General features: G+C 59.9%; 35 protein-coding genes and 2 riboswitches. Of the genes, 19 read left to right on the top strand and 16 right to left on the bottom strand.

The annotated features are described in order from the left end of the window. Positions 1–115: 115 nt before the first annotated feature. The 7 genes from CKW14_RS25685 (at position 116) to CKW14_RS25655 (ending at position 9,671) form a co-directional block, all read left to right on the top strand. Positions 116–592, top strand: coding sequence for an antitoxin Xre/MbcA/ParS toxin-binding domain-containing protein (locus CKW14_RS25685; protein WP_175555704.1), 477 nt, complete (start codon positions 116–118; stop codon positions 590–592). Next, positions 589–1,092 carry an RES family NAD+ phosphorylase gene (locus CKW14_RS25680; RefSeq protein WP_095047842.1) on the top strand — a complete coding sequence of 168 codons (504 nt, stop codon included), beginning with the start codon at positions 589–591 and terminating at the stop codon, positions 1,090–1,092. Before CKW14_RS25685 ends, CKW14_RS25680 begins: the two co-directional genes overlap by 4 nt. Positions 1,093–1,211: 119 nt before the next feature. Further along, positions 1,212–3,866 (top strand): TonB-dependent receptor, encoded by a 2,655-nt coding sequence (locus CKW14_RS25675; protein ID WP_095047841.1) that lies wholly within the window; start codon positions 1,212–1,214, stop codon positions 3,864–3,866. 314 nt (positions 3,867–4,180) lie between these two features. Next, entirely contained in the window at positions 4,181–6,022 is a 1,842-nt protein-coding gene (locus CKW14_RS25670) for an extracellular solute-binding protein (protein ID WP_095047840.1), read from the top strand. Next, positions 6,009–7,073: a microcin C ABC transporter permease YejB gene (locus tag CKW14_RS25665; RefSeq protein WP_095047839.1), complete on the top strand. Its 1,065-nt coding sequence runs from the start codon at positions 6,009–6,011 to the stop codon at positions 7,071–7,073. The genes CKW14_RS25670 and CKW14_RS25665 overlap by 14 nt, the downstream gene beginning before the upstream one ends. Then, on the top strand, positions 7,073–8,095 hold the full coding sequence (locus CKW14_RS25660) for an ABC transporter permease (protein ID WP_095047838.1): 1,023 nt from the start codon (positions 7,073–7,075) through the stop codon (positions 8,093–8,095). Before CKW14_RS25665 ends, CKW14_RS25660 begins: the two co-directional genes overlap by 1 nt. Position 8,096: 1 nt before the next feature. Then, a complete protein-coding gene (locus CKW14_RS25655) occupies positions 8,097–9,671 on the top strand; it encodes an ABC transporter ATP-binding protein (protein ID WP_095126377.1) in 1,575 nt (524 codons plus the stop codon). 157 nt (positions 9,672–9,828) lie between these two features. On the opposite strand, the gene CKW14_RS25650 is transcribed toward CKW14_RS25655, so the two are convergent. Together CKW14_RS25650 and CKW14_RS25645 are read right to left on the bottom strand one after the other, a co-directional pair. Further along, on the bottom strand, positions 9,829–10,146 hold the full coding sequence (locus tag CKW14_RS25650) for an SCP2 sterol-binding domain-containing protein (protein ID WP_095126376.1): 318 nt from the start codon (positions 10,144–10,146) through the stop codon (positions 9,829–9,831). 49 nt (positions 10,147–10,195) lie between these two features. After that, entirely contained in the window at positions 10,196–10,906 is a 711-nt protein-coding gene (locus CKW14_RS25645; RefSeq protein ID WP_095047836.1) for a histidine phosphatase family protein, read from the bottom strand. 204 nt (positions 10,907–11,110) lie between these two features. Here CKW14_RS25645 and sohB point away from each other — a divergent pair, with 204 nt between their 5' ends. Further along, positions 11,111–12,142, top strand: coding sequence for a protease SohB (gene sohB / locus CKW14_RS25640; protein ID WP_095047835.1), 1,032 nt, complete (start codon positions 11,111–11,113; stop codon positions 12,140–12,142). A gap of 62 nt (positions 12,143–12,204) precedes the next feature. Here the strand turns inward: sohB and CKW14_RS25635 are convergent, their stop codons facing one another. Then, positions 12,205–12,699: a DUF934 domain-containing protein gene (locus CKW14_RS25635; RefSeq protein WP_093430863.1), complete on the bottom strand. Its 495-nt coding sequence runs from the start codon at positions 12,697–12,699 to the stop codon at positions 12,205–12,207. Continuing rightward, a complete protein-coding gene (locus CKW14_RS25630; protein WP_095126375.1) occupies positions 12,683–14,341 on the bottom strand; it encodes a nitrite/sulfite reductase in 1,659 nt (552 codons plus the stop codon). Before CKW14_RS25630 ends, CKW14_RS25635 begins: the two co-directional genes overlap by 17 nt. Before the next feature lie 525 nt (positions 14,342–14,866). On the opposite strand from CKW14_RS25630, the gene CKW14_RS25625 reads away from it, so the two are divergent. Then, positions 14,867–15,940, top strand: a complete 1,074-nt coding sequence (locus CKW14_RS25625) for an ABC transporter substrate-binding protein (protein WP_095047833.1) — start codon at positions 14,867–14,869, stop codon at positions 15,938–15,940. Positions 15,941–15,945: 5 nt separating this feature from the next. Here CKW14_RS25625 and CKW14_RS25620 read toward each other — a convergent pair whose 3' ends face one another. Continuing rightward, positions 15,946–16,164 carry a DUF2970 domain-containing protein gene (locus tag CKW14_RS25620; protein WP_016983294.1) on the bottom strand — a complete coding sequence of 73 codons (219 nt, stop codon included), beginning with the start codon at positions 16,162–16,164 and terminating at the stop codon, positions 15,946–15,948. 148 nt (positions 16,165–16,312) lie between these two features. Here CKW14_RS25620 and CKW14_RS25615 point away from each other — a divergent pair, with 148 nt between their 5' ends. Both CKW14_RS25615 and CKW14_RS25610 read left to right on the top strand, forming a co-directional pair. Next, complete coding sequence (locus tag CKW14_RS25615) at positions 16,313–23,524, top strand: NEL-type E3 ubiquitin ligase domain-containing protein (RefSeq protein ID WP_095126374.1); 7,212 nt, start codon at positions 16,313–16,315, stop codon at positions 23,522–23,524. 138 nt (positions 23,525–23,662) lie between these two features. Next, positions 23,663–31,009 (top strand): NEL-type E3 ubiquitin ligase domain-containing protein, encoded by a 7,347-nt coding sequence (locus CKW14_RS25610; RefSeq protein WP_095126373.1) that lies wholly within the window; start codon positions 23,663–23,665, stop codon positions 31,007–31,009. 45 nt (positions 31,010–31,054) lie between these two features. On the opposite strand, the gene metH is transcribed toward CKW14_RS25610, so the two are convergent. Then, positions 31,055–34,765 (bottom strand): methionine synthase, encoded by a 3,711-nt coding sequence (metH, locus tag CKW14_RS25605; RefSeq protein WP_095047830.1) that lies wholly within the window; start codon positions 34,763–34,765, stop codon positions 31,055–31,057. Positions 34,766–34,920: 155 nt separating this feature from the next. Here metH and CKW14_RS25600 point away from each other — a divergent pair, with 155 nt between their 5' ends. The 3 genes from CKW14_RS25600 (at position 34,921) to nfuA (ending at position 39,037) form a co-directional block, all read left to right on the top strand. Next, positions 34,921–37,203 (top strand): fatty acid cis/trans isomerase, encoded by a 2,283-nt coding sequence (locus tag CKW14_RS25600; protein WP_095126372.1) that lies wholly within the window; start codon positions 34,921–34,923, stop codon positions 37,201–37,203. Positions 37,204–37,372: 169 nt separating this feature from the next. Continuing rightward, positions 37,373–38,395 carry an acyltransferase gene (locus CKW14_RS25595; protein ID WP_095047828.1) on the top strand — a complete coding sequence of 341 codons (1,023 nt, stop codon included), beginning with the start codon at positions 37,373–37,375 and terminating at the stop codon, positions 38,393–38,395. A gap of 57 nt (positions 38,396–38,452) precedes the next feature. Further along, positions 38,453–39,037, top strand: a complete 585-nt coding sequence (gene nfuA, locus CKW14_RS25590) for a Fe-S biogenesis protein NfuA (protein WP_007912592.1) — start codon at positions 38,453–38,455, stop codon at positions 39,035–39,037. 200 nt (positions 39,038–39,237) lie between these two features. On the opposite strand, the gene cobM is transcribed toward nfuA, so the two are convergent. From cobM to CKW14_RS25540, 10 genes are all read right to left on the bottom strand, one after another. Next, complete coding sequence (gene cobM, locus CKW14_RS25585; protein ID WP_095047827.1) at positions 39,238–39,984, bottom strand: precorrin-4 C(11)-methyltransferase; 747 nt, start codon at positions 39,982–39,984, stop codon at positions 39,238–39,240. Positions 39,985–40,065: 81 nt separating this feature from the next. Then, positions 40,066–40,479, bottom strand: a complete 414-nt coding sequence (locus CKW14_RS25580; RefSeq protein ID WP_003225490.1) for a cobalamin biosynthesis protein — start codon at positions 40,477–40,479, stop codon at positions 40,066–40,068. Further along, positions 40,476–41,174: a CbtA family protein gene (locus tag CKW14_RS25575; RefSeq protein WP_095047826.1), complete on the bottom strand. Its 699-nt coding sequence runs from the start codon at positions 41,172–41,174 to the stop codon at positions 40,476–40,478. The genes CKW14_RS25580 and CKW14_RS25575 overlap by 4 nt, the downstream gene beginning before the upstream one ends. A gap of 11 nt (positions 41,175–41,185) precedes the next feature. Further along, positions 41,186–41,383: a CbtB domain-containing protein gene (locus CKW14_RS25570; protein ID WP_093430890.1), complete on the bottom strand. Its 198-nt coding sequence runs from the start codon at positions 41,381–41,383 to the stop codon at positions 41,186–41,188. Between the two features lie 122 nt (positions 41,384–41,505). Further along, positions 41,506–41,728: riboswitch (cobalamin riboswitch) on the bottom strand. 34 nt (positions 41,729–41,762) lie between these two features. Then, a complete protein-coding gene (locus tag CKW14_RS25565; protein ID WP_093430893.1) occupies positions 41,763–42,089 on the bottom strand; it encodes a hypothetical protein in 327 nt (108 codons plus the stop codon). Further along, positions 42,082–42,774 carry an AzlC family ABC transporter permease gene (locus tag CKW14_RS25560; RefSeq protein ID WP_093430896.1) on the bottom strand — a complete coding sequence of 231 codons (693 nt, stop codon included), beginning with the start codon at positions 42,772–42,774 and terminating at the stop codon, positions 42,082–42,084. The genes CKW14_RS25565 and CKW14_RS25560 overlap by 8 nt, the downstream gene beginning before the upstream one ends. Beyond that, positions 42,764–43,681, bottom strand: coding sequence for a sugar phosphate isomerase/epimerase family protein (locus CKW14_RS25555; protein ID WP_095047825.1), 918 nt, complete (start codon positions 43,679–43,681; stop codon positions 42,764–42,766). The genes CKW14_RS25560 and CKW14_RS25555 overlap by 11 nt, the downstream gene beginning before the upstream one ends. Then, positions 43,678–46,098, bottom strand: coding sequence for an ATP-grasp domain-containing protein (locus tag CKW14_RS25550; RefSeq protein WP_095126371.1), 2,421 nt, complete (start codon positions 46,096–46,098; stop codon positions 43,678–43,680). The genes CKW14_RS25555 and CKW14_RS25550 overlap by 4 nt, the downstream gene beginning before the upstream one ends. Next, complete coding sequence (locus tag CKW14_RS25545) at positions 46,098–47,375, bottom strand: hypothetical protein (RefSeq protein ID WP_095126370.1); 1,278 nt, start codon at positions 47,373–47,375, stop codon at positions 46,098–46,100. Before CKW14_RS25545 ends, CKW14_RS25550 begins: the two co-directional genes overlap by 1 nt. After that, positions 47,375–48,127: a 2OG-Fe dioxygenase family protein gene (locus CKW14_RS25540; RefSeq protein ID WP_176471339.1), complete on the bottom strand. Its 753-nt coding sequence runs from the start codon at positions 48,125–48,127 to the stop codon at positions 47,375–47,377. Before CKW14_RS25540 ends, CKW14_RS25545 begins: the two co-directional genes overlap by 1 nt. Before the next feature lie 350 nt (positions 48,128–48,477). Further along, positions 48,478–48,690, top strand: a riboswitch (cobalamin riboswitch). Positions 48,691–48,788: 98 nt separating this feature from the next. On the opposite strand from CKW14_RS25540, the gene cobW reads away from it, so the two are divergent. The 5 genes from cobW (at position 48,789) to CKW14_RS25515 (ending at position 57,544) form a co-directional block, all read left to right on the top strand. Continuing rightward, positions 48,789–49,862, top strand: coding sequence for a cobalamin biosynthesis protein CobW (gene cobW / locus CKW14_RS25535; protein ID WP_095126368.1), 1,074 nt, complete (start codon positions 48,789–48,791; stop codon positions 49,860–49,862). 3 nt (positions 49,863–49,865) lie between these two features. Further along, the gene (cobN, locus tag CKW14_RS25530) at positions 49,866–53,714 is read left to right on the top strand and encodes a cobaltochelatase subunit CobN (protein ID WP_095126367.1); all 3,849 of its coding nucleotides are present in this window, start codon (positions 49,866–49,868) and stop codon (positions 53,712–53,714) included. A 340-nt stretch (positions 53,715–54,054) separates the two neighbouring features. Then, on the top strand, positions 54,055–55,056 hold the full coding sequence (locus CKW14_RS25525; RefSeq protein ID WP_095126366.1) for an ATP-binding protein: 1,002 nt from the start codon (positions 54,055–54,057) through the stop codon (positions 55,054–55,056). Further along, positions 54,981–55,721 carry a VWA domain-containing protein gene (locus CKW14_RS25520; protein ID WP_256587302.1) on the top strand — a complete coding sequence of 247 codons (741 nt, stop codon included), beginning with the start codon at positions 54,981–54,983 and terminating at the stop codon, positions 55,719–55,721. The genes CKW14_RS25525 and CKW14_RS25520 overlap by 76 nt, the downstream gene beginning before the upstream one ends. Positions 55,722–55,897: 176 nt before the next feature. Continuing rightward, positions 55,898–57,544 (top strand): phospholipase D-like domain-containing protein, encoded by a 1,647-nt coding sequence (locus tag CKW14_RS25515; protein WP_095126365.1) that lies wholly within the window; start codon positions 55,898–55,900, stop codon positions 57,542–57,544. Positions 57,545–57,671: the final 127 nt, after the last annotated feature.

The following is a 57,671-nucleotide window of genomic DNA, read 5'->3' as shown; positions in this document are numbered from 1 at the left end:
CCCAGATCAAGGATCTATTATGCGTACCCCACACATCGAACATGAAACCCCTGTTTATTCCCTGCGCAACTTCTGGATCGACGATCGCGCCAGATGCCCCATGGAGGATGTCGCGATGCCCACATCAAAAGCACCCCGGCTGACGGTGCTGAAGAAGGCCGAGGGAAAACCTGTCGATTTGCTCGTGCACGGCCAGGACCTCGGTGATGATGCCATGCTGATTGTCCGCCTTACCGACGAGGGCTTTGAGCTGAGCGACGTCGTCAACATGCTTTCAACTTCCGAAATGTACCTGCGCGAAGACATGGTCAAACGCATCACCGGCAAATCTGTCAGAACCGTGCAGCGGCTGTTGAAGGAAGGCAAACCGGTACGGCTTGACTCGCAACAGAGTGTCGTCGCCTACCAATATGCGCTGGTGCTGGAGATGGCCACTCGGGCGTTCGGGGGGCTGCCACAGGCGGAAATATGGATGCAGAAGTCGACCCCTTACCTTAACGGCTACGTGCCGTTGGAATTGACCCGTCATCCACTGGGCTTCCAGATGGTCGAGCAATACTTGTGTCGGGTCCTGTACGGGGGTTACCCATGAATCCCTTGCCCTGGGAAGGACATTGGTATGGCTGGCGCCTGGATCAGGAGGCCTACGGAGACACGTGGGACAGCGGGATGGGTCCAAAACTGAAGGGCGGTCGATGGAATGCGCCTGGCCGGCGAGTCGTCTATGCATCTGTCGACCCGTCCTCGGCCATTCTGGAGGTGGCAGCCAATAACAGTTTTGATGCACTGGACAGAGAGCCTTATGTGCTGACGTGCTTTGAGGTCATCGGCGATGCACGGGTCAAAGTCGTTCAGCCCGAAGAGGTGCCGAATCCGTACTGGTTGAGTCCCGCGTGGCCGTCGCCCAATCAACAGCGGTTTGCCGACGCATTACTGGATGAACATCCGTTTGTCCTGATTCCCTCGGCGGCAACTCGCCACTCGTGGAATCTGCTGGTGAGCTGCGACCTCGCAGAGGGGCAGTTCAAAATGGTCTCTCAAGAACGTTTTGGTCTGGATACACGGTTGCTGAGGGACATGGCATCGGCTTGATATCGAGGCATGGCTTTTTTTTGCATAACCTCAGCACCCAACAGTCTAAATCGCCCTCTATAAATCCTTATTCGTCATCGCACATCCCTGCATAAACCAAAACGCAGGGATGGCTGTTCATGATTCAGTTTTCACCCGTCAAATCACCTTTGAGCCTGGCCTTGCTGCTGGCAATCAATACGCTGCCGGCCATCGCCGCCGATAGCACGGCAACCGAACCGACCACTCAACTGCAGCGTGTCGAAGTCACGGGTACGGCAATCCGCCGGGTCGATGCAGAAACGGCGGTGCCGGTGACCATCCTGCGCGTCGAAGAGCTGCGCGAGCAGGGCGTCACCACCACCGAGGAGCTGGTCAGTCGCATTTCTGCCAACCAGTCTTCGGTTGGCTCGGGGCGTTCGGTGGGGTCGAGCAGTGGCGGGGCGTCCTATGCCGATCTGCGTGGCATCGGCGCGAACAAGACCTTGGTGCTGCTCAACGGCCGGCGTCTGAGCAACAACGCCACCAATGCGATCAACGGCTCCGGTGTCGACCTCAACACCATTCCGTTCGCCGCCATTGACCGCGTGGAAGTGCTGCGTGATGGCGCCTCGGCGCTGTACGGCACCGATGCGATTGGCGGGGTGATCAACTTCATCACCAAGACCAGCCTGACCGAAGGGCAGATCAGCACCAACTACGACACGCCAACCCATTCGGGTGGCGGTGAAAGTCGTAACTTCAGCGGCAGTTGGGGCTTCGGTGATTTGCAGGATGATCGTTTCAACGTGTTCGGCGTGGTCAGTTATGACAAACAGCAACGCCTGGCCGCTGAAGACCGGGGTTACACCTACAACTATCAGCCGAACCGCGGACTCGATTACACCTCCGGCACCGCCTCGCCGGCCAACTGGAGTCAGGGCAGTAACGCTACCAATCCTTTGGCAGGCTCCGGCTGCAACGCACCGGGATTGCTGACGCGCAACGGCATCTGCCGGCAGAGCCTGTGGAATTACCTCGATCTGGTGCCGGAAACGGAGAAGACTTCGGCCTTCGCCAAAGCCACCGGCAAGCTGTCCGACGATCACAATGTCAGTCTCGAATACTTTTGGGCGCGTAACGAAAACCGCACGCAAATCGGCCCCGGCACGTTGATGGGCAATCAGGTCAACCCCGGCACGGCGTTCTATCCAGGTAACGGCATCACCCCCGGGCCGAACGGTTTCGCCCTCGATCCGACGCAACCGGTCGACGTGAACTGGCGCGAAACCGCCGTCGGCGCGCGTCAGCACGAAGACGACAACACCAGTCAGCGCTTGCTGCTGAATTTTGACGGCACGCTGGTCGGCTGGGATTACAACCTCGGCGCCTCATACAATCAGAACAAAGTGATCAACAGCATTCAGGACGGCTACGTCAATGACCGTGCCGTCAGCACCGGTATTGCCAATGGCGTAATCAACCCGTTCGGCCCGCAGACGGCTGCCGGTTCGGCGCTGTTGGCGGCCAACGCGGTGGACGGCGATTACGCCACGGCGGTAGGGCGGGTGAAGGCCATCGACGGGCGCATCAGTCGTGAAATCGGCGACTGGTTCGGTGCCGGCCCTTCGGCGTTGGCGCTGGGCGGCGAGTATCGCAAGGAAGACTTCCATCAGGATTTCGCAGCATTTGCCGGCGATGTGCAAAGCCTCGGCGTTGATCCGAATGGCAGCGTCGCCGGGGATCGCAGCGTCTCGGCCGAGTACGCCGAGGTCAACGTGCCGGTGCTCGACAGCCTCGAATTGTCTGCGGCCGTACGCCATGACAAGTACAGCGACTTCGGCAGCACCACCAACCCGAAATACTCGTTCCGCTTCCAGCCATTCAAGGAATTGGTAGTGCGCGGTGCCTACAGCGAAGGGTTCCGCGCACCGTCGTTGTATGAGTTGTACAACCCGACCTTTACCAGTTTTACCAACGCCAACTACAACGATCCGCGTTTGTGCGCGGGCGGTAATCCGAGCAATGGCGGCATTGCCAACCGCGACTGCGCACAGCAGTTCAATCGCACCAGCGGCGGCAATACCGACCTGAGCCCGGAAACCGCGCGCAACGTCACCCTTGGGTTTGTTTACCAGCCGTTCGAACGCCTGACTGCCGGGCTGGATTTCTGGTGGATCGACATCGCCAACCAGATTGCCGAGTTCCCGGAATCGGCGGTGTTCGAGAATCCTGAGCTGTACCCCGATCGCCTGGTGCGCAAGCCGGATGGCTCCATCGATCATATCGTCACCGGCCTGGCCAACCTCGGCAAGATCAAGACCAATGGCGTCGATGTCAGCTTCGACTATCGCTTGCCGAGCACGCCGTACGGTAATTTCGGCATTGGCCTGCAAGGCACTTACGTCACCCGCTATGACTACCAGCAACAACTCAAGGGCGATTACATCGACAAGCTGGGTGATTTCCGTGGCGGCGACTTTGCTTCGGCGGGCGCCGTGGCGCGCTGGCGGCACAGCCTCACCGGCAGCTGGAATTACGGCCCATTCGGCGCGGCCCTGACCAACCGCTACACCAGCGGTTACCACGACTCCGATCGCGACACCCACGATTACGTCGGCTCGTACAACGTCTGGGATCTGGCTGGCACCTACACCTGGCGCAAGACCTTAAGCGTGACCCTCGGCGCGAAAAACCTGTTTGACCGCGAACCACCGTTCAGCAATCAGACCTACACGTTCCAGAGCGGCTACGACCCCAAATATGGCGATCCGTTTGGGCGGACGCTGTACACGCGGGTCAGTTACAAGTTCTGAATCGAGCCCTGTAGGAGCTGCCGAAGGCTGCGATCTGATGATCTTCCAACGGCAAAAAATCGCAGCCTTCGGGAGCTCCTACAGACCAGGTTTTCGCAGTTGGTGCGGATTTTAGTCAGTTATTGATCTAAAGCCTGCTCTATAAAAATCGCCGGCCTGTTGCACATCACAGGTAGGCAGGATGTGTGTTGACTGTTCTGGTGCTATCGCGAGCAGGCTCACTCCTACATTGGATTTGTGTTCACCGCAGACCCTGTAGGAGTGAGCCTGCTCGCGAAGAGGCCAGTAGCAGCAACGTGTAAAAGGATCTGCCCATGTTCTCAAGGCTTATTTTGTTCAGCGCATGTGCGCTTTTAACGCCGTTCAGTTTGGCCGCCCCGCAAGTGGCGTTGACCGTCTACGGCGAAGCCGCCAAATACGCCCCCGACTTCCAGCACCTGGCCTACGCCAACCCCGACGCACCGAAGGGCGGCAGCCTGCGCCGGTCTTCCCTGGAAAGCGGCCCGTTCGATCACCTGATTCCTTACACCGACAAAGGCACTGGTGTGGCCGACATCGATGGCTGGCTCTACGCGCCACTGGCCTATCGCAGCAAGGACGAACCCTACAGCGTCTATGGTCTGGTGGCGCAGCAGATGGAGCTCGATCCGGATCGCCGCTGGCTGCGTTTTTACCTGAACCCAAAGGCACGTTTCGACGACGGTACACCGATCACCGCCGAAGACGTGCGCTACACCTTCAACCTGTTCATCACCCAGGGCAGCCTCAAATACCGCCAGCAGTTTCGCGATGTCGCCGAGGTCATCGTCGAGTCGCCGACGCAAGTGCGCTTCCTCTTCAAGAACAACGACAGCCGCACCTTGCCGCTGGACCTGGCGACACTGCCGGTGCTGCCCGAACATTGGTGGCGGACACGTGATTTCGCCGAGGGCGGCGGTTTCGAGATTCCGCCGGGCAGTGGCCCGTATCGCATCAGCGCGGTAGATGCCGGGCGCAGCGTGAAATTTCAACGGGTACAGGACTGGTGGGCCAAGGATCTGCCGATCACTCGCGGCCTCTACAACTTCGATCAACTGAGTGTGGAGTTCTTCGCCGACACCGACGTGTCACGGCAGGTGCTCAAGGCCGGCGGCTTCGATTACAACCGCGAGTTTTCCGCCACCAGTTTCACCATCGGCTACGCGGGCGCTGCACTCGAGCAAGGCAAATTGCTTCGTGAACACCTCGCACCCGGTGCTGCGCAAGGCGCGCAGGGCTTTGTGTTCAACCTGCAGAAACCGCCGTTTCAGGATCGTCGCGTGCGCCAGGCAATCGCCATGCTCTGGGATTTCGAATGGAGCAACCGGCAGATGATGCGCAACATGTACCTGCGTCAGCGCAGCTACTTCTCCCACAGCGCGCTGGCGGCCACTGCATTGCCGGATGCCGAAGAGCTGAAGATTCTGGAACCGTTGCGCGGACAGATTCCCGATGAAGTGTTCACCACGGTGTTTGAAGCACCGAAAACCGACGGCAGCGGCAACGTCCGCAGCGAACAGTTGCAGGCACTGAAGCTACTCGAAGCCGCTGGCTGGAAACCTCAGGGCGATCAGTTGGTGAACGTCAATGGCGAACCTCTGCACTTTACCTTTCTCAATGGCCAGAAAGGTTTCGAACGGCTGTTATTGCCGTTCAAACGCAACCTGGCGCAGATCGGCATCGGCTTTGATATCCGCCAGGTCGACACCGCGCAATACACCAACCGCGTGCGCAATCGCGACTACGACATGATCGTCGCCGGTTACCCGGTGAGTCAGGCGCCAGGGCGCGAGATGTTCAATTACTTCGGCTCCGATGGCGCCGCTGACCCCGGCTCGAACAATTACATGGTGCTGTGCGATCCGGCAGTCGATGCACTGCTCGAAGGGCTGGTGCAGGCCGACAATCGCCAGAGTCTGCTGCGCCACGCTCATGCACTGGATCGGGTGTTGCAGTGGGGCTATTACTGGGTACCCAACTATTACCCGCCGGGAATTTCCACAGTGTGGTGGAACCGCTTCGGCCGACCGGCGATTGCCCCGCTCTACGACGCCGGTCTCGACACCTGGTGGGAAATCAGCCCGACTGCACTGACATCAGCGCAGATGCCCAAGGAGTACAGCCATGTGGGGCTATAGCCTGCGGCGTCTGCTGCTGATCGTGCCGACCTTGCTCGCGATCCTGTTGGTCAATTTCGTTATCGTGCAAGCCGCGCCCGGTGGCCCGGTCGAGCAGGCCATCGCGCGCTTGCAGGGCATTGGCGTCGGCGCGGCGGTGGGTTCCAGCCATGTCGAAACTGTTGGTGGCGAGTCTCGTGCCACCCGGGGGCTGGACCCGAAACTGGTGGCCGATATCGAGCGTCAGTACGGCTTCGACAAACCCGCCAGCGAGCGCTTGTGGCTGATGCTCAAAAGCTATGCGCGACTGGATTTCGGGCAGAGTTTCTTTCGCGGTGCCAGCGTCACGGAACTGATCTGGCAGAAGCTGCCGGTGACTTTGTCGCTGGGCCTGTGGGCGACGTTGATCACCTATCTGGTGTCAATTCCGCTGGGCATTCGCAAGGCTGTGCATAACGGCTCGGCGTTCGATGTCTGGAGCAGCGTGGCGATCATCATCGGCTATGCGTTGCCGGGATTCCTTTTCGCGCTGCTGCTGATCGTGGTGTTTGCCGGTGGCACGGCGCTGGACTGGTTTCCGGTGCGCGGGCTGGTCTCGGACAACTTCGCCGAGCTGTCGCCGTGGGCCAAAGTGGCCGACTATTTCTGGCATTTGGTGCTGCCGGTGATTGCCTTGGTCATTGGGGGGTTCGCCACGTTGACGATCCTGACCAAGAACAGCTTTCTCAACGAGATCTCGCGCCTGTACGTGGTGACCGCGCGCGCCAAAGGGCTGAGCCAAAGGCAGGTGTTGTACGGCCATGTGTTTCGCAACGCGATGCTTCTGGTCGTCGCCGGTTTGCCGCAAGCGTTGGTGACGGTGTTCTTCGGCGGCTCGTTGCTGATCGAAGTGATCTTTTCCCTCGATGGTCTCGGCCGCCTCAGTTATGAAGCGGCAGTCGCGCGCGATTATCCGGTGGTGTTCGGCTCGCTGTTTATCTTCACCCTGTTTGGCCTGCTGATAAAACTGCTCGGCGACCTTTGCTACACGCTGGTCGACCCGCGCATCGACTTCACCGCGAGGGCTGCCTGATGCTGACATTATCTCCCATCGGCCAGCGCCGCTGGGCGCGCTTCAAGGCGCATCGCCGTGGTTGGTGGTCGTTGTGGCTGTTTCTCGCGCTGTTCGGCCTGAGCCTCGGCGGTGAGTTGGTGGCCAATGACAAACCGCTGCTGGTGACGTATCAGGGCGAATGGTATTTCCCGGCGTTCAAGCGTTACACCGAGCAGGATTTCGGCGGCGAGTTGCCGTTTCAACCGGACTATCGTAGCGCGCAGGTGCGGCAATTGATCGAGGGGCAGGGCGGGCGGTTGTGGTTTGCGCCGATCCCGTTCGCGTTCGACACGGTCAATTACGACCTCACGGAGCCGGCACCGAGTCCGCCCAGTGGCGACAACTGGCTGGGCACTGATGATCAGGCGCGCGACGTGCTGGCGCGGGTGATTTTCGGCACACGTGTATCGCTGCTGTTTGCCTTGGCGCTGACCGCGGCGAGTGCGCTGATCGGCATCGCCGCCGGGGCATTGCAGGGCTACTACGGTGGGTGGGTCGACCTGATCGGTCAGCGCTTGCTGGAGGTCTGGTCGGGGCTGCCGGTGTTGTACCTGCTGATCATTCTGTCCGGGTTCGTCGAGCCGAATTTCTGGTGGTTGCTGGGGATCATGGCGCTGTTTTCCTGGTTGAGCCTGGTCGATGTGGTGCGGGCCGAGTTTCTGCGCAGCCGTGGCCTGGAATATGTGAAAGCGGCACGCGCGCTGGGGGTGGGCGATGCGCAGGTGATCGTTCGGCACATCCTGCCCAATGCCATGAGCGCGACGCTGACCTACCTGCCGTTCATTCTTACCGGGGCGATCGCGACGTTATCGGCGTTGGATTTTCTCGGTTTCGGCATGCCGGCCGGCAGCGCTTCGCTGGGCGAGTTGATCGGTCAGGGCAAAAGCAATCTGCAAGCACCGTGGCTTGGCCTGACCGCGTTCTTTGCCTTGGCGCTGATCCTTTCACTGCTGGTATTCATCGGCGAAGCCTGCCGCGATGCGTTTGATCCGAGGACTTGATATGCCCGAACATCTGATCGAAATACGCGACCTGCGCGTCGCCTTCAATGGCCAGTCTGTGGTGCACGGCATCGACCTTGATATCCGCCCCGGCGAATGTCTTGCGCTGGTCGGGGAATCCGGCTCCGGTAAATCGGTGACGGCGCACAGTATTCTGCAATTGCTTGACCCGGCCATCACGCAGATTGATGGCAGCATCCGCTATGTTGGCGAGGAGTTGCTTGGCGTACATGAGCGCTACTTGCGCCAATTGCGTGGCAACCGCATCGCGATGATTTTTCAGGAGCCGATGAGCTCACTGAACCCTTTGCACACGATTGAGCGGCAACTGGGCGAAAGCCTCGCGCTGCACAAGGGGCTGGCCGGGGCGGCGGCGCGTCAGCGAATTGTGCAATTGCTCGAACTGGTGGGCATTCAACGTCCGCGCGAACGGCTCAAGGCTTATCCGCATCAATTGTCGGGCGGTCAGCGACAACGGGTGATGATCGCCATGGCGCTGGCCTGCGAGCCACAGTTTTTGATTGCCGACGAGCCGACCACTGCGCTGGACGTGACCGTGCAACGCAAGATTTTGTTGCTGCTCAAAGAACTGCAGGAGCGCCTGGGAATGGCGCTGTTGATCATCAGTCATGATCTGAATCTGGTGCGCAATATCGCTCAGCGGGTGGCAGTCATGCGTGGAGGATTGATCGTCGAGCAGGCGCCTTGTGAACAGTTGTTCAGCACGCCGCAGCATCCTTACAGCATTGAGTTGCTCAACGCCGAGCCGGGTGGCGAGGCGTTGTGTCGGGAACCCGCTGAGGATTTGCTGGAGGTGCGCGATCTCAATGTGCGCTTCCGTTTGGGCGGTGGCTGGCTGCGCGCGAAGTCTTGGTTGCACGCGGTCAACGGCATTGATTTGAATCTTCAGCGCGGCAAAACCCTGGGCATTGTTGGCGAGTCCGGTTCTGGCAAGTCGACGCTGGGCCAAGCGATTCTGCGTTTGCTGGATGCCCAGGGCAGCATCCGCTTTCAGGGCGAGGCGCTGGAGCACTTGAGCGGCAAGCAACTCAGGCCGCTGCGCAAACGTCTGCAAGTGGTGTTTCAGGATCCGTTCGGCAGCCTCAGTCCACGTTTGTGCGTGGAGCAGATCATCGCCGAAGGTTTACAGGTGCACAGTGATTTGAACGCCGATGAGCGTGAGAGGGCGGTGATCGATGTGCTGCGTGAAGTCGGTCTTGATCCGGCCACCCGCCATCGCTATCCCCACGAGTTTTCCGGTGGTCAGCGGCAACGCATCGCCATTGCCCGGGCGCTGGTGCTCAAGCCTGACTTGATCCTGCTGGATGAGCCGACCTCGGCACTGGATCGCACGGTGCAAAAACAGATTGTCGCGTTATTGCGGCGTTTGCAGGCGGAACACGGCTTGACCTATCTGTTCATCAGCCACGACCTGGCGGTGGTGCGCGCGTTGGCCCATGACTTGATTGTGATGAAGGACGGTGAGGTGGTGGAGCGTGGCGAGACGAATGCGCTGTTTCATGCCGCGCAGCATCCGTATACCCGAGAGTTGCTGGCCGCTTCGTTCACCGGGTAACCCTGTAGGAGCTGTCGAGTGAAACGAGGCTGCGATCTTTTGACTTTGCGTTCTAAAAAGCCAGATCAAAAGATCGCAGCGTGCCGCAGTTCCTACAGGGCCGAAACGCAAAAATCCCGCCACTGGGGGCGGGATTCTTGTGTCACTGAACGCGCTATTACGACGGGAACAGCTCGGACAGTTTCATCGACAGCATCATGTCGCCTTCAACGCGCAGTTTGCCGCCCATGAAAGCCTGCATGCCGTCGGTTTCGCCGCTGACGATACCTTTCAGGGTTTCGCTATCCAGTACCAGCGTGCAGTTGGCGTCCGGGTTCTCGCCTTCCTGGATATCGCAGGTGCCGTCTTTGACGATCAGCGAGTACTGCTTGTCTTCGTCAGTGATGTTGAAACCGAAAACCAGATCCAGACCGGCAGCAGCGGCTGGGTTGAACTTGGCTTGCATTTCTTTTACGGCATCGGCTACGGAGGTCATGGTTCGATCCTTATGGGTTGATTACAGCAAGGTTCACAGTTAACCGGACTCAGCGGAAAGTGATGAGTTCCGGTGCCTTCAACAGCTGCAGGTGTGCATGACTGTTGAAGGAGGCCAAAGCCACCTCGCGACCGCGGAACTTCAGCTGGTTGAGCGAGGTGTTGACGATTTGCCAGTTCAATTCAAAGGCCTGTCTGGCAGGCATTTGCGTAATGAGGTGGAGCAGGGCGGTGATGGTGCCGCCGGAGGTGAACACGGCGATTTTCTGTTTGTCGCCGGCCTGTTCAAGGATTCGGTGTAACCCGGCCTGAACCCGTTCGACGAAACCCAGCCAGCTTTCCAGCCCCGGGGTGTCAAAAGTGCCGGCCAGCCAGCGCTCGATGATCAAGGCGAAAATCCGTTGGAATTCGCCACGGTTCTGTGCGGCGTTGCGCAGGATGTCGAGGGCTTCCGGCTCGTCCGCCAGCATGTCCGGGAGCAGCGCACGAATGACCGCGTCGGCATCGAATTCGTTGAACGCAGAATCGGTTTCCAGGGTCGGCACCGGCAGGCCTTTGGCGGCGTATTGCGCCAGCGCGCTGGTGGCCGTGTGCTGTTGGCGACGCAGGTCACCGGCGAGGCAGCGATCGAAGCTGATGCCCAGTTCAGCGAGGTGCTGACCGAGGATTTCTGCCTGACGCACACCGGTCGGCGACAGGACGTCATAGTCGTCTGCACCAAAGGAGGCCTGGCCATGTCGTATCAAGTAGATGCTGCCCACGTCCGCGTCATCCCGGTACGTTGAAGGTTGTGGCGAGGTTATGAGGATGACGGGTAGCTGTCAATGAAAAAACATACGCTTGTTTGAAATGCCCGTTACAGGGGTGTTGCCAGAGGTTTCACGGCTGGCCGACAAGCCGACGCATGGGTATGCTGGAGCCATCCCGCGTGTGTCTCACATCCGCGCATCGTTTAAGGAGTCTTTGTGGAGTTTTTCACCGAATACGCCAGCTTCCTGGCCAAGACCGTCACCCTGGTAGTCGCCATTCTGGTGGTGCTTGCCAGTTTTGCCGCATTGCGCAGCAAGGGCCGGCGCAAATCGGCCGGTCAGTTGCAGGTCAGCAAACTCAATGATTTCTACAAGGGCCTGCGTGAGCGCCTGGAGCAGACGTTGCTCGACAAGGATCAGCTCAAGGCTTTGCGCAAGGGCGAGGCCAAATCCGAGAAAAATGCGAAGAAGCAGAAGAAACAACCCGACACCAAATCGCGTGTGTTCGTGCTGGATTTCGACGGCGACATCAAGGCCTCGGCCACCGAAAGCCTGCGCCATGAAATCACCGCACTGCTGACGCTCGCCACGCCAAAGGACGAAGTGGTCCTGCGTCTGGAAAGCGGTGGCGGCATGGTTCACAGCTACGGTCTGGCATCCTCGCAATTGGCGCGGATCCGTGAAGCCGGCGTGCCGTTGACCGTGTGCATCGACAAGGTCGCGGCCAGCGGCGGCTACATGATGGCGTGCATCGGCGAGAAGATCATCAGCGCGCCGTTTGCGATTCTTGGTTCGATCGGCGTGGTTGCACAGTTGCCCAACGTCAACCGCTTGCTGAAGAAGCACGACATCGACTTTGAAGTACTGACCGCCGGCGAGTACAAACGCACCCTGACCGTGTTTGGCGAAAACACCGAGAAGGGCCGGGAGAAGTTCCAGGAAGATCTGGACATCACCCATCAACTGTTCAAGAACTTTGTTGCGCGTTATCGCCCGCAACTGGCCATCGATGATGTGGCCACCGGTGAAGTCTGGCTCGGCGTCGCGGCGCTGGATAAACAACTGGTCGATGAACTAAAGACCAGTGATGAATACCTGGCCGACCGGGCGAAAAAGGCTGAGGTCTACCACCTGCACTACGCCGAGCGCAAAAGCTTGCAGGAACGTATTGGCATGGCCGCCAGCGGCTCGGTCGACCGCGTACTGCTGAGCTGGTGGAGTCGGCTGACCCAGCAGCGCTTCTGGTAATTCGAGCAGGCATAAAAAAACGCCGGTCACATGACCGGCGTTTTTTTGTCCGCAGCAAACCTTCAGCGGCGACGGAACAGCGGCAGCGGTTCGTCGGTGGCGGCCTGATAGGTCACCGAAAAGTCCTTGAGACCTTCCAAAGCTTCGTACGGGTCTTTGTCCGCACGCACGGCAAAGGCGTCGAAACCACAGCGGTGCATGTAGAACAGTTGATCGCGCAGCACGTCACCAATCGCCCGCAGTTCACCTTTGAAACCGTAACGGTCACGCAGCAGGCGGGCGTTGGAGTAGTTGCGGCCGTCGGTGAACGCCGGGAAGTTCAAGGCAATCACCTGAAACTCGGCGACGTCTTCACCGATTTCTTCGGCTTCTTCGTCGGCGTCCAGCCACACACCCAGACCACCGTCGCGAGCCTTGAGCATGCGACTGTGTTCACGCCACAGTTGCAGCGGCACGATCAGGTCGTCGCAGTTGCTGATCTCGTCGATGTTGAAATCCTTGGGCAGCAAGTGCCAGGTTTCGTCGACGACCGCGTTATTCTTAATGATTCGCTGCATAGACGCGTTCCTTGAAGAGGTCGATGCCAATACGCTGGTAGGTGTCGATGAAGCGCTCGTCTTCGGTACGTTGTTCAACGTACACGTCGATCAGCTTCGAAATCACGTCCGGCATGGCTTCCTGGGCGAAGGACGGGCCGAGGATCTTGCCCAGGCTCGCATCACGGCTGGCACTGCCGCCGAGGGAGACCTGATAGAACTCTTCGCCTTTCTTGTCCACCCCGAGGATGCCGATGTGGCCGACGTGGTGGTGACCACAAGCGTTCATGCAACCGGAGATGTTCAGGTCCAGTTCACCGATGTCGAACAGGTAGTCGAGGTCGTCGAAGCGACGCTGGATCGACTCGGCAATCGGGATCGACTTGGCGTTGGCCAGCGAGCAGAAATCACCGCCAGGGCAGCAGATGATGTCGGTCAGCAAACCGATGTTAGGCGTGGCGAAACCGCCTTCACGCAGCTCACCCCACAGGGCAAACAACTGGCTTTGCTCGACGTCGGCAAGAATGATGTTCTGCTCGTGCGAGGTGCGCAGTTGACCAAAGCTGTAGCGGTCGGCCAGATCGGCGACGGCGTCGAGCTGTTTGTCAGTGATATCGCCCGGGGCAACGCCGGTTGGTTTCAGCGACAGGGTCACGGCCACGTAACCCGGCTTTTTGTGCGCCAGGGTGTTGCGGGTGCGCCAGCGAGCGAAGCCTGGATGTTCTTTGTCCAGCTCGGCCAGTTGCGCGGTCTGGTTGTCCAGCGCCTTGTAGTCCGGGTCGACGAAGTGCTTGGCGACGCGATGCAGTTCAGCCTCGGTCAAAGTGGTCTGGCCACCGCGCAGGTGTTCCATTTCCGCATCGACTTTCTGTGCGAACACTTCCGGCGTGAGCGCTTTGACGAGAATCTTGATCCGCGCCTTGTATTTGTTGTCGCGACGGCCGTAGCGGTTGTACACGCGCAGGATCGCGTCGAGGTAGCTCAACAGGTCCTGCCACGGCAGGAATTCGTTGATGAACGCGCCGACCACCGGAGTACGACCGAGGCCGCCACCGACCAGCACACGGAAACCCAGCTCACCAGCGGCGTTGTGCACCGGCTCAAGGCCGATGTCGTGAACTTCAATGGCCGCACGGTCAGCGGTCGAACCGTTGACGGCGATCTTGAACTTACGCGGCAGGTAGGCGAATTCCGGGTGGAACGTGGTCCACTGACGAACGATCTCGCACCATGGGCGCGGGTCGATCACTTCGTCGGCAGCGACACCGGCGAACTGGTCGGTGGTGACGTTGCGCAGGCAGTTGCCGCTGGTCTGGATCGCGTGCATCTGCACGGTGGCCAGTTCAGCCAGAATGTCCGGGATGTCTTCCACCGCCGGCCAGTTGAACTGCACGTTCTGCCGCGTACTGATGTGGGCGTAGCCCTTGTCGTAGTCGCGGGCAATCTTGGCCATCATGCGCGTCTGACGCGAAGTCAGCTGGCCGTAAGGCACCGCCACACGCAACATCGGCGCGAAGCGCTGGATGTACAGGCCATTTTGCAGGCGCAGGGGGCGGAATTCTTCTTCGCTCAGCTCACCTGCCAGATAGCGTCGGGTCTGATCACGGAACTGCTTGACGCGGTCCTCGATGATCCGCTGATCGTACTCGTCGTATACGTACATATAAGTCCTGTTCTCAGGCTTGGGCCATTCGGAGTAGCACTGCGTTTTCGCTTGCTGGAGTCCGATTGTGCCTCTGCAATTCTGCGCGCACGGCCGCGCACTCCCTAACGGAGCCGGGGCAATATACCCGTTTGCAGTTATGCGCAAAAGTGATGTTTGAGTATATGTAAAGAACCAAATCGCCTAACGAGAATGGCTGTCAACTAACCCACATTTGTCGTGCGGACAATCATCGTCTTAACTGTGGTCGAGTCTTTCTGCAATCACCGACAAAACCGACAAGAGGCGATGCAATGAGCAATCCGACCAAGGCAAGAAAAAGCGACAGCAGTGTCGATGCGTGGGCCATTTTGTTCCTGATCATTCTCGTAGTAGGGACAGCGGTATTCTGGGTCAGTCATCAGTAAACGACCCATCCGGGCCCGCTTCCGACAGATTGTCGGACAAAAAACGGGATCAGGCATCAATAGCCGGTGGAACGCGGGCTATAATGCGCGGCCATTTTTCCTTGGGCCTGGATGCTTCATGTTCAAGTTTGTCCACATCAGTCTTCTGTTGTTCGCCGCGCTGTTTCAGACCGGCGCGCGGGCAGAGTCTGTGCTGTTTTTGAATCCGGGCTCGACGCAGGAAGCGTTCTGGGTCAGCTATTCGCAATTCATGCAGGCGGCCGCTCATGATCTGGGCATCGATCTGCAAATTCTCTATTCCCAACGCCAACCCGAACTGACCCTGGCTCAGGCGCGCATTGCGTTGCAGGGGCCGAATCGTCCCGAGTACCTGGTGTTCGTCAACGAACAATACGTCGCCCCGCAAATTCTGCGCCTGGCCGAGAACAGCGGCGTGAAGCTGTTTATGGTCAACGCGGCGCTGACACCTGACCAGCAAGCGCTGGTCGGTGAGCGGAACGACCGCATCGGCAGCCTGGTGCCGAACGACGAGGAGGGTGGTTACCTGATGATGAAGGAACTGATCCGCCTGCACCCGCCGACGCCCGCTGCTGAGCCGATTGAAGTGTTGGCGTTCTCCGGGTTGAAGGTCACCCCCTCGGCACAATTGCGCGAGCGCGGCATGCAGCGGGCGTTGGCCGAACACCCACAGATGCGTCTGCGGCAATTGGTCTACAGCGGCTGGACCCAAGAGCGCGCCTATGAGCAGGCCAAACAGCTGTTTGCCCGTTACCCGAAGGTGTCGCTGGTGTGGTCGGCCAATGATGAGATGGCCTTCGGCGCGATGCGCGCTTACGCCGAGACCGGCAAAGTCCCCGGCAAAGATGCCTTGTTCAGTGCAATCAATACCTCACCGGCGGCCTTGCAGGCGTTGGTTGACGGGCGTTTGAGCGCGCTGGTCGGCGGGCATTTCACCCTGGGCGGCTGGGCGTTGGTCGAGTTGCATGATGTTGAGCAAGGCGTCGATTTGAATCACTACGGCGGCCGTGACCGGCAGATTCCCTTATTGCAATTGATCGACAAAGCGCACGCCCGGCAAATGCTGGCCATGGGCACGTCGCCTGACTACGGCGTGAATTTCCGCAAGCTCTCGGCCAAGGGGCAACCGGCGTCGTATCGCTACCCGTTCACCTTGCAGACCCTGATGCGCTGACCGCGTCAGACCCCGGCGAAATGCAGCACCAGTTTGACGATGGCAAACAGCGTCAGCGCAAACACCGCCGTGAACAGAATGCCCAGCATCACGAAATGGCTGGGTTTGCCATGGGTGAAGTCCCTTGCGCGGTTCTTGCCGCTCTGCACCCCGAACGCCGCCGCCATCACGCTGTGCAGCATCTGCCAGAAGGTCGGCGGTTTGTTGTCGACTGGATCGTCCATAAATCCCTCCGCTGAAAGTTGTGCCTCTCAAGCATAGTCAAATAGCGCTCGGCTGTTCGCAGACACGTCGTTACAACTGCTATAACCCTGTACCGCTCAACCCACCGATACAAGTGATGTGCTGTCGCTCCATTTATAGGAGCAATGTATGTCCCCCGATTTCCTTATTCCTCAAGCCACGGACAAGCCTGCACCACCGCCTGCTACCGAGAGCCTGCACGGGCCTTTTCTGGAGGCTGCGGTGCCGCCATGGCTGATCGGTGCTTCTGCCCTCAGAAAGGCCGAGTTCAAACAGGCGAGGACCGTCCTGCCGCACTGGTATAGCGCGATGGCACCGGCACAACGTCGTATTTTGCATGAAACCTACAGACACAGTTTCAGCACGCAAACGCGATTGGACCAGACCATGGCGGCGTTCAAGGACATTGATGCGTTCGCCCGACCCATGCTGATGCAGGCGCTGAAAAGCCGTTTTCAGGTCGAGGTTGATGTCGACAAAACCCTGTTATGCCTCCGGCGACCCATACGCGCCGGTATCCTCGGCGAGGAAATCGGAACTTACGAATCCTTGACGCTCCCTTTGCTGCAGGCTGCGCTGCACAACTTTGAAAGTGACGAATGTCGGTACGGGGCGTTTCACCACAGCTCCGGGTTTGCAATCCAGAACCCTGCCACGGAGGTCCACACGGCTGTGCCGGTAAACGTGTCGGTCAGAAACTTTCTTGGCCTGTGCCGTGAACTGGATATCGGTGCGAAGTATCAGGCCTATCTCGATTCGTTTTTCCATCCCAAAAAACCCAAGGCCGAGGCGAGGTTGCGCCGGCGGTTCATTGCCAGCCAAAAATCAGCCATGCGCGCGGCGGCTGATCGAGCTTTGTTGACCAAGGACATTCTGCCGGAAGACCACGCGATGATCATTTCTGTCATCAGAGGTGAGCGACATCCCAGAATCGGTCGCAATCAGGTCTGGTTTCAGGACCTGAGCCTGATGAGGCACAGGTTGGTGGGGTGTGTTGCGTTCAAGATCGCCGAAAGGAATCGCCCCACCGAGGCAGTGATTCTTTACGTGCCGAATGATCCCGTACATCCGCTGAAGCGCTATACCGGCACACAAATGCAGAGCACCTTCAAGCGGCTGCTTACCGCTCGCGTTCAAGGGCAGTCGCCAGACATCGGTCCGACGCCTTACCAGCGGTTTTTGAGCCAGTTCTTGCCCTACGAAAAACGTCCTTACTATTTCAGCCAGTTCGTGAAGGTTGCCGACTCTGCGGCCGATTGGCTGACGTCGCCCTGGCGCAAAATACTGGAAGTCACACTGACCGCTGTCGAGATCTGGAAAACCTCACCCAAATACGAGAAGAGGGTGCCGGAGCCCGATCCTTATATTGCCGCCACGTTGAGGCCTCACGTGCAGGCTTTTCCCTGGGCTGCCAATTCCGACCTCTGGACCTATCTCTACGAAAAGCACCGCGAGAAGGTCTTCGCGGATGCCCGCTGCCACGCGGTTCCAACCGCCGACGCGGACGCCAGTGCACGAAACGCCAAACTGTCAGGCCTGCTGCAATTCGGACTCCTGGCGCTGAATGTGGCGTCGATGTTTGTGCCGGTGTTGGGCGAGATCATGCTCGTGGTGATGGCTGGCCAGTTGTTGTTCGAAACCATCGAGGGCGTGGTCGAATGGAGCGAGGGTGACAGGCACGCCGCCAAGGCGCACTTGGTGGATGTGGCGGAAAACCTCGCGCAGATCGGTGTAATGGCGGCTGCCGGCGCGGGTTTCAGATGGCTGACGGCGGTAAAAGCGGAGCCGCTGATGGAGCAACTGCACCCCGTGACTTTGCCCAGCGGCGAAACCCGATTGTGGAAGCCCGACTTCACTGGCTATGAACAGCACCTTACGTTGAGTGGATCAGTGCGGTCGAATGCACAGGGGCAGTACCGGATCGACGGCAAAATCTGTTTTCGCCACGGCGGAAGGTTCTACGAGCAGATACTCGACGAGTCAACCGCTCAATGGCGGCTCAAACATCCCACAGATGCCGACGCTTACCAGCCCGTCCTGAGTCATAACGGTCAGGGCGCCTGGCGGCTGGCGCTGGAACAGCCGATGAACTGGGAGCGACTGACACTGCTGCGGCGCATGGGGCACATCACCGATGACTTCAGCGATGAATCCCTGCTGATGCTGGCCGATATCAGCGCCGTCAGTGACAACGCCTTGCGCAAAATGCACATGGATCATCTGCCGCCACCTCCCGAATTGCACGACGCGATGCGTCTTTTTCGCGCCGATAGGGGAGCCAGGCAAATGATCGAGCAACTGCGCGGAGCGAGGCCCATTGATGAGGGGTATCTGTACGCACTGCCGTTGGTCACCGAAATGCCACACTGGCCGGCCGATCGGATACTGGAGTTTTTCGTCGGTGCCGAGGGCGAAGGATCGTCGACTCGGTACGGTGCGCAGACAACCCTGCCCGGGTTTGATCCCAAACCGGTCATCCGTATCAGCCGTGCGCAGGTATTGAACGGAGAAATGCCTGCGCGAATTCTGGCAGCGCTGCAGGAAAACGAAGTAGGCCAGCTACTGGGCCCGGCCGACGCGCAGTTTCGTCCAGCGAGGCCAGACGCATTCAGTCGCAGGCTCGCCGATTATGCCCATACACGTCAGTCGGCCATTTTCGACAGTCTTTACAGAGGCAGCGAACCGCTCGGCATACGTGGGCGCATGCTGCAGCGTGAATGTCCCGGACTCAGCGATGCGGCCGCACAGGATGTGCTCGATCATGCAACGGCGGCGGAACTGGCCCGAATGGACGCTACCGGGCGATCCCCCTTGAAAATGCTCGAAGAGGCCCGCTGGCATGCTCGCCAAGGCCGCCAGGTTCGTGCGTTCGCCGGTTTGCACAGCGAGACCCTGGCTTCAGCAGACAGCCGAAGGCTGGCACTGTTTGCTCTGGAACAGTTGCCAGGATGGCCGCAGACATTGCGCCTGGAAATTCGCGAGGGCAGCACAACCGGCGCAGTGCTCGACAGCGTCGGTGAGCCAGCAGCACCGGTCAAACGCTATCTGGTCAAGAATGGGCCTGCTTATCAGGCCTTTGGTGATCGCGCAGAAGCGCTCAGCAGGATGTCGGGTGCAGAGGACAGTTTCTATCATTCGCTCCTGCAGGCGCTGCCCGATGACATACGCCTGGCCATTGACTTGCCGGAAGGAAGCCCTGGCAGCGAACTGCAACATAAAATTATCGGCTCGGCCCATGCTCATCGGCGTCAAGCTGCGCACGTTCTCGCGCCGCAAGCCAAAGCGTTCAAACCACCGGTGCGGGTGAGCGCAAGGCTCAAGGGCTATTATGCCAGTGGCCGTGGCCCAAGCCTTGCGCCATCGCTGGAGTCACGGGTGGCGCATCTCTATCCGGAGGCGCGGCAGGCCGAGGCGTTCCTCACCCAGCAACGCGGCAGAAGTAATGCGCAGATCTTCCGCGAACTGGAATTCCGTCGGTTGGATTGGGAAAGACTCGATACCACCCTTGAGCAATGGCAGGCCGGCCCGACCGGGAGTCGGGCTGCGCTGCACAGGGCGCAAGTTGCTCAGGCACTCAGAAATGCCTGGCGCAATGGCCCGTTGGCCGGGCAAGTGGTGGAAGCCGGGCGTCTCTCGCTGGTATGCGATACGCCGTTGCCTGCGCTCTCCACACGTTTTGCCCATATCAATGAACTGTCCGTGGCGGGGCTGGGCATAACGGATACCCATGCGGACGGTTTTCTGGTGGCCTTCCCGAATGTCACGGATTTGTCGATCGGCGAGCTGGGGCAACAGACTGATCGCCCCACGTCTGTGGCCGGCGCGCTGACGACCCTGCCGGAGGCGGTCGGCCGGATGCCCGGACTGACCCGGCTGCGTTTTTCCACCGATGCGGCGTTACTGGCGCCAGGCTTTTCTCAACGGCTCAGCTCGCTTGTCAGGCTGGAAGCGCTGCGCATCGATTATTCAGGAGTCGACTCAGCCACCCTGCATGAACTTGACCTGACGCCCTTGACCCGCCTGCGCAGCCTGCGCATTGACGCGCCCCGTGCCTTGTGGCGATGGCCCGCGTACGTCGAGCGCCTTGAGCATCTTGAGCGTCTGGATTTGACGCATACGTTGATAGAGACGCTGTCCGAATCGCTGTATCACGATCACGAGCAACTTTGGGCCGGGCTGGCGCTCGACTGGTCGAGGGTGACCCCGGCGACCTTCCGGCGCGCTTACGAATACGTCAGCCAATATTCCGGCCCACTGGGCCACCTGCTTGATCTGCATCAGATGGTCGGCGAGTTCTGCCGCGCCGAGCTCGATACGATGGCGCCAATGCCGAGTTTCACTGACCCGTTATCCGAAGCGTTCAACGCGACCTGGGTGACACCGCAGGCAAGAGTTACCGCCATCGAACAGCTTCGGGCGGAGCATGAAGCCATTTTCGCTGCGTTCTACACACCTGCCTTGCGGCATGGAACACGCTATGCTGCCCTTCGGCGGCAATGGTCCATGGGGCCCAACGCCGACGTTGTGAACGCGCTCAAGACCAACTGGTATGGCACGGTTCGCCAACGGTACGGCCTGACCGCCAACGTGGCGACATTTGAACTGCCGGTTACCCGATCAGGCCAAGCCGTATTGACGGCTGCAGACTTGATCACCGAGTTGCCGCCACTGCCGGCAGGCAGTTTCTCCCACGTGCGTACACTGCGCCTGGGGAGGCTGGACGTCCCCATTGAACAGGCTCGGCACTTTCTCCGCGCATTCAGTCATGTCGAATCACTTGAATTCAGCGGTAATACCTTCACCGAGCTGCCCTTTGCGGCGGATGAGCTGTCAGCGCTGACGCATCTGGATGCATCGGGCAACAGGATTGAGGTAACGCCTGTTGTGCAGCGGCAGATCAACGGGTTGCAGCGTCTCAGTAGGTTGAATCTGAGTAACAACCCGCTGGGCAACATCGATGTCAGCCTGTTGAGCCGATTGCGTGCCCTGGGCCTGAGATCGACGCAGTTGCGTGCCTGGCCCGCCGGTGCCGAAAACCTGCCTCGGTTGGCGTGGCTCGACCTGCGAGACAACCGGATCTCGTCACTGCCACCGTCGGTGTTGACCCATCCCGACGCGCTGATGAGAGCCAACCTGGCCGGTAACGTATTCAGTCCTGAGGGTGAAGCAAGCCTGCACGGGGCGCTGCAGCGAATCGAGCAGCAAAGGGGCCTGGGGCCGGGCACGCTGGCACGATTCGCTGCAGAACCGGTGCCGGAGCTTTTCCCTCCTGCGGAAACAGGCTGGTCGTTTATCGACCTGATGTTATCGCTTCCAGAAGCCGCGACGGTGCTTCAAGGGCAAACGGGGTCCTCGGCGCAGTTGCAACGTTTGACTCGCATCATGCCGGTCGAGCAAGCGCGACTTCACTTGCAGAATCTGCGGGCGTCGGGGGCGAGCGATGCGCAGATCGAAGCACGGATCACCGAATGGCAGCACCTTTGCGAGGCATTGGTCCGTCGAGCGAATGACTGGCTGTATACCCGCGAAGTGCGCACGGACACGTACAGGATCAATGCGCGAGACCGATCGGTCGCGGCGAGGCGCCTCTTCGAAGCCTGGCTGAACGGACTCACAGAGCATGTCGACAGAGCCCGGCTGGACCTGGATTTCCAAGGCCTGCAAACCGGTGATTTGCCGGAGCTGGCAGTTCCGATCCCTGCAGTCAGAACGCTGGATCTGAGCGGTGTGGGCATGACCACACGGGGTTCGGACGGGTTTCTCAGGGCTTTTCCCCACGTCGAAATCTTGTATATCAGTGGCAATCCCCTGGTGTCGGTGCCTGGGCCGGTACTGCGGATGCAGCATCTTGAACGCCTGGAGATGCAGTATTGCGATCTCGCGGACGCGACGGACCTTTACCCGTTGATGGCCCGTGCGCGCCTTCGCAGGCTGGATGTCGGCTACAACGAACTTCGGGTATTCAACCCGCCCGACTTTGGCGCCGTCCAGACCCTGGACTTGCGCTATAACCACCTGACCGCATGGCCTGGCCGTGTATTCGAGGCGCCGCAGTTGCACAGCTTGGACCTGAGCGGCAACGAACTCACCCACATTCCCGGGGAATTGTTCAACGGCGAACACGAGCGTCTGATCCAGGGGACCAATCTCTCCGAGAATCGACGCTTGTCCCTTTCTGCTTTGCAGGACATGCGCCGCTATGCGCGTGAGCAGTCGGCGTTGCACGTGCTGGGAATGTCACGCCGAAACATTGAGACGATGATCGACACACACCTTTTCGGCGATCTGTTCGGTGGCGCAGAACCGGTCGGCATTCCCGAAGACGCCGCCGGCAATGTGGACTTGGACGATCCTGACGCCGCTGTGCTGCCTGTCGAAGAGGTCCTGGATCCGGTCAACGATGTGGCACCGAGATCAAGAGATCCGTGGCTCCAGCACAGCGATGTGACGCTCGCGGCTCGCAGAGCGGACATTTGGGGGCAACTGGCGCGAGAACCCGATCACCAGCGTTTTTTTCAGCTGCTGCGTTTGTTGCGCGACACGGACGACTTCCGGCTGGTACCGGCCGACCTGACGCGCAGAATGTGGGATGTCATGCAAGCAGCCACGGAGAACAGCGAATTGCGCCAGTTGCTGTTTCTCGGCGCTGAAAGCCATGGCACGTGCCCGGACGGGCGGATTCTGACATTCAGCGATCTGGAAGTGCGGGTGTCGGTGTATCGGGCACTGCACGACATCCCGGTGCATCGGATGGCGCTAAGGGGCCGGGCGTTATTGCGTCTGTCCCGGCAATTGTTTCGTCTGGACAGGATCGAGACGCTGGCTGACGCCGCAGGGCGGGGCAGGGATCGTGCCGAGGTGCGCCTGAAATATCGCATCGGTCTGACCGGTGGTTGGGGCGATGGGGTGGATCTGCCCGGGCAGCCGACATACATGCTCTATGACGTACCCCTCAGCGGTGAACTGCTGAATCAGACCCGGGCCTCGATCCTCGAGGCGGAACGAACTGACGCACTGCCACTGAGCATGATCGCCCGCGATTACTGGATCACCTATCTGGAGGAACGCCTTCCGCTGGAGATGCAGGCGATAGACTCCGCGGTTGATCAGCAACGCCAAGAGCGCTGGAGTGTGTTGGATGATCGACTTTCTCGGGGTGAAATCGATGCGCGACAGTACGATCGGGAACTGGAAGATTTGGGCAAGGCGATGGAACGGCTGCTCACCCAGAAACGGCTCGAGCTGACACGTCGGGAGATCATCGATCTGCAGAGTTTTGCCGATGAGGCCGAAGAAGGTGATCGAGTCACGCCGAAACCGGGACCATCGAGCCGCCCTTGACGGGGGCAGACTGGCGTTGAAGATTGCGCCGTGAGTGATACATATCAGGTTACTCACGGCCGGACTGGCAATAACCGGATACCGCAAATCCGCTGACGGGATATGGTCTGCTGATCGCTCCATCAACTAGGAGTGATCATGATCGCTATCCCTTCCAACCCAGAGACGACGCAAGCTGCGCCGCTCGCTCGAGCTGCCGCTGACAACCAGCCGACAACGCTCAATACAACGCAAAGCCTGCACCGCGATTTTCTCGAAAAGTCGATCCCGCCGTGGCTGTCCAGCGCTTCGCCGCAACGGCGCGAAGCGCTCAAAACCGTTCCGACTGCGCTGCCAGCGTGGTACCTCGACGCGACGCCGGCACAACGCAAGACGCTGGCCGACAGCATGAAGGCCAGCGTTGTCGCCCAAAACGATCTTGATAGAACCATGGCGACCCTTCAGGACGTCGAGACATTTGCCAGGCCATTGCTGCTCAAAGCGCTCAAGGACCAACATCAATTACAAATCGATGTCGACAAGACGCTCCTGTGCCTGCGGCGTCCCGTCGAACTGGGCGTTGAACAGATCGAGCTGGCGTCCTTCGAGGTCCTCAAACTTTCGATGCTGGACGCAGCGCTGCACAACTTCGAAGCTGACGAATGCAAGCAGGGCGCTTATCACTCGACGTCAGGTTTCGTTGTAGCAACCTCCACCCCTGGTACATTCGAGTACGTGAGCATCGGCCTGACGGTGATGCAGTTCCTGACGCTTTGCCGAGAACTGGATGTCGGCAAGCAGTATCAGACCTATTTGACGACATTCTTCCACCCGGCCGATGCTGTGGCAGAGGCGGTGCTCAGCGAGCGCTTCATTGCCAGCCAGAAGGCGACGATGCGCGCCGCAGCCGATCAGGCGCTGTTGCAAAAAGACATTGAGCCGGCGGATCACGCAATGATTGTGTCGGTGATCCACGGCAACATGCACCCGTGGATGGGCGAGAAACAGGTCTGGTTCAGTGACCTGGGCGTCATGAAAAAAAGGCTGACCGGCTGCGTGGTGTTTGTCATTTGCCAGAAGTACCGCTACAGCGACGAGTTGATCCTTTACATCCCTCACGATCCGGAGCACCCGCTCAAGCGCTATACCGTCCAACAGGTGCGCGATGAGTTCAAGCGCTTGCTCACCGCCCGCGATCCCGCACAAGCGCCAGGCGCGGAACCGACCGCGTACCAGCGTTTTTTGAGCCAGTTTCTGCCGTATGACCAGCGTGCGTATTATTTCAGCCAGTTCAGACAAAAAGCGGCCGATTCACCGGGCGATGCATGGGCAATATGGCGCTCGCCATGGCTGGCTGTGGCGCAGGTGTTGGCGGGCGGTTCGGTGTTTACCCGGATCCGTGAACTGCCACCCGAGCGTGAGATCAGGTGGGATCCTGTGCCTGATCCTTACATTGCGCCATCGACGTTCGGTCGCAGCGGACGGGGGATTTGGGCGCCCAATGAGGATCTCTGGCAATACCTTTACACCCAGAGCCGTGCCAAGGTATTGGCCGACGCACGAAGCCATGCCGTGCCAGCGGCAGATGTCGATGCGAAGGCCCGTGACGCCAAGCTCGCTCATCTGCTGCAGATCGGCATGCTTGGCCTGAACCTTGTCTCGATGTTCGTGCCGGTGCTGGGCGAGGTCATGATGGTGGTGATGGCCGGGCAGTTGCTGACTGAAACCCTGGAAGGCGCGATTGAATGGAGTGAGGGTGATCGTCGGGCGGCGAAGGATCACCTGATCGATGTCGCGGAGAATCTGGCGCAGATTGCGTTGATGGCGGGAGTGGGGGCCGGGGTGCAGAAAATCTCCGGCGCCAGAGCCGTGCCGATCATCGAGCGGCTGCAGTCGGTGAAATTGCCCAACGGCGAAACTCGCCTGTGGAGAGCCGACCTTAGAGCTTACGAGTCCGCTGTCACGCTGCCAGACAGCCCCGGCCCGAACTCTGCCGGCCAGCATGTGCTGGAAGGTCAAACCTTCATACGCCAGGACGGCAAGGTCTACGAGCAGTTTTACGATGAGTCGATCAGCAAATGGCGCATCAAGCACCCTACCGATGCCAGCGCCTGGCAGCCGGTGCTGGAGAGCAACGGACGCGGTGCCTGGCGGCACACGCTGGAGCGGCCGCGGGATTGGGATCGTCTGACCCTGCTGCGGCGCATCGGCCACGCAACCGAAGCCTTCACCGACGCGCAGTTGATCAAGGCTGCCGATATCAGCGGTGTCACTGACGCCACTCTGCGCAAGATGCACGTCGATTCTGCGCTACCGCCACCGGAACTGACGCAGGCCATGCGCGTGATGCAGGCGGATAGCAACGCGGCACTGGTGGTTGAACAGTTGCGCGGGACAAAACCGATCGACGAACTGTATCTCTTTGCGTTGCCGCTGATCACCGAAATGCCGCGCTGGCCGGCGAACCGGGTGCTGGAAGTATTCGACGGCGAGCAACTGTCCGGCAAGTCGGTCAGGTATGGTTCCGTGCGGCGGTTTCGCGACGTCGGCGTCAAGGCACCGATTCAGATATCGCGGGCCGATATCCTCAGCGGTGGCCTGCCAGCACACATCCTCGCGGCGCTGGACGAGTCAGAACTCACCCGGCTCCTGGGCGAGCAAGGTGCACGCGTGCGCGATGCCCGGCCGGCAGAGTTCGGCAAGCAGATCGCCGACTACGCCGACACTCGTCAGCCGGCGATCTACGACAGCCTCTACAAGGGAACCGACCCCATCGATTCCCGGGTTGCGCGTTTGCAGAAGGCCTGCCCTGGACTCAGCGAACCCGCGGCACAAACGGTGCTGGCCCATGGACGCTCCGATGATCTGGAGCGACTTGACTCAGGCCATCGAGTGCCGCTACGCCTGCTGGAGGAGGCACGCTGGTACGCGCGTCAAAGCCGACAAGTCGCGGCCTATGTCGGTCTGCGCAGTGAAAATGTCGCTTCGGCGGACAGCCGGCGCTTGGCGTTGCACACGCTGGAGCAGTTGCCGGGTTGGGCCGACAGCGTTCGCATTGAAGTTCGCGAGGGCAATGACGCCGGCATGCTGCTTGACAGCATCGGCAGTGAAACAGCCAGCGAGAAGAAATACCTGATCAAGAAAGGCGCTCAGTTTCAGGCGTTCGACGAACGTGGTCTTGCACTCAACAGCCTGCCTCGCAACGGCGACAACTTTTACTCATCGATCATGTATGCCTTGCCTGATGACGCGCGCCGCAGCCTCGGTGTGCCCGAGGTGGGGCAGTCCGCCCGGTTACAGAAAAAGATCATCGATCATGCCGATCGGCATCAGGCAGATACGCCTGCGCTGCTTGCGCCACAGGTCAAATGGATCAAGCCGCCCGTGCGTGTGAACGCTACGTTGATCGGTTACCCCGCGAGCGGACGCGGCGCCGGGTTGCAAATGAACCTGACCGCTCATGTGTGCGATGTCTATCCGCAGCTTACCTACGAACAGGCTAATGGTTTCATTCTCGAGCAGTACCGGACGGGTAAAGACGACAACGCGATTTTCCAGCTGTTGCAATCACGCCGCCATGAATGGCAGCAGTTGAATACGACGCTGGATGAATGGGCAGGCACATCCACGGCGGCGCCTTGGGAACGTTCCGCAACGGATCACAAGTTTCGCGCCGCGCAAGCGCTGAAAACCTGCTGGCGCAACGCCTTGTCCACTGGAGTTTCAGGTGCCGATGAACTCTCGATATTCACGTATGACCCCCTGCCAGAGCTGAATGCAGACTTTGCCCATGTGCGTAAACTTTCAATTGGCGGCAATGGCATCACCGACGCCAATGCGGACGCCTTTCTGGCGCGATTTGCCAACGTGCAAAAGCTGTCGCTGGGGGAGCGTGGCAGTCTGTTTGGCGCCTACATGGCGCAAGAGCAGGCACTGACGACCTTGCCTTTGACTGTGACCCGGATGTCTGCACTGAAGAAGCTCAAGTTCAGGACGTCAGTCAGGGTGATGGCTTCCGATCTATCGACAAAATTGAGGACGTTGACCGCCCTTGAGGAACTTCATCTTGATTTTTTCGACGGTCGGAGCCATGCCGCTGGCCTGGATCTGACGCCCCTCAAACGCCTGAAAAAACTCAGGATCGAAGCGTCGGGCCTGACGCAATGGCCGGCCTATGTGCAGCAACTGCCTGAACTGGAACGACTGGACCTGACGCAGACCGCCATCACATCCATTCCACAATCGCTCTATGTCGGACACGAAAAACTCTGGGCAGGCTTGTCGCTGGACTGGTCCAGGTTCTCTCATGAAGCGTTCAAACCCGCTTACGACTATGTGAAAAACTACATGGGGCAGTGGCGACATCTGGTTGATCTGGACTTGATGGTTCGCCGCTACTGTGCCGGAGAACTGCAGTTCCTGACGGGCGAGGCCGGCCGCCTCAATCCGTTGCCCGAGCGCATCATGACACTCTGGAATACCCCGGAAACCCGACTCAAGGCAGTGGAGATTCTGCGTGTGGAGCACACCGCAATTTTCCGCCAGTTCTACGAGCCCACCGCATCTGATGGATTGCGTAATGCAATTCCCGCCGCCCGCTGGCAAGCGCAGCCCAATGCACGGGTGGTACGTGCTCTGGAAAAGAACTGGCGTGCAGCCATACGCAGGCGCTATCGCTTGAATGACGACGTTCGTCCTTTCAATGGGACGAACTGGGCATCAAGCACCGAACTCGACGATGCCGGCGTGTTTGAACTGGTGGACACCGCATGGGTACAGGGCGAAGAGTCGGTCAGTGAACTGCCGCAATTGCCAACCGGTGCGTTTGCTCACGTACAGAGTGTGCGGCTGGATCGGTTGAATGTGCCGATCGACCAGATTCGCGATTTTCTCCGGGCATTCAGTGGCACCACGAGTCTGCAAGTCACCGCCTGCGGGTTGACGGAACTGCCGATCCGGCCAGCCGATGCAACCCACCTGACGCAACTGGATTTGTCTCTCAACCTTATAGCCGTTACCCCTGAGGTTCAGAGCCAGTTCAATGCCCTGAACAAACTGGAACATCTCAATGCCCGGCTCAATCGCCTGGACACACTGGACGTTTCTCGCCTGAGCGGGCTCAAGACGCTGAACCTCAGCGTCAATGGATTCAATCAATGGCCGACTGGGGCGGAAAGCCTGCCGCATTTGCGAACGCTGGATTTACGTCATAACACCATCGGGTCGCTCCCCGAACAGGTGCTTGTCAACGACGCTGTGCTGCTGAAGACCCGCCTGCAGAACAACCGCTTCAGTACTACAGGCGAGGCGGACATGCGGGCGGCGCAGCGCCGGATTGAAATGTCCATTGGATTGCCGGAAGGCGCCTTGCAACGGTTCGACGCGCAATCGGCGTCATTGCCGGCCAATTCAAGCGGGACCCCGCCGGAAAGTGCACTGGAGCGCGCCGGTCAGTTGTTAGCACTCCCGCCTGTCTCTGCACCCGGCGACGGTTTCGACATGAATGCCCGTGTACTGGAGATATTTCCCTCGCTGACGCTTGAACAAGCGCAAGCCAGCGTTGCCCGATTGCGCGATGAAGGCCTGTCCCCGGAGCAAATGGCGGACAGGCTGACCCAGTGGCGAGCAAGTGACGAGACGCTGACGCGTGAGTTGAACGGCTGGATTTTCGGTGCGACGCAAGGGCCTGGTGAAAGCGTGTCATCGTCCACAAGGTTCTTCGACGCGACGAGGATCCGCACTTGCTGGCGGGACGGGCTCACTGCGCTTTCCGAGTCCGCCGGACAGACGCTGAGCCTTTCAGCGGGGGCCATGAGCGATCTGCCCGCGCTGTCAAACGTGTTTGCCCATGTGCGGACACTGGATCTGACAGGGATCAAGTTTTCAGTTGATAGCTTCAACCTCTTTTGCCCGGCGTTCCCTGAGTTGACCACCCTGAGACTCAACGGCAATGCCCTGGAACGGCTGCCGGAAGCTGTCGGTCGTTTGAACCGTCTGGAACGTCTGGAGTTGAGCGGTAATCGGCTGGCCGTGGCACAAACCGTGTATCAGCACGTGGGCGGGACGCAACTGCGCTGGCTCGACCTCAGCCACAATCAGCTGGAGGAGTTCAGCGCCATCGCCTTCGTCCGTCTGGAGACGCTCAATCTCAGCCAGAACGGTCTGGAATTCTGGCCTGACGGCGTGCTCGATCTGGCGCATTTGCAACGACTGGACCTGTCGGGCAACAACATCATGGTCTTTCCTGACCGACTGTTGGACGGCAACCATCAAGCGCTGGTGGACGGCACCGACCTGTCCGAAAACTCCCTGTCGCTCAATTGCCTGCAGCAACTGCGGGAATACAGTGCGGCCAACGCAGACCGTGATGTCATGGGTTATTCCCAGGCTTTTCTGCAGCGTGAAATTGCCGAACGCGAATTGGAGACCGACAGCGATTCGGATGCTGGCTCCGGTCAGGGATCGGATTCGGATTCGGGTTCCGACAGCGATGGCCCCAGTGGGGGTGGCGGTTCCCGGCGGGTTGATACGCATGCCGTTGTGGAGGCAGCGGAAGTGATTGCCGATCCGGTGCAGGATGCGGCAGTGCCAGCGATGGCAATCTGGATGACGTACACACATGCAGATGCGCATGCCGCGCGGCAGGCGCTATGGCTGCAATTGGCTGATCAGGACAACCATGAATCGTTCTTTCATTTGCTCTCGACCTTGCCCGATACCCTTGAATTCCGGTTGTCCGGCGCTGATTTGACCCATCGGGTCTGGCAAGTCATCGAGGCCGCCACGGAAAACGCCGAGCTGCGAGAGCTGTTATTTCTCAACGCCGAGACCCACGGCACCTGCGGCGATGGCCGGATCCTGTCATTCAGCGAACTGGAAACCCGCGTCTATGAATACAACGCCCTGCGCGATATTCCACGACACCGCCCGGAGCAACGCGGCAGGGCCTTGCTTGAGCTGACGCGGCGTCTGTTCCGCCTGGAAAGGGTCGACCGGCTGGCAGAAGCCGCGGCGAAGAACAAGGATCGGGCGGAAATCCGTCTGCAATACCGGATCGGCATGACCCGAGGCTGGCCGGACGGGCTGGATTTGCCGGCGCAACCGGAACACATGCTGTACGCCGCACCGATTCGCGGGCAGCAGTTGATCGACGCGCGCACGTCGGTGCTCAGGGATGAAGCATCCGAAATGTTTCTGGAAAATCTGATTTCACGCGATTACTGGATCCGCTACCTGCGCGATCGCCACAGCGAGGTGTTCGAAACGCTCGAACTCAACGCCAGGAGGCGGCAGGAGGAGGTGGAGGATACATTTGCCGACATACACAGCAGCGCTTATCTGGAAGCAGTGGATTCACTTCAGATCGAACTGGCAGAAGCTCGCATCGATGCACTGAAGGCAATGACGCGTACGGAGCTGGCTGCGCTGACGACAGTTCGCGAGGCGGAGCCGCAACCCGGCCCATCCTCACCACAACCCGGCCCTTCCTGGCGCCGTGACAGGTAATTGAGTGGACCTGAGAGCAGGGCGCTCTCAGGTCCATTGCGCAACTTAACTGTCGTAACCCAGATTCGGCGCCAGCCAGCGCTCGGTCACGCTCAGCTCCTGGCCTTTGCGCGAGGTGTAGCTTTGCACCTGATCCTTGTCGACCTTGCCCACGGCGAAGTACTGCGCTTGCGGGTGGGCGAAGTACCAGCCGCTGACCGCAGCCGCCGGGAACATCGCGTAGTGTTCGGTGAGGAACACACCACTGCGACCGGCGCGCATTTCTTCGGCTTGCGGATCGAGCAAGGCGAACAGCGCCGCTTTCTCGGTGTGATCCGGGCACGCCGGGTAACCCGGAGCAGGGCGGATGCCGCTGTATTGCTCTTTGATCAGCGCGTCGTTGTCGAGCACTTCGTCCTTGGCATAACCCCAGTGCTCTTTACGCACTTGCTGGTGCAGCCACTCGGCGCAGGCCTCGGCCAAACGGTCGGCCAGGGCTTTGACCATGATCGAGTTGTAGTCATCGCCAGCGTCTTGATAAGCCTTGGCCACTTCTTCGGCGCCGATGCCGGCGGTGGTGATGAAACCACCGACGTAGTCGGTCACTTCACTGTCCTTCGGCGCTACGAAGTCGGCCAGGGAGAAGTTTGGTTTGCCGTCGGTCTTGATGATCTGCTGGCGCAGGTGATGCAGCTTGGCCAATGGCTTGCCGTCATCGCCGTACAGTTCGATATCGTCGTCATGTACTTGATTGGCCGGCCAGAAGCCGAACACCGCACGGGCGCTGATCAGCTTCTCGTCGATCAGCTTGGCGAGCATCTCCTGCGCGTCCTTGTACAACGCGGTGGCGGCCTCACCGACCACTTCGTCTTCAAGGATGCGCGGGAACTTGCCAGCCAGGTCCCACGAAATGAAGAACGGCGTCCAGTCGATGTATTCGGCCAAGACCTTGAGGTCGATGTTGTCCAGTACCTTGCTGCCGGTGAAGGTCGGTTTGACCGGCTGATAATTGGCCCAGTCGAACTGTGGCTTCTTGGCGATGGCGGCGGCGTAGCTCAGGCGCTCGGTGCGGGCGCTGCGGTTCGAGGTACGTTCGCGCACATCGATGTATTCCAGACGCGTCTTTTCGACGAAACCAGCCTTCAATTCTTTCGACAGCAACTGCGTCGCCACGCCCACTGCACGGGAGGCGTCGGTCACGTAGACCACGGCATCGTTGCTGTACTTCGGCTCGATCTTCACCGCCGTGTGCGCTTTGGAAGTGGTCGCGCCACCGATCATCAGCGGCAGGTGGAAGTCCTGGCGCTGCATTTCACGGGCAACGTGAACCATTTCGTCCAGCGACGGCGTGATCAGGCCGGAGAGGCCGATGATGTCGCACTTCTGTTCTTTGGCGACCTGCAGAATCTTCTCCGCCGGCACCATTACGCCGAGGTCGACGATGTCATAGCCGTTGCAACCGAGTACCACACCGACAATGTTCTTGCCGATGTCATGCACGTCGCCTTTCACGGTTGCCATGAGGATCTTGCCTTTGGCTTCCGGCTTGTCGCCTTTTTCCAGTTCGATGAACGGGATCAAGTGCGCCACCGCCTGCTTCATCACTCGCGCGGATTTCACCACTTGCGGGAGGAACATTTTGCCGGCGCCGAACAGGTCGCCGACGATGTTCATGCCAGACATCAGCGGGCCTTCGATCACTTCGATCGGGCGCGCGAACGACTGACGCGATTCTTCGGTGTCTTCTACGATGTGCGTGGTGATGCCTTTGACCAGCGCATGTTCCAGACGCTTGTTGACCTCCCAGCTGCGCCACTCTTCGGTCTCGGCTTCCTTGACGCTGCCGTCGCCCTTGTACTTGTCGGCGATGGCGAGGAGGGCGTCGGTGCCTTCCGGCGTGCGGTTGAGAATCACGTCTTCAACGGCGTCGCGCAGTTCCTGCGGGATCTGATCGTAGATCTCCAACTGCCCGGCGTTGACGATGCCCATGGTCAGGCCCGCGCGGATCGCGTACAGCAAGAACACCGAGTGGATCGCCTCACGCACTGGGTTGTTGCCACGGAACGAGAACGACACGTTGGACACGCCGCCCGAGGTCAGCGCATACGGCAGTTCGTCGCGGATGTAGGCGCAGGCGTTGATGAAGTCCACCGCGTAGTTGTTGTGTTCTTCAATACCGGTGGCGACGGCGAAGATGTTCGGGTCGAAGATGATGTCTTCTGGCGGGAAGCCGACTTCGTTGACCAGAATGTCGTAGGAGCGTTTGCAGATTTCTTTCTTGCGCGCTTCGGTGTCGGCCTGGCCGGCTTCGTCGAACGCCATCACCACAACGGCGGCGCCATAGCGCTTGCACAGTTTGGCGTGGTGGATGAACTGCTCGACGCCTTCTTTCATGCTGATCGAGTTGACGATGCCCTTGCCCTGAATGCACTTCAGGCCCGCTTCGATCACTTCCCATTTCGACGAGTCGATCATGATCGGCACGCGGGAGATGTCCGGTTCACCGGCGATCAGATTGAGGAAGGTCACCATGGCCTTCTTCGAATCGAGCATCCCTTCGTCCATGTTGATGTCGATCACCTGCGCGCCGGCCTCGACCTGTTGCAGGGCGACTTCGAGGGCTTCGGTGTAGTTGTCTTCACGGATCAGGCGGGCGAACTTGGCCGAGCCGGTGATGTTGGTACGCTCGCCAACGTTAACGAACAGCGAGTTGCGATCGATAGTGAACGGTTCCAGACCCGAGAGGCGGCAAGCCTTCGGAATGTCCGGAATCTGACGCGGCGCGTAACCGGCGACGGCTTTGGCGATGGCTTCGATGTGCCCCGGGGTGGTGCCGCAGCAACCGCCGACGATGTTGAGGAAGCCGCTTTGGGCGAATTCTTCGATGACTTTGGCGGTTTCCGACGGCAGTTCGTCGTACTCGCCAAACTCGTTCGGCAGGCCGGCGTTCGGGTGCGCGGATACGTGGGTGCTGGCCTTGTTCGACAGCTCTTCCAGGTACGGACGCAGCTCACTGGCACCGAGCGCACAGTTGAGACCAACGGAGATTGGCTTGGCGTGCGCCACGGAGTTCCAGAACGCTTCTGTGGTTTGCCCCGACAGGGTCCGGCCGGAGGCGTCAGTGATCGTGCCGGAAATCATGATCGGCAGTTCGATGTGCAGCTCTTCGAACACGCCTTGCACGGCGAAGATCGCCGCTTTGGCGTTGAGGGTGTCGAAAATGGTTTCGATCAGGATCAGATCAGCGCCGCCCTCGATCAGGCCTTTGGTGGCTTCGGTGTAGTTTTCCACCAGTTCATCAAAGGTGACGTTGCGGTAGCCGGGGTTGTTGACGTCGGGCGACAGCGAGCAGGTGCGGCTGGTCGGGCCGAGCACGCCGGCGACGAAGCGCGGCTTGGCCGGGTTCTCGGCGGTCTTGGCGTCAGCGACCTTGCGCGCCAGACGTGCGCCTTCTACGTTTAGCTCGTACGCCAGTTCTTCCATGCCGTAGTCGGCCATGGAAATGCGCGTGGCGTTGAAGGTGTTGGTTTCGAGGATGTCGGCGCCGGCATCCAGATAGGCTTTCTCGATGCCGCCGATCACGTCCGGACGGGTGATCACCAGCAGGTCGTTGTTGCCCTTGACGTCACTCGGCCAGTCCGCGAAGCGTTTGCCGCGATAGTCCTGTTCTTCGAGCTTGTAGCTCTGGATCATCGTGCCCATGCCGCCGTCGAGTATCAGGATGCGCTCTTTGAGAGCTTGCTTGAGAGCTTGAAGGCGGACGCTGCGATCGGACATTTGGACTACTCGGAAAGACCATTACGAAGGAGCGGGATCATAGCAAACCTGTGCGCTTTTAGAGCATGTGAGGCTTTTGCATGAATATCGCTCATATTGGTACGAGCGTCATACTGTAGAATCGCGGCGTTTTTTTCAGGATCGGGATCAAGGGCATGTCGTACCGCGTCATCAGCATTTTATTGCTGCTTTTAAGCTGGGGCGCCGTTGCGCAGGAACCCACGATCTCATATAGCCGTGATATCCAACCGATCTTCACCGAGAAGTGCGTGGCCTGCCACGCCTGCTACGACTCGGCCTGCCAGTTGAATCTGGGCAGCGGTGAGGGCGCGGCCCGTGGTGCGAGCAAAATGCCGGTCTACGATGGCGAGCGCACACAAGCGGCACCCACCACTCGACTGTTTTACGATGCCTTCGGTAAACGTGCCTGGCAGCAAAAAGACTTCTATTCGGTGCTCGATGCCCAAGGCAGCCAGGCTGCGCTGATGGCGCGCATGCTCGAACTTGGGCACAAGACGCCACTGACGCCGAATGCCAAGCTCCCGGAAGACATCGTCCTGGGTCTGAACCGCGAAAACCTGTGCGCGATGCCCGCCGAGTTCGAAGGCTACGCCGGCGCGCATCCGAAAGAAGGCATGCCGCTGGCGGTGACCGGGCTGACCGATCAGCAATATCAGACGCTGCAGCGCTGGCTGGCCTCGGGTGCGCCGATTGACGAACAAAGCCTGGCGCCAAGCACCAAAGAGGCGCTGCAGATCGTCCAGTGGGAAAACCTGCTCAACACTCCCGGCGCGCGGCAAAGCCTGGTCGGTCGCTGGTTGTACGAGCATTGGTACCTTGCGCATATCTATTTCAAGGACGGCGAGCCGGGCCATTATTTCCAGTGGGTACGTTCGCGCACGCCGACTGGGCAGCCAATCGACCTGATCGCCACCCGTCGCCCCAACGATGATCCGGGCACTCAGGTGTATTACCGCTTGTGGCCGGTGCAAGGGGTGATCGTGCACAAGACCCACATCACCTATCCGTTGAGCGCGGCGAAAATGGCGCGGGTCAAAAGTCTGTTCTATAGCGGTAACTGGCAGGTTAATGCCTTGCCGGGCTACGGCCCGCAGAGCCGCGCCAACCCGTTCGCCACATTTGAAGCGATCCCGGCGCAGGCGCGTTATCAGTTCATGCTCGATAACGCCGAATACTTCGTCCGCACGTTTATTCGCGGCCCGGTGTGCCGTGGTCAGATCGCCACCGACGTGATCCGTGACAACTTCTGGGCGCTGTTCCAAGCGCCGGAACATGACCTCTATATCACTGACCCGAACTATCGCGGCCAGGCCACGCCGTTGCTGGCCATGCCCGGGCAGAACGATGACGTCGGCAGCGTACTGAGCCTGTGGCGCAACTACCGTGACAAACGAAACGAATACGAAGCCTTGCGCCGTGACAGCTACGCTGATTTGCCGGCGCCCAGTTGGTCGACCCTGTGGGCCGGCAACGACAACGCGCTGTTGAGCATTTTCCGCCACTTCGACAGCGCCTCGGTGACCAAAGGCCTGATCGGCGAGGTGCCGCAGACGATGTGGCTGTTCGACTATCCGCTGCTGGAGCGCACCTATTACCAGTTGGCAGTCAACTTCGATGTGTTCGGCAACGTCTCCCATCAGGCGCAAACCCGTCTGTATTTCGATTTGATCCGCAATGGCGCCGAGCAAAACTTCCTGCGCCTGATGCCGGCCGACTCCCGAGAGGATTACCTCAACGATTGGTATCAGAACAGCGGCCAGTTCAAGATGTGGCTCGATTACGAAGCGATCGACGACGACAAACCGACGGCACTGAAACTTGATGAGAAAGACCCGAAATACGACTTCGCCATGCAATTACTGGCGCGTTACGGTGATCTCAATGCGCACCCGGATCCAATCAACCGCTGCGATGGGGCTTACTGCTCGCGGCCGAATATTGACCCGGCCCTGCAAAATGCCGAGCAGGCGCTAAGCCGCCTGACCTCGCGCCCGGCGGCCGGTTTGAAGGTGATCGACCTGTTGCCGGAAGCGACGATGCTGCGCATCGAAACCGCCAACGGCAAACGCGAGGTCTACAGCCTGTTGCGCAACCGTGCGCACAGCAACGTGGCGTTCCTGCTCGGAGAGTCGCTGCGCTATCAGCCCGGGCTGGACACGATCACCATTTTTCCGGGCGTGCTCAGCAGTTATCCGAACTTCATGTTCAACATTCCGGCCGATCAAGTGCCCGAGTTTGTTGATGCAATGGAAAATGCCAAGGACGCCAACCGTTTCGAGAAAATCGTCGAACGCTGGGGAATTCGGCGCAGTCACCCGCAATTCTGGTTCTATTTCCACGATCTGAGCCAATACCTGCACGAAACCGATCCGGTGGAAGAGGGCGTGCTGGACATGAACCGCTACGAGAATCTTTGATCGTTTGAAACAGGCCGACTGTCACAGCTTCAGGTAACACACAAATCCCCTGTAGGAGCGAGCCTGCTCGCGAAGGCGGAGTGTCAGGCACCGAATACATTGAATGTGCCGTCGCTTTCGCTCCCACAGGGTGAAATGGTGTTTTTGGAATTGTGATCGGGAGCAGGTGATGTTGATTTCAGTGCAAGCCCTGCGTGCGCTTGCCGCGTGGACAGTGGTGTGCCACCACTTCATGCAGATTTTTTTTGACTTCAAGGCACGCGGGCCGGTCGGCCAGTTCTTTATCGACAAAGGCGCGGTGGGCGTCGACATTTTCTTTGTCATCAGCGGGTTGGTGATTTTCCTCTCGACCGAAAACAAACCGCTGCCGCCCGCGCGTTTCCTGCTGTACCGGCTGTTTCGCATCGTCCCGGCGTACTGGCTGTACACGCTGCTGATGGCGCTGCTGGTGGTGTTCGCCCAACCTTTGCTGCCGGATCAGACAGTGGACTGGGGCCATCTGCTTCTGTCGTTGCTGTTCATTCCTACCGAGAATCCTGGCGGCTACGGTATCTATCCGACGTTGAATGTCGGCTGGACACTGAATTACGAAATGCTTTTCTACGTGCTGTTTGCCTGGGCGCTGCTGTTTCGTTTGCAGGTGCGCCTGCTGGTGGTCGCGGCGCTGTTGTTTGCAGTGTGTCAGGCCTGGACCGGGTTTGGCTGGGTCAGCGCGTTCTATCGCTCGGACATCGTTTATGAGTTTCTGCTGGGGATCGGCATTGGCATGCTCTATCGGCGGGGCTGGATCGGTGCGGGACTGTGGCTGCCGCTGGTGGCCATCGTCGCGGCGTTGCTGACGATCTATCACTTGGCACCGGCGCCGAGGATGCTCAACTGGGGCGTGCCGAGCTCATTGCTGGTCATGGCGTGTATCTCACTTGAGCGTTATGTCGAGCGCAGTCGCGTGCTCAAACTGCTCGGTGATTGCTCATATTCGGTATATCTCATGCACGTGCTGGTGCTGTCGGCGGGGGGATTTATCGCGCAACGCTACGCGATCAACCCGTATTTGATGTTTGCCCTGTGCGCGCTGGCGATTGGCGTTGGCTCGTGGTTGAGCTACGAATGGGTGGAAAAGCGCAGCTACCATTGGCTCAAGGCGCGGGTTGACATGGAGCCGGACGAGAATCTTTCCCGACAAAAATACTAGGACTTTGTCCGGCGCAATGATTGGCGTAAACTGCGCCCAAGCCTGCGAGGAGTTTCCATGACCGCTATTACCATTACCGACGCCGCCCACGATTACCTGGCTGATCTGCTCTCCAAGCAGAACACCCCGGGCATCGGCATCCGCGTCTTCATCACCCAGCCTGGCACCCAGTACGCTGAAACCTGCATTGCCTACTGCAAGCCGGGCGAAGAAAAACCTGAAGACACCGCGCTGGGGCTGAAAAGCTTCACTGCTTATATCGATCACTTCAGCGAAGCGTTTCTCGATGACGCCGTTGTCGACTACGCCACCGACCGCATGGGCGGCCAGCTGACCATCAAGGCGCCGAACGCCAAAGTACCGATGGTCAACGCCGACAGCCCGGTCAACGAGCGCATCAACTACTACTTGCAAACCGAAATCAACCCGGGGCTGGCCAGCCACGGCGGTCAGGTCAGCCTGATCGATGTGGTTGAAGACGGCATCGCCGTTTTGCAGTTCGGTGGCGGTTGCCAGGGCTGCGGCCAGGCGGACGTAACCTTGAAGGAAGGCATCGAGCGCACCTTGCTCGAGCGTATTCCTGAGCTGAAGGGCGTTCGCGACGTGACCGACCACACGCAGAAAGAAAACGCCTACTACTAAGGTGTTCGCTGCGGAGATGAAAAACGGCGCCCCGTGAGCGCCGTTTTTTTATGGGTGACATTCAGGAACGCATTCGCGAGCAGGCTCGCTCCCACATTTGAAATGCGATCAAATGTGGGAGCGAGCCTGCTCGCGAAAGGGCCTTTGATCGTTCCCATGCTCTGCGTGGGAATGCAGCCCGGGACGCTCCGCGTTCCAATTCATGGTCTGTAGAGGTGAGCATGCCCAGCGCGATACAACGATGACTCGCTGAACACCTCACTGCCCAGCACCCGGCCCACCAGAATCAACGCCGTACGCCGAAACCCTTTGGCCTCAACCTTTTCGGCAATATCCGCTAGCGTCCCCAGCACCCAATCCTGATCAGGCCACGTCGCCCGGTGAATCACCGCAATCGGGCAATCCGCGCCGTAATGCGGCAGCAGTTCCACCAGAATCTTCGGCAAATGGTTAACGCCCAGATGAATCGCCATTGTCGCGCCATGCTGCGCCAGACTGCCAAGCTCTTCGCCTGCCGGCATCGCGGTTTTGTCGGCATAGCGAGTCAGAATCACGCTTTGCGACACGTCCGGCAGCGTCAATTCCGCGCCAAGCAGCGCCGCACAGGCTGCGGTGGCCGTCACGCCGGGAATGATCTCGAACGGAATATCCAGCTCACGCAGATAACGGATCTGCTCGCCAATCGCGCCATACAGACTCGGATCGCCGGAATGCACCCGCGCCACATCCTGACCCTTGGCATGCGCGGTCTTGATCAATTCGATGATCTGTTCCAGATGTAATTCGGCGCTGTTCACCACCGTTTCGGCTTGATGGCCGTCGAGTACCGCCGCCGGCACTAGCGAACCTGCGTAGATAATCACCGGGCAACTGCGAATCAGCCGCTGGCCTTTGACAGTGATCAATTCCGGGTCGCCGGGGCCGGCGCCGATGAAGTAGACGGTCATCGTTGAATCCTGAGTAAAAGAGGGCACGACTGCGTTGCAGATGAACAACGCTCATGATCAATGGCGGGGATTATCGGGATTTTACGCCGCGCCGGCCAATGCCAGCGTTGCCTGAGCATATTTTTGCCGGGAGATCAGCAGTTTTGCCGGCGCTTGAATCAGCTGTTCAGCGAGCGCAAGCGCGGCACTTTCGGCGACGCCGTAGCAACCGGTGCGTTCGTAAGCAATCTGTGAATGGTGACTGAGCCGCTGTTGGTAGCTGGCCAGTTCGTCACTGCTGAAGTACAGCAGGGGCAGAGCCAGTTGTGCAGCAAGTTCTTGCAGGCCGGGCTCGTCGCGCTTCAAGTCGATACTGGCCAACGCTTTCACCGCCTCAAGCTCAATGCGATGCGCCTGTAACGCTTGATCGAGTAACGCGCGCAGCGTGCTGGCCGGGCAGCCGCGCTGGCAGCCCAGACCGACCACGAAGGTCGGCGCTGCGCGGTCATCGGTCATGCGTGGTATTGACCAGCGCTGTTGCGGCGGAACAACCAGGCGCTGATCAGGCCCAGGGCCAGCCAGAACGCCACGTTGGTCAACTGCGAAGCGATTTTGAACTGAGCTTCGAGTGCTTCGGGGGCGAGCATCGAATGCACTTCCGGTTGCGGTGCGCCGATCACGTGGGGCACAGCGAGGATGGCCACACCGAGGACCTTCATCAGCCAGTGACGGCTGAACGCGATCAGCGACAGACCTACAGCCGTCGAAGCGGCCGTGCCGATCCACCACGTCTGCCGCGAAGCCAGATCGGCCGCAGCGGTGCCCGGCAGTTCTGGTGGCAGGCCCAAGGTCGGAGCAAGCACGAACGTCGCGTAACCGGCCAGGCCCCAGAGCAGGCCCTGCGAAGTTTTGGTCGGCGCGCGCAGGGTGTAGAGGCCGGCGAGCATCAGGGCGAAACCGACGGCTACGACCAGATTACCGCCAGTGGTCGAGACTACGCGCTGCCAGCCGTCTTCCGGCTCCCAGGCCTCGGCATCATGGGTGTGCGCAGCCACGCCAGCGGCGTGTTCGTGAACCGCCACCGGCTCGGACTTCTCGAAGGTTTCCGCCTGCAGAATCAGCGGCGAAACCCAGAAGCTTTGCAGCAGAGTGAGGAGCAGGGCGGCCAGCAGACCAGAGAATCCTGCAGTTTGCGCGATACGCTTGATCATGTCGGCAGGTCTCAATGGCACGGGAACGCGGCGCTGTGGCGGGTATCGTGGGCGGCGTTGTGCACCGCTTCGATGTGCGAGAAGCCGGCAAAGTAAACCAGACTGGCGCCGAGGATCGATGCAAAGATCGCGGCGGTCAGGCGTTGGCTCAGGGTGGTGGTGCTGGCGATTTTGTCCGTGTTGCTGCCGGTGCTGCTGATGATCGACATGGCGCTTCCCTCTGGAGTGTCAGCGGGTGAATAGAGCGCATGAAAACCCCTGCGGGTCGGGCTCGCAGAGGTTCGAACAGCGCCCGCCCACCGCGGGTTTGTTATGTGCAGCGCCGCACAAATGCGGGCTGTGTGTTGCGGGCCGGTCTCCGGGCTCACGAGGGGTTGGCGTCAGGCCGACCTGCAAGCGTCACCTTCCCATACCGTATCGGCACAGTGGTTTTGACGCTTCGCTCGCTTACCGTTGCGGGGGCAGCACCGGACTGACATGGGCTTGAGTAAAGCACATGATTCACCGGTTTCCCGTTTCACCCTGTGAAGGGCACCCGTAACAAGTTGTGTAGGAGAGCATGGGCGGGGGATTTGAGTCAATCGGCGCCTAGCGCATGATCAGCAGGACGTACACCCCCAGCGCCATCAGGAACGCATAATAGGATTTGATTCGCGTCAGGCTCAGCAGCCACGCCAACGCCACCGGCAGGATCCATGGCATGGCCGCCAGGTGCTGGCTGGCCAAAGGATAGAGTGAGACCGCCAGCAGGCTGACGAGCATCGCCACCGATGTGTATTTTCCCAGACGATCGATGAAAGCGCGGGCAGTTGCCGAAAGCCGTTCGACATCGACGGCCAGCGGCAGCAAGCGGCAGACGATCGAAACCAGCGCGCAAATCAGTACGTACAGCCAGAAAGTACCAGGTTCAATCATAGACATAGCTCGTCAGAACGGTGATGGCTAGCACCAGCAGCAAGCTGACCTCGCCCAGCCACAGCAAGCTCGCGGCGGTGGCCAGGCCGGCAATCCATTGCGCATGGAAGCTGTGACGGTCGCGGGCCATCTTGCCAAGCGAAGCGCTGATGAAAATCGCGATCACCACACTGACGTGATCCATCACTGCGTTGTCGGCCACGCTGGCGAAGCAATACCCGACCACGGTGCCAAGCAGGGCGGCGGCGTACAGCAGAAAGCACACGGTGTTGGCATACGGGCGGCTGATCGGTTGCTGATCCTTGCGGATCGACATCAACGTGAAAGCCGCATTTGCCATCACCGCCAGGGCGGGGACGAACGCTTTGACCGGGCCCTGGAGGCTGGATTTCAGGCTCAGTGTGAAGACCAGAAAACGCAAGTTGATACTCAGCGCCGAGACCAGCACGCCAAAGGCGTTAAGCAGGTGCGCGGGGGTTTCCAGCAGCGTCAGTTGCAACGGCGAGGCCATTACCGTACCGCTGAAAACCACCATGGCCGGAAGATCCAGACCATGGCGGCGCCCGAGCATGCCGATCAGGGTGAAGGTCAGCAGCAGAGAGAAGACGAACGGTAGCGCATCGCGGATACCGGTCGCGATCTCGCTGCGCGAAGCCGGTTTTGCCAGGTTCGACTCAACCAGCATGAGTGCTGTGCCGCGAGCCGGCCAGCAATTGCTCTACGCCGTTCTTATAGGCCAGGGCTTTTTCCAGGTAGTACTCGGTGGAGAAGCGCGGAATGAACTCTTCCACCACGGCCACACCCCGATAGCCGTTGACCGCGAAGCGATTGAGCACATCGCTCAGGCGCAAGTTGCCTTCGCCAATCGGCAGATGTTGATGGTGGGTGTTGTTGAGGTCGGCAATGTGCAGATGCCGGGTAACCGGCGCCAGATCGGCAATGGCTTTGAACAGGCTTTCACCATACGGCAGCAGTGAGCACAGATGCGTCACGTCGATGGTCACGAAGCACCCGGTCTCCTTGTGAAAGCGCAGGTGTTCCTCGACGGTGAAGACCGGGAATTTCGGCCGCTGACCGCCCATGTTCTCCAGGCACAGGGCGATGCCATCGGTGTTGCAGCGCTTGGTCACTTCGTTGATCGCTACTATCAGGTTGTCCAGCAGTTCGCCGTTTTCCAGTTGATCTTTGTAGCCGGGATGAAAAGTGACGCTGGTGGCGCCGGCCTCGTGGGAAAACTCCACGGCGGCACTCAGGCAGTCCACCGCTTGGGCACGTTCAGTCAAATCCGGGGAACACAGGTTGTACTGGCGACCCCACCATCCGGCGTGGACGGTCAGCGTGATGCCATTGTGTTCGGCGAAGCTGCGGATTTTCCCGGCAAGCTCAGACCGGTCTTCGGCGGTCAACGACCAGAAGGTTTTTTCGGCGTCTTCGCCGATCTCGAACTCGACCGCTTGGAAATGTCTGGCCAGATCGGTGATCGAACCCAGGATGTCTGCAGGGTTGTCGTAGACATTGGTGGAAAAGGAGATCATCGGGAAGTGAGCGCTGATCGGGCCTTCGATGTGATATAGCGGGTCTTTACGGGTCATTGCGCTGGTCCTTGCGTAGTGAACTCTGGATGGGTGATCGCGGCGTTGAAGTCCGCCGGGTCGTCGGCGTCGCTGCAGCCCAGCAGCGTGTAGCCGTGGCGGTCTGCGGAACGGCTGATGCTCTGGCCGAACTTGTCGGGGTTGAGGTTCACGCGTAATGCAAACGGGTGTTGCAGCAGGCGTGCCTGGAGCTGTTGCGGATCGGCGGTCGGGGCCGCCTCGATGTAGCGGATCGCCATTTTGGCGTAGGTTTTCTCGGGCGTCGGCAGTGACGTGCCGGCCATCGCGGCGATGGTGCTGGCTGCCAAATGCACCCCCGTGGTTTTCCAGACCATTTCCCAGATCTGGTCACCGCCGAAGCGGGTCTGGGTTTCGATGAATTGCAGGCGTGAACCGTCCAGCTTGATTTCCGTGTGGGCCGGGCCCCAGCGGTTGCCCATTCGCCCGAGCAGCCACAGCACCGCTTCTTCGATCTGCGCGGCGGTTTTCTCGTCGAGCCCGGCAGGAAAGTCATGCCCGGTTTCGACATAACCGGGGGCACCGCTGGTGTATTTGCGCGTGATGCCGAGAATCCGGTGCTGGCCATCCAGGCTGAGGGATTCAACGCTGTATTCGTCGCCGCTGGCGAAGGCCTCGATCAGATTGTTTCCCTCCAGCGAGAGGTGTTCGACATCCTCGGGCCTGTCTATGGCATAGACGCCCTGACTGCCCGAACCGTTGACGGGTTTGACGATGGCCGGGCCATGGCGCAGCACGAAAGCGCGAGCCTCGGCACCATGGTTGATAGCGGCAGTGGGCAACTCGTAGCGACTGCCTTTGAGCAATTGGCGAAACAGCAGTTTGTCGCGACTGACTTCCACACTGCGCAGGTTGTTGTGGACGATGCCCAGACGTTCGCCCAAGCGTGACGCGGGCAGCAGGCCCAGTTCCGAAAACGAAACCACGGCATCGAATGGTGATTGCCGGTGCAGCCGTTCTACCATCGTGCTGTAGGCCGGCAGATCGGCGATGTCAGGCGTCAGCACTAGCGTTGCGCGCTCGCGCTGATAGTCAGATAACTCGCTGGGTTGCTGGACGAGAGTAAATCGAAACTGCCGCGCAGTATCCCAATCCAGTCCCGAATCACGCCCGCCGATGAGCAGAATGTGTTTGGTGTTCGCCGCCGTGGGCTGCTCGCCATAGACATCAATGTCGCTGACGGCGAGCAAGGATTGTCGCAGGCGGGCGGTGTCGGGTTGCCTGAACTCGATGTACAGGTAGTTCTGAAAACCGTTGCTGACCGGCCCGATGGCTTCGCCCGGAGTGACGTAGGCGTACCAACGCTGGAAACCTGGCAAGCGGCAGATCCGGTCGGCGCCGTGCAGTCCGTCATAGAGCCGGTCTGTGCGGGCGAAGGGGGTGGCGATGCCGAACGCATCCGGCGCTTCGCTGGCGCTGGGCAGAGGCTCGGCGGACAGCGCGCGGTGGTAGCAGACATCCAGCGCCAGCCCCCAGGCTTGACGAATCACATGAATCCGGCTGCCGCCGGGGCGTGCGCCGACTTCGAGAACTCTTGGCCCGCGGGGGGTGAGAATGAACTCGACATGGGCAAACGTGCCTTTGAGCGCTAACGCTTTCACGGCGTCATGGGCCAGACGATGGCAACGCTCCTTCAGCGCTGCGTCGGGCTCCAGCAGCGACGGCGTGTAGCGGGCGAAATGGTGAAAGTCGCCGCGATCGATATCGACGCCGGCAATCACATCGACGATCGGAAAACTGCTGATCGTGCCGTCGGCGGCAATCGTGCAATCGATGGAATGGTTGGAACCCTGGAGAAATTCCTCCAGCAGCAGTTGATCGGTTTCGCGGCTTTTGCCCGCCACATAGCGCTGCAGCGCCGGCCATTCATGACGGGCGTAGTCGAGCAGATCCTGCTGATCGTCGATGCAGCGTACGAACAGGCTGCTGTAAAGGTTCGCTGGTTTCAGGATGAACGGGTAGGGCAGCTCGCCCGGGCGCGCCAGCAGGTCGTCGATACGAACCTGGCGAGAGACCACGTGCAGATCCAGGTTACGCGACTGTTCGAAGCATTGGCGTTGCAGCACCTTGTCCAGCGTGTTTTCCACGTTACGGTGCAGGTGGGCCAGCGCCGGCAGCGCCGCACACAGCCGCCCCGTGATCGCGACATAGCCTTCACGGAAATTCAGGACACTGGTGAAGCCGTGCTCGTCCAGCAACTGTTGCGTCAGCTGGATCAGATCCGGGGTCAGCCCTCTGGAAAAGTCGTACAGCGCCACCGGCGAGATCTGTTTCGCATCGGCGATCTTGCTGGTTTTGCGACTATCGGCAATCAGCAAAGGGGTGATGCCCTCGGCAATCAGGCCCTCGTATTCTCCGTCACGAATATTGCCGATGATCAGGCAGGCCGCTGCACTCATTAGTCAACCTCCTGATCGAAGCTGTAGTGGACCCGGTTCAGGCGCTGGCAAATGTGAGCCAGACGAATCCGGTCCACGCCGTTGGCGCCACCACTCAAGACATTGCGAATGATGTGCGCCAAGGCATCCAGGTCTTCGCTGCTGATGCCCAGACGAGTAATTTCCTGCAGACCGAAGCGCAGGCAGTCGCGGCCATTGATCTGTTTATTGTTGATCCGGATCCCCAGTTCATTGAGCTGCTGCGCCGCTTGCCGGGCCAGTTCGCCTTCGAGCAACAGCAGGTGCGTGTCGGAGGGGTGCAGCGTCCAGCCCGGCAGGTCAGCGAGTGCGTCGTGCAACTGGCGAGTATTGGCGCACATGCGTTGAGCGTAGGCCTGGCCGTAGCGCTGGGTTTCCAGCAGGCTGACGAACAGTTGCAGCAGACCGGGCAGATTGGGCGAGGACACCAGCGCACCGCTGAGCGTTTGCTCGATCCGCTGGGCCAGATCGGCACGCCGGCAGACGATCAGTGCCCGGTGCGGACCTGCCAGGGATTTGTGGGTGTTGCCTTGAAGAATATCCGCCCCCTCGTCAAGCGGGTTGGGAAAGGCCTTCCCGGCGATGAGGCCCAGAGTGTGCGACGCATCGTAGATGATCAGTGTCCGCTCAAAGCCCCGGCGGTTCAGCAGCGCGCGCAGTGGTTTAAGGGCCATTGCCCGTGTGGTCAGACCATGGTCGAGCAGTACGGCTGCCGGTTGTACACCGCACGCCTGGAGTTGCCGATCAACATCCCCGAGATCAATTTGTCCGTCAGCCGTCAGTTTCAAAAAGACGCTGTGCCGGCCCATCTTCTGCACCAGAGGCCCGGTTGCGAAATGCCCGCCGCTTTCGGGCGCCAGTGATAATACGCAGTCGCCCGGCTCGGTCAGGGCGGCCAGCACGCTCAGCGTGCAGTGCACGCCGGAGAGCACGCGGTATTCGACGAACGGCGCGTTAAACATTGCCTGCACGGCTTGGGTCGCCAAAGCCTTTAATGTTTCGACTTCGGGGAAGTGTTCGACCTGCATACCATTGAATTCGGCGGCATAGCATTGACCGTCAATGGCCTGTGCATTGAACAAGTAACGCTCGTAATGGCGATTCTGTCCTAGCGTGCGTGCAGTCTCGGACAATATGTTTTCATTAGCGGTCAGCGATAGTGTGGAAGTTCTTCGTGCGCACGCCTGTTGAAACTGTTCAATGATGAAGTTATGCGCGAGGGGGGTGCTGACTGAAAGTGCATGAGTCGAATGATTCATTAGTAGTCCGCCAGGTCGAAGTCGATAATCAACATATCGCGACTGCCGCGATCCGAATTAATGCTCGATGTTTGCAGTGGGGAAACTTCATGCAGAAGTATTCGGTCATTCAAGACGACGGTTTCCAGATAGTCAGTCAAAGTTGCACTGAATACTTGGCCACCTTCTTCATCAAATATCCGGCTTTCGCCACCGATGACATGCTGACGTTGAATCAGGTGTTGAAAGACAAAATCGTGCCCGTCGCGATGTCGGCCCTCAGGGGTGGCCTGGCCAGCATTGCCTTGATCGCAGAGGATACGGAACTGATGGCAGGTCACGAGCCAGTCGCGCGGGCCCAGCGCCATGTCCAGCAGTGCCAGGTCGGCGGCCAGCAGTGTCTGCAGAATCGGTGAGTCAATGAACGTCGCCTCGCAGCGGGTGTAGGTGCGCTGCACTCCGCCCAACAGCGGGTTGTCGGTCTCGGCTTGAAAAAAGTGGCAGTCTTGCAGCGCCGTCCATTGGCGTTCCTGTTGGCGATACTGGAACTTGCAGATGCGTCGTTCGCGAAGACCGTTCTCTGCGCTGAGATACGCATCGGTATGCAAATGATCCCAGGTCGCATTGAATGCCCGGCATGCTTCGCGTCCCAGCAGCGCAACATCCAATGCTGGATAGTGAACACTGTGCGCATAGTGGCAATTGCGCAGTAGTTCGGAAAGTTCCTTTAGTCCGGCATCACTTGAAAGCCGTAACGCGTTACCGGCACTCATGTTGTGGATACCCATGGGTGCAGGAAAGAAACAGGCAGGATCAAATACTGATAATAATCAGCCATGCAAGAAATCCTTTCTTGAGAGACTCATAGTCCTTGTGCGAACTCATCGTTCATATCTTGTATTGATTTATCAATTTGGTTTTTGTAAAGATATGTAATCGAATGCGCGCAGCCGCTCTATTTCAGGGTTTAACGCGGTGGTAGTTTTTTTATGTAACGGATAGGGCATGTAAGACATAACTTACAACTACTTTTTAAGTGAGAAGTGTTCGCGATCATTAGATGAAAAAGTTGCTGCCCTTATAACCACAATGATCCAGGCGTTGACCCGCCTGCCGTGCATGCGTAGCCTTGCGCATTCGAGGTTCTCCGGCGTATGTCGGAGCTAAGAAGGGAACGCGGTCAATGCCGCGGCTGCCCCCGCAACTGTGAACGGTGATGTTCGCTGCCATGCCACTGCCAGCTCAACTTATGAGCCCGCGGGAAGGCGCAGCCAACGCCAGGCCCAGCGCCTGAACGCCGTCAGCCAGGAGACCTGCCTCGTCACAGATTCTCACTACAACCGGGCGGGGTGATCCGGTGGCGAACTCTCCAGGCACGCACGCGCGTTGCCGGTTCTCGTCCCGTATGCCCGCCGCTTGCCAAAGGGCATACCGATGAAAACACTGGCCAAACTCCCCGTCACCATCGTCACCGGCTTCCTCGGCTCGGGCAAGACCACGCTGCTGCGCCACATGCTCGACAACGCTCAGGGCCGTCGTATCGCGGTGATCGTCAACGAGTTTGGCGAGTTGGGCATTGACGGTGAAATCCTCAAGCAATGCACCATCGGTTGCACCGAAGAAGAAGCCACCGGCCGCGTTTACGAGCTGGCCAACGGCTGCCTGTGCTGCACCGTTCAGGAAGAGTTCTTCCCGGTGATGCGCGAACTGGTTGCCCGTCGCGGCGATCTCGACCATATCCTTATCGAAACCTCGGGCCTGGCCCTGCCGAAACCGCTGGTACAAGCCTTCCAGTGGCCGGAAATCCGCAGCGCCTGCACCGTTGATGCGGTGATCACCGTGGTCGACAGCCCGGCCGTCGCCGCCGGCACTTTCGCCGCGTTCCCGGATCAGGTTGATGCCCAGCGCAAACTCGACCCGAACCTCGACCACGAATCGCCACTGCACGAACTGTTCGCCGATCAACTGGCCAGCGCCGACCTGGTGATCCTCAACAAGGCCGACCAGACCAGCCCGGAAGATCTCGCTCGTGTCCGCGCTGAAGTCGCCGAAGAACTGCCGCCAGCGGTGAAAATCATCGAAGCCAGCAACGGCCGTCTGCCGCTGGACGTGCTGATCGGCCTCGGCGCCGGTTCCGAGGAGCACATCGACAGCCGCCACAGCCATCATGATCACCACCACGGTGAAGGCGATGACGACCACGATGACCACGATCACGACGCCTTCGATTCGATCTCCATCGAACTGCCACAAGCCGACGAAAGCCTGCTGCTCGACGCCCTGACGCAACTGGTGGTCAAGCACGGCATCCTGCGCGTCAAAGGTTTCGCCGCCATTCCGAACAAGCCAATGCGTCTGCTGATCCAAGGCGTGGGTACGCGTTTTGACAAGCATTTCGACCGTCAGTGGGGCGCTGATGAAGCGCGCGTCACGCGACTGGTGTTGATTGGTCAGGCGCTCGACGCCGCGCAACTCGAAGCGCAACTGCGCGCTGCGCTCAGCGTTTAAGCCATGCACCTGCTCAGGACTCAGCCCGGCGGTTTCGTCTCGGATGACAACATTGCCGACCTTGGCCAAACCCCCGCCGAGCTGGTGATCCTGTGCAGCGGCGACTCCAGTCTCGCGCTGCTCGCCGAAGCCGCGCAGCAGTTGCCGGAAGATTACCCGAGCCTGCGTCTGGCCAACCCGATGCAGGTGCAGAACCATGCTTCGGTCGATCTGTACGTCGACGAAGTGCTGCGCCACGCCAAGGTGATCCTGATCTCGCTGCACGGCGGCATCGCCTATTGGCGCTACGGCGTCGAGCGTCTGATCGAACTGTCCGAGCGCGGTGTGCAGGTGATTCTGGTGCCGGGCGATGACCGTCCTGATCCGGAACTCAGCGACCTGAGCACCGTCAACGCTGTGGATCGTGATCGCCTCTGGCAATTCCTGCGCCAGGGCGGCCTGGGCAATGCGCTGGACTTTTTCCGCTGCCTCGCCAACCGTTGGCTGGCTCGCGATTACGTCTGGGAAGAACCGCAGGCGCTGCCGCGCACGGCGATTTACCACCCGAATAAAACCAGCGCCGCACTGAGTGACTGGCAAGCCGATTGGCTGCCTGCACGCCCGGTCGCGGCGGTGTTGTTTTACCGCTCGCATTTACAAGCGGCGAACACCGCATTCATCGATGTGTTCTGCCAGCGCTTGCAAGCGGCGGGGCTGAATCCGCTGCCGATCGCGGTGGCCAGTCTGAAAGAACCCGGCTGCCTGACGGTGGTCGAGGACTGGCTGGACGAGGTTGAGGCCGGGGTGATTCTCAACACCACCGGATTCGCTCAATCCAGCCCTGAGGCCCCGCACTTGCGGCCGTTTCGCCGCAACATTCCGGTGATCCAGGCGATCTGCGCGCAGGACAACGAGCCCGGCTGGCGTGACAGCGAGCAGGGCCTCGGCCCGCGCGATCTGGCGATGCATATTGCCTTGCCGGAACTCGACGGACGCATCATCAGCCGACCGATCAGCTTCAAGGATCTGGCCTGGCGCAGTGAGCGCAGTCAGTCCGATGTCGTCTGCTATCGCGCGCAGCCCGAGCGCATGGATTTTGTCGCTGAACTGGCGCGGCGCTGGATTGATCTGGCGCGGGTGCCGAATGGCGAAAAACGCATCGCATTGATCCTCGCCAACTATCCGACCCGTGATGGGCGCATCGGCAACGGTGTCGGTCTCGACACGCCGGCGGCGGCGCTGAACATCCTGCGTGCATTGCAGGCTGAGGGATATCCGCTCACCGCTGAACTGCCGAATAGCGGCACCGAGTTGATCGAGCAATTGCTCGGTGGCGTCAGCAACGATCTCGACACCATTGATCTGCGTCCGTGCCAGCAAAGCCTGGCCATGGACGCTTATCTGACGATGTTCAACGCGCTGCCCGAGGCTAATCGCAGCGCTGTGATCGAACGCTGGGGCACGCCGCAAAACGACCCGATGTGCCGCGACGGGAGGATGATGATCGCCGGTCTGCGCTTCGGCCTGACCTTCGTCGGTATTCAGCCGGCGCGCGGTTATCAGGTCGATCCGAGCGCGGTCTATCACGACCCCGATCTGGTGCCGCCGCACGCTTATCTGGCGTTCTATTTCTGGTTGCGCAACACCTACGGCGCCCACGGCGTGATCCACGTTGGCAAACACGGCAACCTCGAATGGCTGCCGGGCAAAGGCGTCGGTCTTTCGGAGAACTGCTGGCCGGATGCGTTGCTCGGGCCGCTGCCAAATATCTATCCGTTTATCGTTAACGATCCGGGAGAGGGCGCGCAGGCCAAACGGCGCACGCAAGCGGTGATTATCGATCACCTGATGCCGCCGCTGACCCGCGCCGAAACCTACGGCCCGTTGCGCAATCTGGAGCTGCTGGCCGACGAGTATTACGAAGCGCAGCTGCTTGATCCGCGCCGCGCCCGTGAACTGCAGCGCGACATTCTGCTATTGGTCCGCGAGACGCAGATCGACCGCGAACTGCAACTCGATGCCGCGCTGGACAGCGATGCGGATGCGGCGATCTGGCTGCCACGTCTCGATACCTATTTGTGTGATCTGAAGGAATCGCAGATTCGCGATGGCTTGCACATTTTTGGTGAATCGCCGAGCGGGCGTTTGCGCATTGATACGTTGTTGGCTTTGCTGCGTATACCGCGTGGCGATGGCAAAGGCGCGCAGTCGAGTTTATTGCGGGCATTGGCCAAAGCGTTCGAACTGGGTTTCGACCCGCTCGATTGCGCGCTGGCCGACCCTTGGACTGGCCCGCGCCCCGATCAATTGCAATCGATCGGCGACGAAGTCTGGCGCACCGCCGGCGACACCCGCGAACGCCTCGAACTGTTTGCCACTGCGTTGATCTCCGAGTCCCTGCAAATCCCTTGTGGGAGCAAGCCTGCTCGCGATGGCGGTGTGTCAGCCAACATTGAGTCCACTGACACACCGCTATCGCGAGCAGGCTCACTCCTACAAGGACCGCGTTGGGTGGAGGTCAGTGCAATCCTTGACCATCTGCGCGAAGTCGTCGCCCCACGCCTCGATGCCTGCGGCCCCGCCGAAATGCGCGGCCTGCTCGACGCCCTCAGCGGTCGCTTCGTCCCCGCCGGCCCCAGCGGTGCACCCAGCCGTGGTCGCCTTGACGTGCTGCCCACCGGCCGCAACTTCTACTCGGTCGACGTGCGCAACCTGCCGACCACCACCGCGTGGCGCATCGGTTTCCAGTCGGCGACGTTGATTCTGGAACGGCACCTGCAAGACCACGGCGATCACCTGCGCCAGCTCGGATTGTCCGTGTGGGGCACCGCGACCATGCGCACTGGTGGCGACGACATCGCCCAGGCCATGGCACTGATGGGCGTGCGTCCGGTGTGGGCCACTGGCAGTCAGCGCGTTGATGATTTCGAGATTCTGCCGCTGAGCCTGCTTGATCGTCCGCGCGTCGATGTCACGCTGCGAGTTTCCGGGTTTTTTCGGGATGCCTTCGCCAATCTGATTCGCCTGTTCGACGCCGCCGTGCAAGCAGTGGCAGCGCTGGACGAGCCGGACGACCTCAACCCGCTGGCCGCGAAAGTGCGTGCCGAGCGCGAGGCGCTGCGGCAATCGGGCCTCGATGAGGACACCGCGCGGCGTCAGGCCGGATGGCGGATCTTCGGCGCCAAACCCGGCGCGTACGGCGCAGGCGTGCAGGGCGCCATCGACGGTCGCTTGTGGCAGAGCCGTGAAGATCTCGCTGAGGTTTATCTGAACTGGGGCGCGTACGCCTATGGTGGTGCTGATGAGGGCACCGCTGCACGCGAGCAGTTCGTTCAGCGCCTGAGTCAGGTACAAGCGGTGCTGCAGAATCAGGACAACCGCGAGCACGACCTGCTCGATTCCAATGATTACTACCAGTTCCAGGGCGGCATGCTCGCTGCCGTGGAAAGCTTGCGCGGCGAAGCGGCGGCGAGTTATCACGGCGATCACAGTCAACCGGATCTGCCGAAGATTCGCACCTTGAAAGAAGAGCTGAACCGGGTGATTCGCTCACGAGCGGTCAATCCGAAATGGATCGACGGGGTCAAGCGCCACGGCTATAAAGGCGCGTTCGAAATGGCCGCGACGGTTGATAACCTGTTCGCGTTCGATGCGACGACGCAGTTGATCGATGACCACCAGTACGCTTTGCTGGCCGATGCTTATCTGCTGGATCCGGCAACGCGGGAATTTGTTCGCGAGCACAATCCGCATGCGCTGCGGGACATGACCGAGCGCCTGCTTGAGGCACAGCAGCGGGGGATGTGGCAGGAGCCTGGGGCTTATAAGGGAGCGCTGGAGAATCTGCTGCTGGATATTGAGGAAGATATGTAACCGGCCAAAAGCTACCTTCACCCCAGCCCTCTCACGAAGGGAGAGGGAGCCGATTTGCGTTGCTGTCGAAGTCTGAGTTCGGCCCGACGTATCAGGTCGACGGAATTCGAAAGAACACCTAGGTCAGTTCCCTCTCCCCAAGGGAGTAAGGGGGTAAGGGAGCCGATTTGTGTTGGCTTTGGAGGCTGAGTTCAACTCGATAATTCAGGTCGGCGCAACTTGCAAGAACACCGCAATCAGTTCCCTCTCCCCCTGGGTGAGGGCTAGGGTGAGGGCCACCACCCCGACTGACACACCACAACACTCAAGCACACCCAAGACCACGACAGAGAAAACCCAAATGACCGACACCCCGCATTTCCCGCTCTCCGCCGTGGTCGGCGCCGATGACCTCAAGCTCGCCCTGTGCCTCACCGCCATCGACCCGAAAATCGGCGGCGTGCTGATCGAAGGCCCGCGCGGCATGGCCAAATCCACCCTGGCCCGGGGCCTGGCCGATCTGCTCGCCAGCGGTCAATTCGTCACCTTGCCGCTGGGCGCCACCGAAGAACGTCTGGTCGGTACTCTCGACCTTGACGCTGCTCTCAGCGAGGGCCGCGCACAATTCTCACCAGGTGTGCTGGCCAAGGCTGACGGCGGCGTACTCTACGTCGATGAAGTCAATCTGCTGCCCGATCACCTCGTTGATCTGCTGCTCGACGTTGCCGCCAGCGGCACCAATCTGATCGAGCGCGACGGCATTTCCCATCGGCATTCGGCGAAGTTCGTGCTGATCGGCACGATGAACCCGGAAGAGGGCGAGTTGCGTCCGCAACTGCTCGACCGCTTTGGCCTGAACGTCGCCCTCAGTGGCCACACGGCACCGACCGAACGCGGACAGATCATCCGTCGGCGACTGGATTTCGACAGCGACCCGCAAGGGTTCTGCGCACAGTGGCAAGCCGAGCAGCAAGCCTTGCGTGCGCGTTGCGAAAACGCTCGTCGTGCCCTGGCCGATATTCCGCTGGATGATGCCGCACTGGCGCAGATCACCGAGCGTTGTTTCGCCGCCGGGGTTGATGGTCTGCGTGCCGACCTGGTCTGGTTGCGCGCCGCACGTGCCCACGCAGCGTGGCGCGGAGCTGAGGTGATTGACGCAGAGGATATCGACGCTGTCGCCGAGTTTGCCCTGCGCCATCGGCGCCGTGAGCAAGCGCCATCGAATCCGCCGCAACCGGCCCAGTCGCCGGCCACGACTCAGGCATCACCGAGTGAAGGGCAGGGCCAGTGGGGCGACATGCCGGCGCCTGCGCTCGCCACCGGTGCCCGCCGCGAAGTGCCGAGCTGGCCAAAAAAGCTTTAGGCATTCGCCCCCGATCCGACGCGGGGGCGAATGCCAGACCCCGCGCCGGTCGGCTGGACAACGGACGCCAAGGCAAGCGCCATAAGGCGCGCAGCGGTATGGTGAATTGGCCGGGTTCGTTACTCAACGGGCGGCCTCGAACGCGCGAAGATCTGCTGTTTCAACTGCGCACGCGCTCACCGCATGAATTGTGGCTGGTGATCGTCGATGCCTCCGCCTCGACCCGCCGCCATCAGGCCTTGAGCGATGCCAAAGGTTTGCTCGCGCAATTGTTCGATGATGCTTACCGGCAACGGGCGCGACTCGCATTGTTGACGGCCAGTGGCTCGGTGCCGAAATGGCAGGTGCAGGGATTGAAGGCGTCCAGCGGCTTGCGGGTGTGGCTGGAAGCTTTGGGTGCAGGCGGTGGCACGCCGTTGCTGGCGGCGCTGGAGCAGGCCGGGCAGTGGCTGACGGTGCGGCGCAAGCGCTTTCCTGCCGAGCAGCAACGCTTGCTGGTGGTGACCGATGGGCGTCTGAAACAGTGGGCGGGATTACCGGCGCTGGCGTGCCCGGGGTTGTTGATCGATATCGAGCGTGGGCCGATCCGGTTGGGCCGGGCCAAGGATCTGGCGACGGCATTGGATGCGCAGTATCGACATATCGATGAACTGATTTCCCTCTGATACTTTCTGTGTCTGGTCGGGGCCTCATCGCGAGCATGCTCACTCCTACAGGGGAACGCATTCCAAATGTAGGAGTGAGCCTGCTCGCGATTGCATCGACCCGGTCTAGAGCCGAACACTCAAAACCCGCATCACTGCTCTATGCTGCACCCAGCCCCAATCACAAGGAGTGAGCGATGCGCGTTGTGGTCAAAAACCCTCAGGACGATTTCCGTGTAAAGGCCTACGCCGGCACCAACGGCGTGCTGCTGGCCATGGATCTGGCCGAATCCCGGCGCAAAGGCCTGTTGGGTTTCGCCATCGAAAAGCAGCAGGGCGCCAAACCCTGGTTGTTCCTGTTCAACAGCCTGACCTTCCCTGGCAAGGCGCATACCTTCCCCCAGTTCCACGCCACCCCAAGCGATAAAGCCCCGCTGCAGAAATTTCGCTGGGCCGATTACGCGGTCAATCCGGGCATGACCCTTCACTATCGCGTGCATCTGGCCTACGGCACCGCGGATGCCGTGCAGTTGGGAGAGTCGTTGGAACTGACTTTGACCTCCGATGACGGTCACCCGAGCAATCAAAGCGTGATATTCAACCGTGCGGTCGCCGCCAGTCAGGCATTCCAGCGCAAGTTTCCCGATCTCGACGCGCAGATCAGCGCCAACAAAAACATGCCCATCGAAGCCTGGCCCGATGCGCCGCGGCAATGGTTGGAAAACGGCTTGCTCACACGATTGCTCGGGTTTATCGAGCGTGCGGTCGATGGTCAGTGGGCGCTGGATATCGCGATTTACGAGTATCAGTTGCAGGCAATCGTCGATGCGGTGAACGCGGCGTTCATGCGTGGCGTAAAGGTGCGGGTGCTGTATCACGCCCGGCCCGATGATGAAGACACCACGATCAACGAAGCGAGCCTGGCGGCACTGCCTCCCGCGAGCAAACGCGGGCGAGTGACCCACAATATCTTTCACAACAAATTCATGGTCCTCAGCCGCGTTGATGCCAGCGGCACTCATCAGCCTGAAGCGGTTTTATGTGGCAGCACCAATTTCACCGCCAACGGAGTTTATCGTCAGGCCAACGTGGTGCATGTGCTGGACGATGCATCGATTGCCGCCAGTTATCTGCAGACGTTCGAGCAGATCTGGGCGCAGCCGGATGATATCGGCGTTACCCGTGACTGGATTACCGAACACAACCCGATGAATCCGCAGCAACCTTTGTTCGCCGGGTTCTCGCCGCGCACCGGCGGGGCCGATCTGCAGGCGTTCGTGCAGATCATCAGCGCGGCGAAAAAGGACGTGCTGTTCGTCACCGCGTTCTCGCTGCCGGACGCGATTCTTAACGCGTTACTCGGCCAGCCCCACGACGACATTTTGCGTTATGGCCTGCAGAACACTGCCAGCCGAATCACCGGTTTTCACGCCGACCGCAGCGCCGAATTCGCCGCCACCGCATTGCTCAACACCGGGCTGGAAGGCTGGCTGCGCGAGAACATGAAAGGCCAGAAAGGCAATCTGCTGGTGCACACCAAAGCCGTGGTCACCGACTTCACCACGGACACACCAACGATCATCAGCGGCAGCCACAACCTCAGCGCTTCAGCGAGCAATGGCAACGACGAAAACTACCTGATCATTCGTGGCGACACCGATCTGGCGGATCGTTACGGGCTGGAGCTGCTGCGGTTTTATGAGCATTACCGCTTTCGCTATTTCGCGAAAAAACTGGCGTTGAAGCAAGTGAGTCCGTTGGCGGTGGATGACCGTTGGACGAATGACTATTACATCGAAGGGGATTTGCGGCAGTTGTCCCGGCTGCGTTTTGCCGGACGCTGATACCGTACTGTAGAAGCTGCCGAAGGCTGCGATCTTTTGACTTTCGAATTAGAAAACAAGATCAAAGGATCGCAGCCTTCGGCAGCTCCTACAGTGGGTTTCGGTGTGGATTACAGATTTTGAAATG

The organism is Pseudomonas sp. Irchel s3a12 (assembly GCF_900187485.1).
GTDB lineage: Bacteria > Pseudomonadota > Gammaproteobacteria > Pseudomonadales > Pseudomonadaceae > Aquipseudomonas > Aquipseudomonas neuropathica.
Note: the sequence above shows the minus strand (reverse complement) of the source record. Positions and strands in the feature narration are given on the sequence as shown.

What these genes read in the sequence shown, in the direction of transcription:
- CKW14_RS25685 (WP_175555704.1), top strand. Translation starts at nt 116, where the DNA reads ATGCCCACATCAAAAGCACCCCGGCTGACGGTGCTGAAGAAGGCCGAG.
- CKW14_RS25680 (WP_095047842.1), top strand. Translation starts at nt 589, where the DNA reads ATGAATCCCTTGCCCTGGGAAGGACATTGGTATGGCTGGCGCCTGGAT.
- CKW14_RS25675 (WP_095047841.1), top strand. Translation starts at nt 1,212, where the DNA reads ATGATTCAGTTTTCACCCGTCAAATCACCTTTGAGCCTGGCCTTGCTG.
- CKW14_RS25670 (WP_095047840.1), top strand. Translation starts at nt 4,181, where the DNA reads ATGTTCTCAAGGCTTATTTTGTTCAGCGCATGTGCGCTTTTAACGCCG.
- CKW14_RS25665 (WP_095047839.1), top strand. Translation starts at nt 6,009, where the DNA reads ATGTGGGGCTATAGCCTGCGGCGTCTGCTGCTGATCGTGCCGACCTTG.
- CKW14_RS25660 (WP_095047838.1), top strand. Translation starts at nt 7,073, where the DNA reads ATGCTGACATTATCTCCCATCGGCCAGCGCCGCTGGGCGCGCTTCAAG.
- CKW14_RS25655 (WP_095126377.1), top strand. Translation starts at nt 8,097, where the DNA reads ATGCCCGAACATCTGATCGAAATACGCGACCTGCGCGTCGCCTTCAAT.
- CKW14_RS25650 (WP_095126376.1), bottom strand. Translation starts at nt 10,146, where the DNA reads ATGACCTCCGTAGCCGATGCCGTAAAAGAAATGCAAGCCAAGTTCAAC.
- CKW14_RS25635 (WP_093430863.1), bottom strand. Translation starts at nt 12,699, where the DNA reads ATGCAGCGAATCATTAAGAATAACGCGGTCGTCGACGAAACCTGGCAC.
- CKW14_RS25630 (WP_095126375.1), bottom strand. Translation starts at nt 14,341, where the DNA reads ATGTACGTATACGACGAGTACGATCAGCGGATCATCGAGGACCGCGTC.
- CKW14_RS25625 (WP_095047833.1), top strand. Translation starts at nt 14,867, where the DNA reads ATGTTCAAGTTTGTCCACATCAGTCTTCTGTTGTTCGCCGCGCTGTTT.
- CKW14_RS25620 (WP_016983294.1), bottom strand. Translation starts at nt 16,164, where the DNA reads ATGGACGATCCAGTCGACAACAAACCGCCGACCTTCTGGCAGATGCTG.
- CKW14_RS25615 (WP_095126374.1), top strand. Translation starts at nt 16,313, where the DNA reads ATGTCCCCCGATTTCCTTATTCCTCAAGCCACGGACAAGCCTGCACCA.
- CKW14_RS25610 (WP_095126373.1), top strand. Translation starts at nt 23,663, where the DNA reads ATGATCGCTATCCCTTCCAACCCAGAGACGACGCAAGCTGCGCCGCTC.
- metH (WP_095047830.1), bottom strand. Translation starts at nt 34,765, where the DNA reads ATGTCCGATCGCAGCGTCCGCCTTCAAGCTCTCAAGCAAGCTCTCAAA.
- CKW14_RS25600 (WP_095126372.1), top strand. Translation starts at nt 34,921, where the DNA reads ATGTCGTACCGCGTCATCAGCATTTTATTGCTGCTTTTAAGCTGGGGC.
- CKW14_RS25595 (WP_095047828.1), top strand. Translation starts at nt 37,373, where the DNA reads ATGTTGATTTCAGTGCAAGCCCTGCGTGCGCTTGCCGCGTGGACAGTG.
- nfuA (WP_007912592.1), top strand. Translation starts at nt 38,453, where the DNA reads ATGACCGCTATTACCATTACCGACGCCGCCCACGATTACCTGGCTGAT.
- cobM (WP_095047827.1), bottom strand. Translation starts at nt 39,984, where the DNA reads ATGACCGTCTACTTCATCGGCGCCGGCCCCGGCGACCCGGAATTGATC.
- CKW14_RS25580 (WP_003225490.1), bottom strand. Translation starts at nt 40,479, where the DNA reads ATGACCGATGACCGCGCAGCGCCGACCTTCGTGGTCGGTCTGGGCTGC.
- CKW14_RS25575 (WP_095047826.1), bottom strand. Translation starts at nt 41,174, where the DNA reads ATGATCAAGCGTATCGCGCAAACTGCAGGATTCTCTGGTCTGCTGGCC.
- CKW14_RS25570 (WP_093430890.1), bottom strand. Translation starts at nt 41,383, where the DNA reads ATGTCGATCATCAGCAGCACCGGCAGCAACACGGACAAAATCGCCAGC.
- CKW14_RS25565 (WP_093430893.1), bottom strand. Translation starts at nt 42,089, where the DNA reads ATGATTGAACCTGGTACTTTCTGGCTGTACGTACTGATTTGCGCGCTG.
- CKW14_RS25560 (WP_093430896.1), bottom strand. Translation starts at nt 42,774, where the DNA reads ATGCTGGTTGAGTCGAACCTGGCAAAACCGGCTTCGCGCAGCGAGATC.
- CKW14_RS25555 (WP_095047825.1), bottom strand. Translation starts at nt 43,681, where the DNA reads ATGACCCGTAAAGACCCGCTATATCACATCGAAGGCCCGATCAGCGCT.
- CKW14_RS25550 (WP_095126371.1), bottom strand. Translation starts at nt 46,098, where the DNA reads ATGAGTGCAGCGGCCTGCCTGATCATCGGCAATATTCGTGACGGAGAA.
- CKW14_RS25545 (WP_095126370.1), bottom strand. Translation starts at nt 47,375, where the DNA reads ATGAATCATTCGACTCATGCACTTTCAGTCAGCACCCCCCTCGCGCAT.
- CKW14_RS25540 (WP_176471339.1), bottom strand. Translation starts at nt 48,127, where the DNA reads ATGAGTGCCGGTAACGCGTTACGGCTTTCAAGTGATGCCGGACTAAAG.
- cobW (WP_095126368.1), top strand. Translation starts at nt 48,789, where the DNA reads ATGAAAACACTGGCCAAACTCCCCGTCACCATCGTCACCGGCTTCCTC.
- cobN (WP_095126367.1), top strand. Translation starts at nt 49,866, where the DNA reads ATGCACCTGCTCAGGACTCAGCCCGGCGGTTTCGTCTCGGATGACAAC.
- CKW14_RS25525 (WP_095126366.1), top strand. Translation starts at nt 54,055, where the DNA reads ATGACCGACACCCCGCATTTCCCGCTCTCCGCCGTGGTCGGCGCCGAT.
- CKW14_RS25515 (WP_095126365.1), top strand. Translation starts at nt 55,898, where the DNA reads ATGCGCGTTGTGGTCAAAAACCCTCAGGACGATTTCCGTGTAAAGGCC.